Source organism: Onishia taeanensis, assembly GCF_900100755.1.
Taxonomy (GTDB): Bacteria; Pseudomonadota; Gammaproteobacteria; order Pseudomonadales; family Halomonadaceae; genus Onishia; species Onishia taeanensis.
The window spans coordinates 1-57,271 of record NZ_FNCI01000015.1 but is presented as its reverse complement, the minus strand read 5'-3'; the positions used below and the strand labels follow the sequence as shown (position 1 = coordinate 57,271).

Annotated in this window: 48 protein-coding genes (1 of these 48 cut by a window edge); 24 read left to right on the top strand and 24 right to left on the bottom strand. The window is 61.8% G+C overall.

Features of this window, described 5'->3' with window-relative positions:
- From BLR71_RS14950 to BLR71_RS14935, 5 genes are all read right to left on the bottom strand, one after another.
- A protein-coding gene (locus BLR71_RS14950) for a DUF411 domain-containing protein (protein ID WP_092528218.1) crosses the window boundary here: on the bottom strand, positions 1-395 show its 5' portion. The gene continues 46 nt to the left of window position 1, outside the view; 395 of the gene's 441 nt are visible here — the first part of the coding sequence; the start codon lies at positions 393-395; its stop codon lies beyond the left edge, outside the window.
- Positions 392-535 (bottom strand): hypothetical protein, encoded by a 144-nt coding sequence (locus BLR71_RS17680; protein ID WP_175491694.1) that lies wholly within the window; start codon positions 533-535, stop codon positions 392-394. Before BLR71_RS17680 ends, BLR71_RS14950 begins: the two co-directional genes overlap by 4 nt.
- A gap of 224 nt (positions 536-759) precedes the next feature.
- Complete coding sequence (locus BLR71_RS17675) at positions 760-1,494, bottom strand: c-type cytochrome (RefSeq protein ID WP_175491697.1); 735 nt, start codon at positions 1,492-1,494, stop codon at positions 760-762.
- 328 nt (positions 1,495-1,822) lie between these two features.
- Positions 1,823-2,788, bottom strand: a complete 966-nt coding sequence (locus BLR71_RS14940) for a ketopantoate reductase family protein (RefSeq protein ID WP_245696507.1) — start codon at positions 2,786-2,788, stop codon at positions 1,823-1,825.
- Positions 2,785-4,812 (bottom strand): DNA topoisomerase III, encoded by a 2,028-nt coding sequence (locus tag BLR71_RS14935; protein WP_092528214.1) that lies wholly within the window; start codon positions 4,810-4,812, stop codon positions 2,785-2,787. The genes BLR71_RS14940 and BLR71_RS14935 overlap by 4 nt, the downstream gene beginning before the upstream one ends.
- Positions 4,813-4,947: 135 nt before the next feature.
- On the opposite strand from BLR71_RS14935, the gene BLR71_RS14930 reads away from it, so the two are divergent.
- Positions 4,948-6,195 (top strand): ABC1 kinase family protein, encoded by a 1,248-nt coding sequence (locus tag BLR71_RS14930; RefSeq protein ID WP_092528212.1) that lies wholly within the window; start codon positions 4,948-4,950, stop codon positions 6,193-6,195.
- A gap of 27 nt (positions 6,196-6,222) precedes the next feature.
- On the opposite strand, the gene BLR71_RS14925 is transcribed toward BLR71_RS14930, so the two are convergent.
- Positions 6,223-8,160 (bottom strand): hypothetical protein, encoded by a 1,938-nt coding sequence (locus BLR71_RS14925; protein WP_092528275.1) that lies wholly within the window; start codon positions 8,158-8,160, stop codon positions 6,223-6,225.
- Between the two features lie 254 nt (positions 8,161-8,414).
- Here BLR71_RS14925 and BLR71_RS14920 point away from each other — a divergent pair, with 254 nt between their 5' ends.
- Both BLR71_RS14920 and BLR71_RS14915 read left to right on the top strand, forming a co-directional pair.
- Entirely contained in the window at positions 8,415-9,311 is an 897-nt protein-coding gene (locus tag BLR71_RS14920) for a homocysteine S-methyltransferase family protein (protein ID WP_092528210.1), read from the top strand.
- A 182-nt stretch (positions 9,312-9,493) separates the two neighbouring features.
- The gene (locus BLR71_RS14915) at positions 9,494-11,320 is read left to right on the top strand and encodes an SEC-C domain-containing protein (RefSeq protein ID WP_092528208.1); all 1,827 of its coding nucleotides are present in this window, start codon (positions 9,494-9,496) and stop codon (positions 11,318-11,320) included.
- A gap of 131 nt (positions 11,321-11,451) precedes the next feature.
- Here the strand turns inward: BLR71_RS14915 and BLR71_RS14910 are convergent, their stop codons facing one another.
- On the bottom strand, positions 11,452-12,798 hold the full coding sequence (locus BLR71_RS14910; RefSeq protein ID WP_092528206.1) for an AmpG family muropeptide MFS transporter: 1,347 nt from the start codon (positions 12,796-12,798) through the stop codon (positions 11,452-11,454).
- A gap of 250 nt (positions 12,799-13,048) precedes the next feature.
- Here BLR71_RS14910 and rfaH point away from each other — a divergent pair, with 250 nt between their 5' ends.
- On the top strand, positions 13,049-13,606 hold the full coding sequence (gene rfaH, locus BLR71_RS14905; RefSeq protein WP_092528204.1) for a transcription/translation regulatory transformer protein RfaH: 558 nt from the start codon (positions 13,049-13,051) through the stop codon (positions 13,604-13,606).
- Positions 13,607-13,644: 38 nt separating this feature from the next.
- On the top strand, positions 13,645-14,151 hold the full coding sequence (locus tag BLR71_RS14900; RefSeq protein WP_092528202.1) for an FKBP-type peptidyl-prolyl cis-trans isomerase: 507 nt from the start codon (positions 13,645-13,647) through the stop codon (positions 14,149-14,151).
- 431 nt (positions 14,152-14,582) lie between these two features.
- On the opposite strand, the gene BLR71_RS14895 is transcribed toward BLR71_RS14900, so the two are convergent.
- From BLR71_RS14895 to BLR71_RS14855, 9 genes are all read right to left on the bottom strand, one after another.
- On the bottom strand, positions 14,583-15,215 hold the full coding sequence (locus BLR71_RS14895; protein ID WP_245696505.1) for a group I truncated hemoglobin: 633 nt from the start codon (positions 15,213-15,215) through the stop codon (positions 14,583-14,585).
- Complete coding sequence (locus tag BLR71_RS14890; protein WP_092528200.1) at positions 15,212-16,063, bottom strand: DUF3034 family protein; 852 nt, start codon at positions 16,061-16,063, stop codon at positions 15,212-15,214. The genes BLR71_RS14895 and BLR71_RS14890 overlap by 4 nt, the downstream gene beginning before the upstream one ends.
- Positions 16,064-16,065: 2 nt before the next feature.
- Positions 16,066-18,396, bottom strand: a complete 2,331-nt coding sequence (locus tag BLR71_RS14885) for a putative bifunctional diguanylate cyclase/phosphodiesterase (protein ID WP_092528198.1) — start codon at positions 18,394-18,396, stop codon at positions 16,066-16,068.
- A 7-nt stretch (positions 18,397-18,403) separates the two neighbouring features.
- The gene (locus tag BLR71_RS14880) at positions 18,404-19,078 is read right to left on the bottom strand and encodes a methylamine utilization protein (protein WP_139172646.1); all 675 of its coding nucleotides are present in this window, start codon (positions 19,076-19,078) and stop codon (positions 18,404-18,406) included.
- Positions 19,079-19,250: 172 nt separating this feature from the next.
- Positions 19,251-19,859, bottom strand: coding sequence for a transglycosylase SLT domain-containing protein (locus BLR71_RS14875; protein WP_340147978.1), 609 nt, complete (start codon positions 19,857-19,859; stop codon positions 19,251-19,253).
- On the bottom strand, positions 19,859-21,577 hold the full coding sequence (locus tag BLR71_RS14870; protein ID WP_092528194.1) for a proline--tRNA ligase: 1,719 nt from the start codon (positions 21,575-21,577) through the stop codon (positions 19,859-19,861). The genes BLR71_RS14875 and BLR71_RS14870 overlap by 1 nt, the downstream gene beginning before the upstream one ends.
- A gap of 235 nt (positions 21,578-21,812) precedes the next feature.
- Positions 21,813-22,724, bottom strand: coding sequence for a carbon-nitrogen hydrolase family protein (locus tag BLR71_RS14865; protein ID WP_092528192.1), 912 nt, complete (start codon positions 22,722-22,724; stop codon positions 21,813-21,815).
- Positions 22,721-23,317, bottom strand: coding sequence for a GNAT family N-acetyltransferase (locus tag BLR71_RS14860; RefSeq protein WP_092528190.1), 597 nt, complete (start codon positions 23,315-23,317; stop codon positions 22,721-22,723). Before BLR71_RS14860 ends, BLR71_RS14865 begins: the two co-directional genes overlap by 4 nt.
- A 108-nt stretch (positions 23,318-23,425) precedes the next feature.
- Positions 23,426-24,652 carry a benzoate/H(+) symporter BenE family transporter gene (locus BLR71_RS14855; RefSeq protein WP_092528188.1) on the bottom strand — a complete coding sequence of 409 codons (1,227 nt, stop codon included), beginning with the start codon at positions 24,650-24,652 and terminating at the stop codon, positions 23,426-23,428.
- A gap of 183 nt (positions 24,653-24,835) precedes the next feature.
- Here BLR71_RS14855 and BLR71_RS14850 point away from each other — a divergent pair, with 183 nt between their 5' ends.
- Positions 24,836-25,483, top strand: a complete 648-nt coding sequence (locus BLR71_RS14850; RefSeq protein WP_092528186.1) for a helix-turn-helix domain-containing protein — start codon at positions 24,836-24,838, stop codon at positions 25,481-25,483.
- Here BLR71_RS14850 and BLR71_RS14845 read toward each other — a convergent pair.
- The 3 genes from BLR71_RS14845 to BLR71_RS14835 all read right to left on the bottom strand — a co-directional run bounded on the left by BLR71_RS14845 (position 25,390) and on the right by BLR71_RS14835 (position 29,025).
- Positions 25,390-26,307, bottom strand: coding sequence for an N-acetylmuramoyl-L-alanine amidase (locus tag BLR71_RS14845; RefSeq protein WP_092528184.1), 918 nt, complete (start codon positions 26,305-26,307; stop codon positions 25,390-25,392). The two genes, BLR71_RS14850 and BLR71_RS14845, sit on opposite strands and share 94 nt — an antisense overlap.
- Positions 26,308-26,334: 27 nt before the next feature.
- The gene (locus BLR71_RS14840; protein ID WP_175491696.1) at positions 26,335-27,114 is read right to left on the bottom strand and encodes a GGDEF domain-containing protein; all 780 of its coding nucleotides are present in this window, start codon (positions 27,112-27,114) and stop codon (positions 26,335-26,337) included.
- A gap of 108 nt (positions 27,115-27,222) precedes the next feature.
- Positions 27,223-29,025 carry an ABC transporter transmembrane domain-containing protein gene (locus tag BLR71_RS14835; RefSeq protein WP_092528180.1) on the bottom strand — a complete coding sequence of 601 codons (1,803 nt, stop codon included), beginning with the start codon at positions 29,023-29,025 and terminating at the stop codon, positions 27,223-27,225.
- Positions 29,026-29,214: 189 nt separating this feature from the next.
- Here BLR71_RS14835 and trxC point away from each other — a divergent pair, with 189 nt between their 5' ends.
- Together trxC and BLR71_RS14825 are read left to right on the top strand one after the other, a co-directional pair.
- Positions 29,215-29,673 carry a thioredoxin TrxC gene (gene trxC, locus BLR71_RS14830; RefSeq protein ID WP_092528178.1) on the top strand — a complete coding sequence of 153 codons (459 nt, stop codon included), beginning with the start codon at positions 29,215-29,217 and terminating at the stop codon, positions 29,671-29,673.
- A gap of 268 nt (positions 29,674-29,941) precedes the next feature.
- Positions 29,942-31,819 (top strand): DUF3413 domain-containing protein, encoded by a 1,878-nt coding sequence (locus BLR71_RS14825; RefSeq protein WP_092528176.1) that lies wholly within the window; start codon positions 29,942-29,944, stop codon positions 31,817-31,819.
- 142 nt (positions 31,820-31,961) lie between these two features.
- Here the strand turns inward: BLR71_RS14825 and BLR71_RS14820 are convergent, their stop codons facing one another.
- The gene (locus BLR71_RS14820) at positions 31,962-32,756 is read right to left on the bottom strand and encodes an SDR family oxidoreductase (protein ID WP_092528174.1); all 795 of its coding nucleotides are present in this window, start codon (positions 32,754-32,756) and stop codon (positions 31,962-31,964) included.
- Positions 32,757-32,923: 167 nt separating this feature from the next.
- On the opposite strand from BLR71_RS14820, the gene BLR71_RS14815 reads away from it, so the two are divergent.
- Together BLR71_RS14815 and BLR71_RS14810 are read left to right on the top strand one after the other, a co-directional pair.
- On the top strand, positions 32,924-34,243 hold the full coding sequence (locus BLR71_RS14815; RefSeq protein ID WP_092528172.1) for an erythromycin esterase family protein: 1,320 nt from the start codon (positions 32,924-32,926) through the stop codon (positions 34,241-34,243).
- A 190-nt stretch (positions 34,244-34,433) separates the two neighbouring features.
- A complete protein-coding gene (locus tag BLR71_RS14810) occupies positions 34,434-34,961 on the top strand; it encodes an Hsp20/alpha crystallin family protein (protein WP_092528170.1) in 528 nt (175 codons plus the stop codon).
- Positions 34,962-35,110: 149 nt separating this feature from the next.
- Here BLR71_RS14810 and yejK read toward each other — a convergent pair whose 3' ends face one another.
- Both yejK and BLR71_RS14800 read right to left on the bottom strand, forming a co-directional pair.
- A complete protein-coding gene (yejK, locus tag BLR71_RS14805; protein WP_092528168.1) occupies positions 35,111-36,106 on the bottom strand; it encodes a nucleoid-associated protein YejK in 996 nt (331 codons plus the stop codon).
- Positions 36,107-36,191: 85 nt separating this feature from the next.
- Positions 36,192-36,956: a sulfite exporter TauE/SafE family protein gene (locus BLR71_RS14800; RefSeq protein ID WP_092528166.1), complete on the bottom strand. Its 765-nt coding sequence runs from the start codon at positions 36,954-36,956 to the stop codon at positions 36,192-36,194.
- Positions 36,957-37,203: 247 nt separating this feature from the next.
- Here BLR71_RS14800 and BLR71_RS14795 point away from each other — a divergent pair, with 247 nt between their 5' ends.
- The 5 genes from BLR71_RS14795 to BLR71_RS14775 all read left to right on the top strand — a co-directional run bounded on the left by BLR71_RS14795 (position 37,204) and on the right by BLR71_RS14775 (position 46,633).
- Entirely contained in the window at positions 37,204-37,749 is a 546-nt protein-coding gene (locus tag BLR71_RS14795; protein ID WP_092528164.1) for a putative pterin-binding protein, read from the top strand.
- 1 nt (position 37,750) lies between these two features.
- On the top strand, positions 37,751-39,649 hold the full coding sequence (locus BLR71_RS14790; protein WP_092528162.1) for a putative bifunctional diguanylate cyclase/phosphodiesterase: 1,899 nt from the start codon (positions 37,751-37,753) through the stop codon (positions 39,647-39,649).
- Between the two features lie 255 nt (positions 39,650-39,904).
- A complete protein-coding gene (locus tag BLR71_RS14785; RefSeq protein ID WP_245696504.1) occupies positions 39,905-40,795 on the top strand; it encodes a DMT family transporter in 891 nt (296 codons plus the stop codon).
- Between the two features lie 140 nt (positions 40,796-40,935).
- Positions 40,936-43,122: an OsmC domain/YcaO domain-containing protein gene (locus tag BLR71_RS14780; RefSeq protein WP_092528158.1), complete on the top strand. Its 2,187-nt coding sequence runs from the start codon at positions 40,936-40,938 to the stop codon at positions 43,120-43,122.
- Between the two features lie 481 nt (positions 43,123-43,603).
- On the top strand, positions 43,604-46,633 hold the full coding sequence (locus tag BLR71_RS14775) for an EAL domain-containing protein (RefSeq protein WP_217629342.1): 3,030 nt from the start codon (positions 43,604-43,606) through the stop codon (positions 46,631-46,633).
- Positions 46,634-46,787: 154 nt separating this feature from the next.
- On the opposite strand, the gene BLR71_RS14770 is transcribed toward BLR71_RS14775, so the two are convergent.
- A complete protein-coding gene (locus BLR71_RS14770; protein WP_092528156.1) occupies positions 46,788-47,687 on the bottom strand; it encodes a LysR family transcriptional regulator in 900 nt (299 codons plus the stop codon).
- Between the two features lie 101 nt (positions 47,688-47,788).
- Here BLR71_RS14770 and BLR71_RS14765 point away from each other — a divergent pair, with 101 nt between their 5' ends.
- From BLR71_RS14765 to BLR71_RS14730, 8 genes are all read left to right on the top strand, one after another.
- Positions 47,789-49,369 carry an NADH-quinone oxidoreductase subunit L gene (locus BLR71_RS14765; RefSeq protein ID WP_092528154.1) on the top strand — a complete coding sequence of 527 codons (1,581 nt, stop codon included), beginning with the start codon at positions 47,789-47,791 and terminating at the stop codon, positions 49,367-49,369.
- Positions 49,366-51,840, top strand: a complete 2,475-nt coding sequence (locus tag BLR71_RS14760) for a YbcC family protein (protein ID WP_092528152.1) — start codon at positions 49,366-49,368, stop codon at positions 51,838-51,840. The genes BLR71_RS14765 and BLR71_RS14760 overlap by 4 nt, the downstream gene beginning before the upstream one ends.
- 319 nt (positions 51,841-52,159) lie before the next feature.
- The gene (locus BLR71_RS14755; protein ID WP_092528150.1) at positions 52,160-52,585 is read left to right on the top strand and encodes a hypothetical protein; all 426 of its coding nucleotides are present in this window, start codon (positions 52,160-52,162) and stop codon (positions 52,583-52,585) included.
- Positions 52,586-52,656: 71 nt separating this feature from the next.
- Positions 52,657-53,262: a DUF1294 domain-containing protein gene (locus BLR71_RS14750; protein ID WP_092528148.1), complete on the top strand. Its 606-nt coding sequence runs from the start codon at positions 52,657-52,659 to the stop codon at positions 53,260-53,262.
- A 142-nt stretch (positions 53,263-53,404) separates the two neighbouring features.
- On the top strand, positions 53,405-53,884 hold the full coding sequence (locus tag BLR71_RS14745; RefSeq protein WP_175491695.1) for a nucleoside deaminase: 480 nt from the start codon (positions 53,405-53,407) through the stop codon (positions 53,882-53,884).
- 102 nt (positions 53,885-53,986) lie between these two features.
- Entirely contained in the window at positions 53,987-54,637 is a 651-nt protein-coding gene (locus tag BLR71_RS14740) for a DUF2268 domain-containing putative Zn-dependent protease (protein ID WP_092528146.1), read from the top strand.
- Between the two features lie 135 nt (positions 54,638-54,772).
- Positions 54,773-55,258, top strand: coding sequence for a GNAT family N-acetyltransferase (locus BLR71_RS18095; protein WP_092528144.1), 486 nt, complete (start codon positions 54,773-54,775; stop codon positions 55,256-55,258).
- A complete protein-coding gene (locus BLR71_RS14730; RefSeq protein ID WP_245696503.1) occupies positions 55,242-55,730 on the top strand; it encodes a GNAT family N-acetyltransferase in 489 nt (162 codons plus the stop codon). Before BLR71_RS18095 ends, BLR71_RS14730 begins: the two co-directional genes overlap by 17 nt.
- 213 nt (positions 55,731-55,943) lie before the next feature.
- Here BLR71_RS14730 and BLR71_RS14725 read toward each other — a convergent pair whose 3' ends face one another.
- On the bottom strand, positions 55,944-56,909 hold the full coding sequence (locus tag BLR71_RS14725) for an integron integrase (protein ID WP_092528140.1): 966 nt from the start codon (positions 56,907-56,909) through the stop codon (positions 55,944-55,946).
- Positions 56,910-57,034: 125 nt separating this feature from the next.
- On the opposite strand from BLR71_RS14725, the gene BLR71_RS14720 reads away from it, so the two are divergent.
- Positions 57,035-57,271 (top strand): transposase family protein (locus tag BLR71_RS14720; RefSeq protein ID WP_139172634.1); only part of this gene is annotated, 237 nt, incomplete at its 3' end.

Sequence of the window (57,271 nt, the reverse complement as noted above, 5' to 3'; positions counted from 1 at the left end):
ACCTCATAAGGCTCGGTCTGTGGCCCCGGCATGCCTGGCGTGCCACTCGGCATGCCGGCCAGTCCGATGCCACTGGTGTCAGGCTTTTGTTCGAAGAGCGCCTCTAGTGCGGCCAGGGGGACATGTCCCTCGATCACATAGTCGCCCATCATGACGGTGTGGCAGGCACCCATTCCGTAGGGTACGCCCGCCGCCCTCTTGACCGCACTCAGGTCCTTGTCATCGACAATGGTAACGTCGATCCCCATTCGCTCCAGGTGGCGGGCATAGCCATCGCAGCAGCCGCACTGAGGGTTCTTGTAGAGCGTGGCCTCGCCCGGCAGAGCGGCATGGGCAGTGGTGGCGCCCAGTAGCAGGCCAGTCGCCATGAAAAGGTGATGAATGGTGAGCTTCATCGACGATCTCCCTTGTTGGAGGTCAACAGATACTTGGTGAGGGCGGCAATGCCGAGACTGAGTAGCACCAGGACGGCGAGCGGCATCATCCAACCCAGCCAGCCCATGTGCCCCATGGTGGTGAAACAATCGGTGAACATGATGCGACTCCCGAAGAGTAGTGTTGTGAGAGCCTTACGGGAAGATGTTGGCAACTGACCGGGGCATGACGAATGGCTAGGGCAGTAGGCCCTGGGAACACCAATGCTCAGGCTGTCACTGTCATTATAGCGGCCTTCCCGTCGGGCCGTGCTGCACGCGTGCCTCCGAACGAGGCACGCTTCCGTAAGCGGCAAGGGCATCGTCCAGGGCCCATGTCAGGGGCTCAGTGGCCATGCCCATCCGCGTAATGGTCGTCATAGGACGGTGATGAGGGTGCGGTATCTTGCGCCGGAGATGTGTCTTTGCTCGCGTTGGTCAATGGGGCCTCTGTGGCTGCATGGTCGTTCTCCGCCGCCGAGACAGCCGTGGCCTCCTGCTCGCTCAAGGCACCCATGTCGCCATGATCATGATCGTGGCCATCATCTTGTGGCTGTGAAGGTGCCGGCTCCGATGTGGCCATTGCACTGGTGTCGCCGTGCTCATGGTCGTGACCATCATGCGTTGCGTTACCGGCCTCAGGCCCGCTGGGCGTGATCATGGCCACGTACTCGGGTTGAGACAGCTCCGGCAACTGCCGCAGGAAGGCCACGATCTCCCAGAGCTCCTGATCCTCGTGAGTCACGCCCCAGGCTGGCATGCCGGTCATCTTGATGCCGTTCTTGATGATCCAGAATTGCTGAGCCGGACTCTGGTGAGTCGTTTCCGACAAGACCGGTGGCATGGGGTTGAGGCCGGCGCGCAGAACCGTGCTGTCGAGTCCAGGCTTGAGATGGCATGCGGCGCAGAGCTGATCGTAGGCAGAGGCGCCCGCTCGAATCATGCGGTCACTGTCCAGGTCGGGAACCTCGAGCTCCTCGGCACCGGCCTCGATCGAAGCATGCAGGGTCGAGTGCATCATCGATTCGACAAACGGCAGATGGGGATCAGTCGCGGCGACGTTATACATACCGCTATGCATGAAGGCCATTCCTCCGATGGCAAGGAGGAGTAGGGTAATGAGCCCACCTAGAGCAAGTTTGAACATCTTCGACGTCGTCCTTTTTTGTAGGGGATCGGGTCTCGAATTGTTGTCTTCCCGGCGTTCACATCGCTCGGGCCGATTTTCCTGGCAGCCGGCCCGTGGCGGCATCCGACGTGAGTCGCTGGCGATATGATAGGGAAAACGAGGCCACGTCGCAGTGGCCTTGAAGGATCCTTCGCGATGAATCAAGTCGATCATGCCGGGGTAAGCTGAACGCAGTCTGAACCGCTGGGCTTGGTAGGGCAGCGGGCGCAGCATCGGTGCCTCAACTGCCGGACTCCAGGGCCTCCAGGTGAGGGCAGGGTATTGCGTGGTGGCGGGCCGTTTGGAGCAGCGGACCAAGGATGGCATCGATCTCGGTGGGGCGTCGCGCCAGCACGTCCTGGAGCATCGAGGCGCGATTATTGGCGGTTGCCGCTGCCACGCTCCACACCTGTGCCGACCAGCCGTTTGGGGGCGCGGGAATGCCCTCGGCGGCCAGGATCAGGGCAAGCTCCGACACCAGCGCCTCGACCATGGGCCGGAAGGGGCGATCCCTGAGTTGGCCGTTGCGGATGCGAAAGCGCGCCACCAGAGGGTTGATGGCGGCATTGACCGCGAGCTTGTGCCATAGCCGCACGCGAATATCGGCGACCGCCTGACAGGCCAGGCCCGCTGCTGAAAGCGTCTCGGCCAGCGATTCTGCCAGCTCAGGGTAGGCGCCGTCGAGGTGGCCGATGACCGTGCGGCCATGGCCCGCATGCACGACGGCATTGCGCTCTGGCGTGTCGTCCACGAAGGCGCCCTCGGTGGTGCTGGCGCAGAGCACCGGCCCTGGCCAGGAGTGGGTCAGCGTCTCCTGAACGCCGAAGCCGTTCTGCCAGAGCACCAAGGGTGTCGCGGTGGGCACTCGACCCTTCAAGGCCGTAATGGCGACCTCCGCACTGTATGCCTTGGTGGTCAGATGGATCATCTCAGGGGGGCTCGGTGGCAAGGTTTCCGGCGTGGCACCGCGCAGCCTGCGCAGGATCTGCTCGCCCTCGGGCGTGATCAGCGTCAGCCGGCCTGGCGGCTGGCGTCGCCCGATCAGGACCACCGGTAACTGGCCCGCCAGCCGCAAGGCAAGCAGCCGCCCCACGGCGCCGGGGCCGACGACCCAGTGATTCGGCTGCGCATGCGGGGAGCGCTGAGCCGGGGTCGTCTCGTTCGTGTTCGTCTCGCTCTTGGCCATCTTGTTCTGGGGCGTGTTCATGCGTCGTCCGTCTTCTTGCTGCGCGGTTTGCTCGTCCCGGCCTTGCGACGCCCGCTCGAGGTGCCGGTCGTCTTGCCGGAGGCGCTTTGGGTCGTTGAACGCTTGCTCGAACCGCGCTTGGCAGTTGCCCCCTTGCCGGTGCTTGCCCGGCGCGGCTTGCGTTTTGATGTGGCAGCGCTCGGCGCGGCCGGGGCGACCCCGCGGGCATCACTCAGGGCGCTGCGCATGCGCCCGGCATCGGCGGCGCCCAGCAGTCCCCGCAGGTCCTCGACCAGGCCCGAGAGGAAGGGCGACGGGTCGCTGCCGGTCTCGGCGATGTCGGTCAGACGCTGCTCCCAGAGCGCGGTGCGCTCGGCACGGCCGACCGCTTCGGGCAGGGCATTGATCAGCGCATGGCCGATCTGGGTGGCCCGCAGGGCCTGCTGCTGGCGCACCAGATAGCCGCGATCGAGCAGCGTTTCGATGATGCCGGCGCGGGTCGCCTCAGTGCCCAGGCCATCGGAGTCACGCAGGGTGCGCTTGACCGCCGGATCCTGAACGTAGCGGGCGATGTTCATCATTGCCTTGATCAGGCTGGCATCGGTGAAGGGTTCCGGCGGCCGGGTCTCGCGATCCTCGACGCCTGTCTCCTGCACCCGGGCCGGCTCGCCTTCCCGCAAGGGCGGCAGCGGCGGCGCCTCGTCGCGGGTGGTGAAAAGCGGCTTCCAGCCCGGGGCGAGAATTTCCCGGCCCTGGGCGCGAAAGCGCTCCTCGAGGATGGTGAACTCGGCCTTGACCTCGCGGGTCTCGAGGGGCGGATAGAACTGCGCCAGCACGTTACGAGCGATCAGCCGGAAGACGTTGGCCTCGGTGGCCGAGAGCCGTGAGAAGTCCGGCCGGGTGCCGGTGGGCGACAGGGCGTGGTGGGCACTGACCTTGGCATCGTTGAAGGCCTTGGAGCGCAGCGAAAAGTCGGCGCCGGCAAGCCAGGGGCCCAGGGTGGCATCGCCCTGGCAGGCGTTGGTCAGCGCCTGCCTCGATGGGCCATGGTGAGCGGCGGGCAGATAGCGACAGTCCGAGCGCGGGTAGGTAATTAGCTTGTGGCGCTCGTAGAGGCTCTGGCAGGTATCGAGCACCGCCTTGGCCGAGAGCTTGTAGCGGCGGGCCGCATCGACCTGCAGCGCCGACAGGGAGTAGGGCAGTGGTGCGGCCTGACGACTTTTCTTGGCATTGAGGCTGGCGAGCGTGCCCTGGCTACCCGGCAGCCGCGCGGCCAGTGCCTCGGCTGGGCCGCGCTGGAGCAGGCGACCCTGGTCATCCAACGGGTGATGCTCGCCGGGCTGCCACCAGGCCCTGAGGTTGCCGTGCTCGACGGCCAGGTCGACCCACAACACATGGAAGGGGCGCGGCGTGAAGGCGGCGATCTCGGCGTCGCGTCGCACCACCAGCCCAAGCACCGGGGTCTGCACCCGGCCCACCGAGAGTACACCGTTGTGTCCTGCCTGGCGGCCGGTCAGCGTCCAGGCACGGGTCAGGTTGATGCCATACAGCCAGTCGGCCCGGGAGCGGGTCTCGGCGGCCCGGTACAGGGCCTGGAATTCGCTGTTATCGCGAAGCTGCCCCAGCGCCTTGACCACCGCCGGGCGGTTGAGGTCGTTGACCAGGAGGCGCGCCACCGGCCCGCGCCACTTCAGGTAATCGAGCACCTCCTGTACCAATAGTTGGCCTTCACGATCCGGGTCGCCGGCATGCACCACGCTGCTGGCTTCCTTGAGCAGCCGGCGGATCACCGCCAGTTGGCCGCGCGCCTTGGGTCTCGGCATCAGCCGCCAGGGGTTGGGAAGGATCGGCAGATGGTCGAGGCGCCATTGCTTGAGGGCCGGGTCGTAGGCATCCGGCGGCGCCTGCTCCAGCAGGTGGCCCAAGCACCAGGTCACAGTGGTGTCGCCGACCGTCACGGCGCCGTCGCTGCGCCGGGACTGGCCGGGTAAGGCATCGGCGATGGCGCGGGCAAGGCTCGGTTTCTCGGCGATAATCAGGCGCATGGAGGTCTCATGAGAGTGAATAACGGGAGACAGGGCGGGCTCGCCAGCTTGTCAAAGTAATGGACATTCTTCCAGTATCCTGGCCGTCTCGCTAGGTGTAACCTGAATCGAAATACGTACAAGGTTTGTACCACTATGCGAGAGCGCGGCAGAACGCGACGGCTGCTGGGGCTGGGGGCAAGAACCGGCGGCGCGATGCTCAAGACCCGCCTCGGCGGCGAAGCCGATTGGCGTTCGCTGGGCGAGGCGCTGTTCGAGGGGCTATCGGAACTCAAGGGCCCGGCCATGAAGCTGGCTCAGGTCATGTCGCAGTGGGATGACCTGCTGCCGCCGGAGCTTGCCAACGAGCTCGCTCGCCTGCAGCGCCAGGCGGAGCCGATGCCATGGGAGAAGATCCGCACTACCCTCGAGGCCGAATACGGTGATCTCGAGGCGCATTTCGCCAAAATCGAGGAGCGCCCCTTCGCCAGCGCCTCCATGGGGCAGGTGCATCGAGCCACGACTCTCGACGGTGAGACCCTGGTGCTCAAGGTGCAATATCCCGGGCTCGAGGAGGTGCTGGAGAGCGATCTTGCCCAGGTGCGGCGCATGATGCGTCTGGGCCGCTGGTTCAAGGTCCCTCAGGCGCGCCTGGATGCGCTCTTCGAGGAGCTCGCCGAGAGCCTGCGCGGCGAACTCGACTATCGGGCCGAGGCCGCGGCCCTGTCGCGCTATCGCCAGCGTTACGCAGAAAACGATGATGTCGTCATTCCGGCGCCGATCGAGTCGCTGTGCACCGCGCGGGTGCTGGCCATGTCCTATGTGCCGGGCACGCCGCTGCGTGAGCTCGATCAGGCGGATGACGCGCTGCGCCAGGCCGTGGCGGTGCGCCTGGCCGACTGGATGACCGAAGAGCTCTTCACCTTCGGTGAGCTACACGCCGACCCGCATGCCGGCAACTTTGCCGCCGACGCCGAGGGGCATTTGATCATCTATGATCTTGGCGCTGTGATTCCGGTGCCAGAAGCGCGGTTGCGCCAGACGCTCAAGCTGCTCAAGGCCACCCTGGAGGAAGACCCGATGGCGATGGACGCGGCGTTGCTGGCGATGGGTGGGCGTCAGGGCGAAGGGGCGCCGCTGAGTCTTTACCGTGACAGTGCCGCGGCCGTCGCACCGCTGTTCGCCCCCGGCGTGCAGGATCTCGGCGACGTGCGGGTGCATCGGCGCCTGCGCGAGCTAAGCCCGCGGGTATGGGCGGCGATGGATCGCCTGCAGCCGCCGGCGGACACCCTGCTGCTGTCGCGCACGCTCAACGGCCACTACTGGAACTTGGTGCGCCTCCAGGCCCGCCTGGATATGGCCGGACGGGCCAGGCCGCTGCTCGAGTGGGCAGAGCAGGTCTGAGGCGTTCTTATTGCATCAAGGCCCACCTCAGCGGCGTTCGCCGCCTTTCAGGCCCAGTGCTCGGCGGGCTCTGACCAGGGCCCGGTACCAGTCCCGATGGGGCTTGCCGACCATCGGGGGGCGCTGGCTCAGATAGCTGACGTTTGGCTTGTCACTGCCGGCATGGCTGGCGTGATAGTTGGAGAGCATGGTCAGAGTGGCTTCCCGGGCACCGTAGTTCTGCGCCAGGAAGTCGATGGCCCCGGGTTCGAGTTCGACGTGATAGTGCTTCACCAGGGCCAGGGCCAACTGCTCGGCGGGACGCGACAGGTCGACCTCGATCTCCTTGACCATGGCCGCCCCCATCGCTGCCTTGGCGGCCGCCGACAGGTTGGGTTCTAGCTGGCCGAAATCAGCGGCGTTGGTGCTGTTGATGGCGCGCTGTACCGCCGGCCGGGAAAGGTGGATATGCGGCTCTAGGGCAAGGGCGATCTCGACCGCCAGGCGCTTGGAGACGTCGACCCCCACCGACAGACGCCGCTCGCGTTCGATGCCTAGCGTAGTGCGGCGATGCTGATCGAATTCGCTGCTGCCCAGGTGTTTGACGAGCCGCTTGCAGACCTTGGCCTTGGCTTCGTCATCGAGTTCGATGACATGCTCGCGTATGCGCAGGCCGCGTCGGCCGGGGCTCAACTGCAGGCGGGCTCCGTCGCTGTCCTGGGCATGGCTGATGCGCTCCCAGCGTTCGGCCATCTTGAGCAGCTGGGCATGATGGCGGCCCACCTGCTCGTAGGCTTCCGAGACCTGCTTGTGCAGACGCACGGCATTGGCCAGGAGTTCGGCCTTTTGGTCCAGGGCGCGGCGATGCTGGCTCTGGCCGCTGCGTACCGCTTTGGCCAGGTGCTGGATCTGCTCGGCAAGGGCATCCATGGCGTTGCGCGAGCGCTCGACCAGTACCTCGGCGCGCAGTCCAGACGCGGAATCCTCGACCAGGGTGCCCGACTGCTCGGCAAGATAGGCCATCAGTGCCTTGAGTCGCGAAAGGCCGGTGGCTTGGGCGATGCGGTGTCGGGCGCGGGCCTGTTCCAGGGCGTCGAAGGCCTGCGCCAGCCGCCAGCGGCCCTTGTACTCGAAGGTCAGCATGGGAATCTGGCGACCGCTGATCAGCTCGAAGGCCAGAATCAGCATCTCTTCCACGTCCTGCAGCGTCATCAGCAGCTCATCGTCCTGCTCGATGGCCGCCAGTACCCGCTCGATGAAGTTGTCATCTCGCGACACCCCGTGTTGCAGCGCTGGCGCCTGGCCGGTGAAGCGCGCCCGTAACAGATCGGTGGCTTCCGGGGCCAGCGCGGCGAGTTCCTGAAACTGCGGTTCCAGCGTCTCGCCATAGAGCGCGACCATGTCGCGGATACGGGCATGCAGGCCGACACGGCGGTAAACGTCGATCTGGCTGATGATCCGGGCGCTGTCGCGATCATCGAGCAGCTCGAGAGCGGCAAGCTCGACGCCCTCGGGTGACAGGTCCTGCTTGCGCAGCAGCATGGCGGCGGCCTCGCGGCGCCGGGCGTCGCCCTCTAGCCGTTCGACGATCAGATCGCGGGTCGTCAGCAGCAGATCCGGCAGCGCCTTGATGACGCGCTCTATCTTGGCGGTGGTCTTCTCGGCGCGGCGCGCCCCGGTGAACTGGTGCACCAGGTTGGCGATGATACCGGTGGCGCCGGTAATCACCGTGTAGCTGATGAAGAAGATGTAGTTATCGGCGGTGGGGGCACGGCCGTAGCCCAGCAGGTAGCCGCCCCAGGCGCCTAGCAGGGTGACGGGACCGGCGGTCCATAGAATCTGCAGCAGACTGACCGACCAGGGCACCTTTTCCACGGCGCGAGTGATGCGATCGATCTCGTCTCGGCCCTCACGCTCGAGGCGGACCTGAGATGTCTCGTGAGAAGCGTCCTTACCACGGCGGCGAAAGGGAATGGGTACGAGCACGGCAGCCTTCATCAGCATCGAACGGGGAAGCCGACGGACGCCGGCGGGCGACACATTAGCACCCCTCACGCGAGCGCAACAGTCCCGCCATTGGCGTGCTAGAATTTTGCGCCCGCAGGTGCTTGGTTCATGCGTCTTTAGACCTCGGCGGGGGTATCGTTACGTGCAGAAAGGCACGCGGCGCACGGGTGTCAAAATTGTCTGTCAGAAGTGAAGTGTTGATGCGAAACGCCAAGCAAGTCAGGAGTCAAGGTATGTCATCGATCGTGCTGCTGGATGGCGGTATGGGCCAGGAGCTTGTTCGTCGTGCTGGCGAACCGCCGACCCCGCTCTGGTCAACCCATATTCTCAATCACTATCCCGAACTGGTGCAGGCACTGCATGAAGACTTCATTCGGGCAGGCGCCCGGGTGATTACCCTTGCGACCTACACGGCCACGCCGGAGCGTCTGTCCCGTGACGGCCAGGCCGAGTCTCTGGAAATGCTGCATCGACGGGCGTTGGAGTGCGCGCAAAAAGCGGTAGCCGCCTGCGGCGAAGACGTGGCGATTGCCGGCTGCTTACCGCCGCTGGTGGCCAGCTATCGGCCCGACCAGTCACCGACTGGCGACGCCGCCTTGGCCAGCTACCGGCGTATGGTGGCGGCCGGGCAGGGCGTGGACCTGTGGCTGTGCGAGGCGATGGCCTCGCTTGACGAGATGCGCACGGCGGCAACCGCCGCCTCGGAGACGGGGCTGCCGGTCTGGATCGCCGTAACGCTCGATGATGCCAACCCCGGTCGCCTGCGCAGCCAGGAGCCCCTGGCCGACGCGGTGGCCCTAGCCGAGTCGCTGGGGGTCCAGGCGCTGCTGATCAACTGTAGCCAGCCCGAAACCATCGAGGCGAGCCTTGACCTTCTGACCGGCTTCTCCGGGATGACCGGGGCCTATCCCAATGGTTTTACCTCCGTCGAGGCGCTGGCCCCGGGAGGCACCGTAAGCTCACTCGAGGCGCGGCTTGATCTTGACCCCGAGGCCTTCACCCACACGGCGATGCGCTGGGTCGATCACGGTATCGATATCATCGGCGGCTGCTGTGAGGTGGGGCCTTCGCATATCGCACGGCTGGCCGAATCTCTCGGCGAGCGCGGACATGCCGTGGTGCGGTTCTAAGCACGTTCTGTTTCAGGCCGTGATAGCCGAAAAGGGCGGTCATGGCCGGGGCGTGGCGGCAAGGTGGATGCCGACAAGCGAGTCAAACGGACAATAGTGAGGGGCCAAGGGCGGCGTGTTAGCATGCTGCTCTTATTAGCTGCAGGCTCGGCCTGCGCAACGCCTCGGTGAAGGGAGAAGACATGCTGGCGGTATGGGTAGAACAGTTGCTGGGCTTCGCCTCCGGTGCGCTGATGGCGATTCGAAACAACGAGCATTACCCGTCCTTCATGGCCTGGGTGCGCGAAGACGGCCCGGTACTGGTCGGTGGCAAACTCTCGCTGGCGCAGGCGCTGGGCCCGGAGCTGTGGTCGCAGACGCCGCTCGAACGCTTGGACTTTGCCTGCGAGCCGCTGGCGCGTCCGGGGCGCAACGAGCCCTGCTGGTGTGATTCCGGGCTCAAGACTAAGCAGTGTTGCGGCGCCGAACGCTTCCCCGGCCCGATTCCCGGTCACCTGATGTGGATGCTGTCGCTGCGCGAGTGGAAGGGCGATACCCTCAAGGCCGCCTTGGATAGCGGCCGAGCGCCGGCCCAGGCACTGCTCGAAGCCGGGCTGATTGCCGCCGAGGGCGGTCAGCGTGGCCGGGCCCAGCAGATTCTCGAGGCGCTATTCAATACCTCCGATTGGGAACGCCTTCCGGAGCAGGCCGAGCCGGCCTTCGAGCTCTTGATCGATCTCTATCAGGAACGCGGGTTCCACAACAAGCGCACCGCACTGCTCGATGAAGTGCTGGATAGAGGTCCGCTCTTTCTGCGCGGCGTGGCGCTCGAACGGCTGTGCCTGATGTATCTCGACGACGATGACCTGGCAAGCGCCCGCGAGGCGTTCGTGCGCGCCCAGCAGGCGCTGCCGGATTCGCCGACGCTTGCCTATATCGAGGCCATGCTGCTGCTGCATGAGGGCAACGTCGAAGAGGCCGCGGAGCGGGCGCGATTCTGGTTCCGCCGGCTGTCGCGGCAAGGCGATCTGGACCCGGAGCAGCTCGAGTTCCTGGCCGATCTGGCCGAGAACCCGGGGGCTACCCTGGCCGAGCAGATGGTCAGTTCCGAGGAAGACCTGGCCGACCCCCTGGCGGCGCTGCAGGCGCTGCTCGAATCGTTGCCGACCGCGCCACGTCTGGAGTTCCAGCGCACCGCCGAAGGCCGCCTGGAATTCCACACGACGGCGCGTCAGGACACCTTGTTCGCCACTTGGCAAAAGCACTTCCAGGTGTTGGTCGATGAAGAGGCGGCACTGGGCTTCGTCGATGACCCCTGGCCTTATGCCAGCGACTGGCTGGGAGAGCTTTGCGCACATCCCGAATGGCTCGATTCGCCCCAGGTCGTGCAGTCGCTGACGTTGGCGCTGACCAGCCGCTTTGGCAGCCTGCCGTGGATGGCGCCGAGCCTATTCGAGCCGCTGGCGCTGCGACTGGAGCGCTGGCTGACGCAGCTCGAGAGTGAAGGGGAGGGCGACTTCGAATGGGACGCCGCCGACAATGCCGTGCTGCTGCGTACCGGCTTGGCCCTGGTGGTGGGCATGGAGCGTGGCGCCCGTGAGCGTTCCAGGGAGCTCGCCGAGCGGCTGCTGAGCCTGGACGCTCAGGACTCGCTGGGTCTGCGTGAGCTGGTGCTCGACCAACTGCTGCGGGAAAGCCGCAATAGCCGGGCTTTGGAGGTTAGCCTGCAGGCCAACGAGACGCCGCCTCTGCTGGGCGTGTTGATGGGCCGGGTGCTGGCGCTGTATCGCCTCGAACGCCTGGATGAGGCCCGCACGGCACTCGAGGAAGTGCGTCGGATCAATCCTCATGTGATGGCAATGCTCTGCGACCCGAAGGGGCGTGAGGTGCGCGGCCGTCAGGCGGACGCGCCCGAGCCCGGCAGCCGCGCCGAAGCCTGGCAGTACCGCACCCTGATGCGCGATCAGTGGTCCAACACCAAGGGCGCTCTGGACTGGCTGGATGCACAGCGCCAGAGCCTGCAGCCCTGATCGGATTGGCCGAGCCTAAGCCCATGACCTAGGCCGGCTCGATCCGCGCAACACGGTGCCCGGCTGCGGGCGAATACCCATCGGGCCGCGATGCATATCGCGGCCCGATTTGCCTCATGAGCGGGATAGCGCTAGGTCAGAACGGCGGATCGGCGATGAATCCACAGCGCCAGCAGAATCGCCGGCAAACCGAGCGCCGATGCCGCCACGAAGAAGGTGGGATAGCCTTGCGCGGCCACCACCATGCCGCCGAAGCCGCTGAGAAACTTGCCGGGCAGGGTCATCAGCGATGAGAACAGCGCATATTGGGTGGCGGTATAGGCGCGCGAGGTCAGGCTCGACAGAAAGGCGATGAAGACCGCACTGGCGAGCCCGTTGGCCAGGTTATCGGCGGTGATGGTAGCGACCAGCATGGGCAGGCTTTCGCCGGCCAATGCCAGCGAGGCAAACAGCAGATTGGTCAATGCCGCCGCCACGGCCCCCAGTACCAGAATCGGCCCAATGCCGTAGCGCACCACCAGCAGCCCGCCAAGAATCCCGCCGCCGATGCTCATGGCGATGCCGAAGACGTTGGTGACGTTGGCGATGGTGGCCAGTGAAAAGCCCAGGTCGATGTACAGCGGGTTGGCCATCGAGGCCATCGCCAGATCGCTGATGCGAAAGACCCCAACGAAGACCAGTAGCCACAGCGCCTTTAGGCCGTGGCGGGCGAAGAAGTCGGTGAAGGGGCAGACCACTGCACCAATGGCCCAGGCACCGAGACGACGCGTCCACCGCTGGCGACCCCGGGTTGCCCTGAGGAAGGCGCGCACTCGGGGTTCGTGGATCAACTGCACCGATAGCGATGACCGCTTGGGCTCCGGGCGAAGCAGCACGGTCAGCATGCCGACGCTGACCAGCGCGGCCATGGCGAGATAGGCCGCCTGCCAGGAGACCAGTGAGGCGATGTACAAGGCGCCGGCGCCGGCGGCAATCAGGCCGCCCCGATAGCCGATGATATAGGTCGAGGCCATGGCGGCCTGGACGTCCTCGGCAGCGGACTCGATGCGAAAGGCATCGATGGCAATGTCCTGGGTGGCCGAGCCGAAGGCGACCAGCAGGGCGAAGGCGGCGACCACGGTCAGGTGGCCCTGTGGTTCAAGGCTGGAAAGTCCTATCAGCCCCGCGGCGATCATCGCCTGTGCAAGCAGCATCCAGCTGCGGCGCTGGCCGAGCAGCGGTGTCAGCCAGGGCAGCGACAAACGGTCGACCACCGGTGCCCAGAAGAACTTGATCGAATAGAGCATCCCGATCCAGGCGAAGAAGCCGATGGCCGCTACCTCGACGCCGTCGCTGCGCAACCAGGCCGAGAGGGTCGAGAATACCAGCAGAAACGGCAGGCCCGCGGAAAACCCCAGAAACAGCATGGTGATGACCGGTGCGCGCAGGTAGACCGCCAGGGCGTCGCGCCAGCTACGGCGGGGAGATAACGAGGGCATCAAAACACTCCGGATAAGGGTGAGGCGTACACGTGGTCGGTAGGGCGATGCTAGAATGATGTCTGACCGCGTCGCATTGCGCCATGGAAAATCAAATACCTATCGTTGGGCATGGACGGCGGTGCCAGGCCGCAAGCCAGCAGATGGCCGTTCATGAAGCCCACGATGCACGTGCGTGACAAGCGATGAGTACCTAAGTGTGACAATCGCTGCTGTCGCTGCCAAGGATGCGCGAGGAGAAGGGAGACTTATGAGTGATGCCATTGATGGCCAGGGGCACGAAGCCGATGGCGTCGAGAGTGATGCCATCGCGCGCTGGTATGTGGTCCAGTGCAAGGGGGCTGAGTCGTTTCGCGCCGCCGAGCACCTCGCCAATCAGGGGTTTGAGGTGTTTCATCCGGTACTCGAGGTGCAGAAGAAGAGACGCGGCAAGCTTGCCTGGATCGCCGAGCCGCTGTTTCCCTATTACCTGTTCATTCGCCTGGATCGCATTGCCAGCAACTGGCGGCCTATCCGTTCGACTCGTGGGGTGCTCAAGCTGCTGACGTTTGGTGATGAGCCCATGGCGGTTGCCGATAGCCTCATCGAGACCCTGAGGCGCAATGCCAGTCCATCGCCGGAGAGCGAAACGGCCAACGTCTATTTCCGCGCCGGCGAGAGCGTCGAGATTATCGAGGGGCCCTTCCAGGATCTCAAGGCGGTCTTCGAATCTCAGAAAGGCGAAGAGCGTGCCATCGTGCTGCTCAATATGCTGCACAAGCAGCAGCGCCTGGAAATGCCTATCGCCCAGTTACGCCGCAGCCAGTGAATGCTGGGCTGCCGGATCAATATTCAGGAGTATGCTTCATGCAAATTGCCCCTCATCGGGTCGTCAACCTGCACTATCGCCTGACGGATGCCGACGGCACGCTGCTCGATGATTCCCGTGCCCGAGAGACTCCCCTCGAGTACCTGCATGGCCACGTCAATATCGTGTCTGGACTCGAGAGTGCGCTTGAGGGCCATGCTCCCGGCGCTAGCCTGAGTGTGACTCTCGAACCCGATGAGGCCTATGGCCAGCGAGATGAGGCCAAGGTGCAGCAGGTGGGTCGTGGCTCCTTCCCGGTCGCCGAGTTGACACCCGGCATGCGCTTTCAGACCCCCGGCGAGGACGGCCCCCAGGTCGTGACGGTGCTCGAGGTTGGGGCCACTCAGGTCAAAGTCGACACCAATCATCCGTTGGCGGGCGAGACCCTCACCTACGAGCTCGAAGTGCTGTCGGTGCGGGAAGCCACGCGCGCCGAGCTGGCCAAGGGCCATCCGCTGCCGGAAGGCACCGATCATGCCAAGGTCGAGGACCGCAAGGTGCTGTGAGGGCCGGAGTAAATTGATCCACATCAAGTCCTTGGAGAGCCATCGGGTCAAGGCTTGAGAAACTTGATCCAGGTCACATCCCTATATGCCCCTGGCCGTTAGAGTGACTCCATCAGGTCGTGGCAGTAGCAGTGCCATGTGCTGGAATGAAACCTAGGGTTTCGGACTGGGTAGCTTGGACTGGGTGATCGCCTTCATGATGGTCTGGGTAGACGTCGTGATGCGTGATCACCGGCGCAAGGTGACATCGGCACTGAATGGTGAAGACGCCCGCAAGGGCATCCAAGCCGCGCGACCTGAGTCGTCAGGGGAAGGAGGCTTTGCCTCCTGTGGCCGGCCTTCGGGCCGGCTTTTTTATGCCCGATGATTTCGTGGCGGCGCTTTTTTCCTCTCCCAGCATGACGATTGCCATGACCTAGGGGCTGGCAGTGCTACGGCTGACGCAGCATCACCGCGTCGCGCAGCCGAGCCAAGCGTCCCAGTAGCCGGTTGCGTGGACCTATCGGTACCCCCTGGTCGATCAATGCGGCACGCAGATGCTCGACCACGGCGTTGAAGTGCGCGTCGGTGATGCCCATGTGCTGGTGGGCGCGCGCCATCGAGGGGCCGGTGTAATCACAGGGGCCGTCGCTGATATCGCATAGCTGTGTGGCAAAGGCCTCGGCGAAGTGGTCAATGTTGGTATTGGCGAAGAAACCGACAATGCGCTCGTCGCCGGCAATGCGATAGAGGAAGTCATTGACCACGGCGTCGATGACTGCCTTACCGCCAAGGCTGGCATACAGGCTGTCGCTATGGGCGTTTGGCACCGCTGTTGAGCCGGCAGCGCTTGTGCCGGCCTGATGAGGCTCGGCACTGGGGGCGGGTGATGAATGAGCGCATCCGCCCAGCATCGCCAGACCGATGATCAGTAGGGCCGGCCTGCAGGCGTCTTGGCAAGCGCCGGCGAGCCGGGCCCTGAGGCGAATCCCACTGGCTCTTGAAGCATCGCTTAAAGCGTCGCTTGTCTGGGAAAGGTGACGTCGAGCCGCGCTGCCACTCGAGGTGTGAAAATCGTGAATCATAGCGCCACCTGCAGCGACAGATAGCCGCCTTGCTGGTCGGCCAGGCCGGCGATATCGCCAAGATCCAGCCAGGCACCGGTCAGCGAGACGTGTTTGTTGAAGAAATGCGCCACGTAGAGATCACGCCAGTCGTTTTCGGCCGCGACCCCCAGGTTGTCGGGTTTTTGGCGATATTCGACCCCGACCACCCAGTCCGGCGCCAGCATCAATCCTAGCGAGCCCTCCACGACCAGTGAGCGACTGGTCTTCTGGTCGCCGCCGAACCCTAAGAGTCCGCCCTGGTTGGCACGGGTCGAGCGCAGGGTTAGGTTGGTCAAGAGATTGCGTCCGCCAACCGCGGCGAACCAGAGCTTGCTGGTCGCGAGGTAGAGGTCGGTGCCTGCCGTATCCTTGGCGCCAAGTGCCTTGGCCAGTTCACCATCGACCATCCGCTTGTGCTGCACTCCCAGGCTCCAGGTGCCCCAGATGTCATACAGGGGATCGCCGTAGAGGCGCAGCTTGGCGCCGAAGACGTCCTGCTCGAGCCGGCCACCCAGGGTGTCCAGGTCGAGACGTTGCCGGGCCAGCGACAGCTCTAGGCGGTCTTGGATATTGCCGGCGATACCGATGACGCCCAGGGAGTAATCATCCACCCGCGCCTGGCTGACGCTGGCGGTAGCGGCATACTCATCGCCGCTGGCGGTGCCGGTCAGCACGCCCCAAGGCGACAGTCCTCCCCCTGCCGCGCCCTCGATTTGCGTGACGCCGCCGGTCGCCAGCAGGCGACTGCCCGCCTGAGCGGCAGGGGCGCTCAGCAGGACGATAAGAGCCAACATGACGGGGGCAAAAGAGAGGCCGGGTCGTTTCATCCTCAAACTCCTTGTATCGGGAGTTGCTGGGCTTGGTAGCGCTCTACCCACGCAGTGACCTCGTCTGCCGGTAGGGGGCGAGCAATCAGATAGCCTTGCAGGTAGTGGCAGCCGAAGCCTTGAAGCATTCGACGAATGGCCTCGGTCTCAACGCCCTCCGCCACGACCTTGAGGCCGAGGTTCTGACCGAGCTCGATGGTCGAGCGTACGATCACCTCATCATCGGGTGAGTCATCCAGGCGCATGATGAATGACTTATCGATCTTGAGCTCCTGCACCGGCAGCCGCTTCAGCTGGGCGAGAGACGAATAGCCGGTGCCGAAGTCGTCGATCGCCAGCGTCATGCCAGCGCCGCGCAGCTCTTCCAGGTGACGCGTGGCCAGCGCGGGGTCCTTGATGATGGCGCTTTCGGTGACTTCCAGGCCCAGTTGGTTGGGTACCAGGTCATTTCTCACCAGTATGTCTTTCAGCCGCGCTGTCAGGGTCTCGTCCATGATGTCTTCCGCCGACAGGTTGATGGCCACGCTCAGGTCGTGGCCCTGCGTCTGCCACTCGTGTAGCTGGGCGCAAACGGTTTCGATCACCCAGCTACTGAGCATGCGGATATTGCCAGAGCGCTCGGCGAGGGTGATGAATTCATCGGGAGGGATGAAGCCCAGCGTCGGATGCTCCCAGCGCATCAATGCCTCGAACTGCACGATATTGCCGTTCGTCGCCAGCACCTTGGGTTGATAGACCATGCTGAGTTGTTGCTGCTCTACCGCGTTATACAGGTCCCGAATCAGGGTCAACTGACGCAGGTGGCGTTCGTCTTGGCCGGCAATATAGCGCTGGTGGGCATGGTGATGATGGCGGGCGATGTCCAGGGCCACGTCAGCGCGTCGCATCAACAGGTGAGGCGTGTCGCCGTCTTCCGGGTAGCGTACCTCGCCGAACGACAGCCGTGGACGGATAGGGGAGCCCTCGAGATCGATTGGCTCGGAAAGTTCATCCTGCAGCGCCTCGACCCACCCAGGTGGGCAGGCGGGAGTGTCCAGGCGCAGCAGGAATTCGTCTCCACCGATGCGGTAGGCCTGCACGGTGGGGGTTGGCAACCTCTCGAGCCGGCGTGACAGCGTAATCAGCATCCGGTCACCGAGCGCGTAGCCAAAGGTGTCGTTGATGCGGCGGAAGTCGCTGATCGCCATGCGAAGCAGGGTAAAAGCGCGCCCTTTTGCTATATCGCTCTGAACGTCATGTTGAGCCGAGGTGCGGTTGGGAAGGTCAGTTAGGATATCGTGCCGAGACTGGTGCAGAAGGCTTGCTTCCCGCTGCGCAATGTCTTCCTGCATGGTCATCAGCGTATCCGCCAACACGCGCATTTCGCCGTGCTGGCCTGACTTGAGGTCGGTGATGCGCTCGCCCTGGCCGATACGCCTGGCAGCGCTGGCGAGTCGTCTCAAGGGGCGACTGATGCCTCTGGCGCTGAAGGCGGCGACCACGGCGGTCAGCGTCAAGGTGGCGGCAAACAGTGCTAGCAACTGCCATTGAATATCGCGATAGGGCGCCAGCAGGCTAGAGCGTGAGGCCTGAATGATAGCGAAGGCTTCGTCTTCTCCGGCGCGGCGCAGCAAGCCGGCCCGAGTCAGGTAGTCGGGGTTGTCATCCAGTTGCGCGATGGAGCCCATGTCATCCAGCTCGCTGAGCAGTTGAGCCAGTTCGTAGGGCGGCAAGTTTTCCCGCGACGTCGCCGTATAGCTTGCCTGGTTCTTACCGATTTGATGGCCAATGAAGCTAACCGGCAGCTGGGTGAGGGCGCTGATTTCCGTGGCGAGTTCGGCATCTAGCCGAAAGCCCATCCCGGCCCAGCCGATCAGGTTGGGCGCGCGCACGGGCAAGAGGACGAACTGGTAGGGAACCCCATCCTGCAACACGACCTCGACGCTGCCCTGGTTTTCCTGAGCCGAGCGCCATAGGCCCTTGAAGGGCAATTGGCTGCCGGCTTGATGATGGCTGCTCGCCAGCAGGCGCCCGTCAGGGTCGGCGAGTAGCACCATGTCTGCCCCGGCGCGGCCGCCATGGTTAATCAGCACCGACTCGAGTGTCGAGGTGTCCTTGGTGGCCACAGCACTCTTGAAACCGAAGTCATCGGTGAGGATGTCGACCGTATCACGCAGCCGCTGGCCGCGGGCATCGAGTACCTCGCGCAGCACGCCCAGGCCGACATCTAGATTGCGCTGGCCGGACGCGAGGATATCTGAGCGTATGGTGCTCAAGGTCGCGGCCGCGGTGACGATTTGGGCCAGTATCACCATCGAGAGCATGGTAATCAGCAGGCGGGAGCGGAACGTCATGCGGCCCTCACTGGCTTAATGCGTGATTGAAGCGCTGTTGCAGCGCCGACGGCTCAGCTGCAGTTTTCGCGGGGACGGATAGCGATAGCGAGACGCTGCGCACGTCGGTTTCGCCGAGCGGCTGGGGGGACTCCCACCACTGCTGATGGGTTTCCTCGAGGCGAGGGTGCCATACTCGCAGACGGTGCTCGCCTGGTGGTAGGTCCGTCAGGTTGACTTGGCCATACTCGTCGGTCATCGCAAAGGTTGCGGCTTCACTGACCACAATGAAGGCCTGCATCTGGTCGTGGATATTGCAGCCCAGCACCGCTATCCCGGGAGTGTCGAATAGCACCGGGGGCGGCGTATCCTGCTGAAAGAGGTTCAGGTCGAAGACACCCGTAGGTGAAAAGGAATAGACATGGTGGCGAGTATTGTCGCGATTGGGAAAGCTGACGCGGCTGCCGGCGCTTACGACACTGACATGGGGGTGGAAGGCGGCATTGCGCTGGTAGACTTCCTCCGATGACGGGGCTGGCTTGGGCGCGCCTTCGGTGTCGACTTCGACCACCGCTTCAGTGAGTGGCTCTCCGGTAGCGGCATCGGTGACGGTGATACGGGCAGCCTGAGCGGCCAGGCTGCTACACAGGCCGGTGGCCAACAGCAACAAGCAGCCAATCCGTAAGTGTGAGACTCTGGTCACATGGATTCCTTTTTCTTGCGCGCTTTTCTTGCACAGGTTTCATAGCGATCTCGAGGCAGCTTGGACATCGCCTCATCGGGATCAAGGGCGCTGAAAGCAGCACAAACTCTATCAACGACACGCACTAGTTTCTGTTACAGCCTGACTGCATCCATACCGAGGCCAATCGCACCTAGAGTGCTTGCCACCAGTGCTGGCGCCAGGCCCTCATGACCCGCTCTGGGTACCAAGTTTCTCCCCGGCTGCCGTTATAGCGGGCCAGCGCTCGCGTCAGGTCGCCATCTTCCACGGCCAGATAATGGGCGAGAATAGTACAGCCATAGCGAAGGTTGAGCAGTGGGTCGAAGAGGTCGTCTTCGGGGCGCCCCAGTGCCTCGACCCAGAACGGCATCACCTGCATCAAGCCCTTGGCCCCAGCACTGGACACGGCATCGTCTTGAAAGGCGCTCTCCACCTGGATCAAGGCCATCACGATGCCTGGGGGCAGCCCCGCCAGCCGGGACTCCTGCTGGACGCTATCCAGCAGGCGTGAGCGCCTGGCAGGGTCTTTGATGTAGCGGGAAAGCCTTGTTGCCATGGTCGAGCGCCACTGGAGATCGGCCCAGAGGTCGATAGCGGGGCGTGGCGCATCGAGGACGCTTTCCAGGGTCTGATGCAAGGGCACGGAATATCCCCGGTCGGTCTCGGCCCAGGCCTGGGTGTCGGCCATCAGCGCTGCCAAGCCCAGGATCACTAGACTCAGCAGCGCTAGACGTGGCAGGCGCGCCCCGGCGAGGCGCATCAGCCGATTCGGGAGCGCAGGAAGTCGACGATGGTATCGGCTGGCACCATGGTGGCCTCGTCATCGCGACGCCCCTTGTATTCGAGCTCTCCCTTGTCGAGGCTGCGGTCGCCAATGACCAGGCGATGGGGAATCCCGATCAGCTCCTGGTCGGCAAACTTGACCCCGGGGCGGATATCCCGGTCATCCAGCAGCACATCGATGCCCTGAGCCTTCAGTTCGTTATAGAGGCGTTCGGCGGTCTCGCGGACGCGCTCCGACTTGTGGGCGTTCATGGGCACCATGGCAACTTCAAAGGGCGCCAGCGCATCCGGCCAAGTGATGCCAGCCTCGTCATGGTTCTGCTCGATGGCAGAGGCCACCACCCGGGTCACGCCGATGCCGTAGCAGCCCATCCAGGGGTGCACGGCCTTGCCATCGTCGCCAAGCACGGTGGCGTTCATGGCCTCGGAGTACTTGGTGCCCAGCTGGAAGACATGGCCGACTTCGATGCCACGCTTGATCGAAAGCGTGCCCTGGCCGTCCGGCGAGGGGTCGCCCTCGACGACATTGCGAATGTCGGCGACCTTGGGAAGGGGGAGGTCACGCTCCCAGTTGATGCCGAAGTAGTGTTTGTCATCGATATTGGCGCCCGCGCCGAAGTCGCTCATCAGCGCCACGCTGCGGTCGACGATCACCGGCATGTTCAGGTTGACCGGGCCCAGCGAGCCAGGGCCCGCGCCGACGACGGCACGGATCTCGTCCTCTGTTGCCATGGTCAGCGGTGCCTTGACCTCGGGCAGGTTCTCGACCTTGATCTCGTTGAGCTCATGATCGCCACGCACCAGCAGGGCAATCAGGCCACCTTCTTCAGCCTGAACCATCAGCGTCTTGATGGTCTTTTCGATGGCGAGGCCGTGCTTTTCGACCAGGGCGGCGATGGTCTTGGTCTCCGGGGTGTCGACCATGCGCAGCTCTTCGCTGGGCGCGGCGGGCGCAACGTCACTGCCCAGCGGGGCCGGCAGGGCCTCTGCCTTCTCGATGTTGGCGGCATAGTCGGAGGCGGTGGAGAAGACGATATCGTCCTCGCCCGACTCGGCCAGCACGTGGAACTCGTGGGAGCCAGTGCCGCCGATGGAGCCGTTGTCGGCGATCACCGGGCGGAAATCCAGTCCCAGGCGGGTGAAGATGCGCACGTAGGTGTCATACATCACCTGGTAGGTCTCTTTCAGGGAGTCCTCATCGATGTGGAAGGAGTAGGCATCCTTCATGATGAACTCGCGCGAGCGCATCACCCCGAAGCGCGGGCGGATCTCGTCGCGGAACTTGGTCTGGATCTGATAGAAGTTCGACGGCAGCTGTTTGTAGCTCGAGATCTCTTTGCGCACCAGGTCGGTGATTACCTCCTCGTGGGTCGGCCCCACGCAGTAATCACGCTCATGGCGATCCTTGAGGCGCAGCAGTTCCGGGCCGTACTGCTCCCAGCGGCCGGACTCCTGCCAAAGTTCGGCGGGCTGCACGGCCGGCATCAGCACTTCCTGGGCCCCTGCACGATCCATTTCCTCACGGACGACCCGCTCGACCTTGCGCAGCGTGCGCAGGCCCATTGGCAACCAGGTGTAGAGCCCCGAGGTCAGGCGGCGAATCATCCCCGCGCGCAGCATCAGCTGATGGCTGATCACTTCGGCGTCGGCGGGTGTTTCCTTGAGTGTGGAGAGCAACAGTTGGCTGGCGCGCATGGGTCCGGCGTTTCCTTGGAATCTTGAACGGGGACCGGCCGGTTTCATGGCCGGCGGTCAGAGTTACCCGCATTGTACGGTGAAGCCAGAGTGGCGGCAAAAGGCGGCGTCCAAAGGCGGCGGCTTTCGTGGGGTAATTCTATCGATGCGCATGCTTGGTGAGTCTCGACGCCCCCTTGACCTGTCGCTGGGCACATTGCCACACCCGGGGCTTGGGGCGTCGCATGCGTTCCCGCTAGGTGCAAGATTCCTGGCTGACGCCCGCTGCCAGGCAGGCATCCTGTAAGGACCAGTCGGCGTGGTTGTTGACCTGGCCGTGGTCGCGCAGGGCGCGAATCCCGGCCAGATCGAGGCGGGCGAATTGCCAGCCCGGCCTGGCGTCCTGAGCCTGGCTCAGCACGCCGTCGGGCGGGAAGCCGTGGTCGCAGGGCGTGTAGACACCGGCCCGGCCGATGTTGATGTCCACTGCCGGTGACCACGGCGCTTCGCCCACCGTGGGCGAGTGAACGATTGCCACCTGCTGCTCGATGGCGCGGGCCTGGGCGCTGAGCCGCACGCGCTGGAAACCGGCTTCGGTGTCGGTGCAGCTCGGCACCAACAAGATATCTGCGCCGGCGTCCACTAGCGCTCGGGCCAGCAGCGGGAACTCGCTGTCGTAGCAGATCAGGACACCAAGCCGCCCGGCCGGGGTGTCGAAGACCCTGAGGCCGTGGCCGGCGTCCACGCCCCATTCGTCGTTCTCGAAGCGCGTCATTACCTGCTTGTCCTGGTGGCCAAGGTCGCCATCCGGGCCACACAGCCAGGCGCGATTGACGAAGCGGCCGTCGTCGAGCCGCCACGGCAGCGAAGGGGCGAGCAGGGTCACACCATGCTCGCGGGCAAGCTCACGCCAGGTCTCGACGAAGGCGTCGCGCCAGGGCTGCAGGCCTTGTAGCTGGGCCACCAGGTCGCCCTGCTCGCAGGCGGGCAGCAGCGAGGCTAGCTCCATGGCACCGTACTCTGGGAACACCAGCAGTTCGGCGCCGCGGTTGGCGGCATCCTGCACCCAGCGCACCGCCTTGGCCTGAAAATCGGCGAAGTCGGCGAACGCCTCGATGGGATACTGGGCGGCCGCCGCGGTTACCGCCGGTAGGGAGTTCGCGCTCATGAATCCAGAGCCTTGAGCCAGAAGATCATCGGCTTGTCGGTCTCCTCATCCGCCTCGATGTCCTTCCAGGCGAAGGTGGTCGAGAGCGATGGCGTACGGCGATAGCCCCAGGCGTTCCAGAAGTCGTGCAGCGGCCGGTAGTCGTCTGGCTTGAGCGGATGATCAAGCGGGCGTTCCACCGCACAGAAGGCCGCATGGCCGAAGCCCGCGCTTTTTGCGTGACGCTCGCGGGCCTCCATGAAGGCCTTGCCGATGCCGCGGCCGCGGAACTCGGGTAGCAGCACCGACTCGCCGTAGTAGAAGATGCCTGCGGGGCGGTAGCCGGCGGCCTCGAAGGGCGCGCGGAAGTCGTCGACTTCGTTGTCCAGCGGCTGGCCGGTGGCCGCGCCGACCAGGGTGTCGCCGTCGAAGGCCAGCACGAAGAAGCTTTCCGGGTTGGCGGCGTAGCGTTCGAGATAGCTGGCCTCGTAGGCCGCGTCGCCGTCGTAGAGATAGGGGTAATCTCGGAAGACCCGGATGCGCAGCCGGGCCAGGGCCGGCAGGTGCGGGATGATGTCGCGTCCCCGGCAGATGGATAGCGTCGGGTTCGCCATGGGCAGGCTCCGGGTAAGGAATTCATTGTTGATCCACGCCACCCTAGCAGATGCACCGGGAGCGATGCAGTGCGATGGCGACCCCTGCGGTGCCGAGCGCGACCTGACTCATGCGCCCTTGCCGGCAGTACGCCAGTGGCCGATACCCAATGCCACCAGGCCGGCCACGAGTCCCCAGAAGGCGGCGCCGATGCCGCCTGGCGCGATGCCCGAGGCGGTGACCAGGAAAGTGAGCAGGGCGGCGTCACGCTGGGAGGCATCGCCCAGGGCGTCGGCCAGCGACGCGCCGAGGGTCGGCAGCAGCGCCAGGCCGGCGATGGCGACCACCAGTTCACCGGGCAGCGCGGTGAACAGCGAGCTCACGGTGGCGCCAAAAAGCCCCAGCAGCAGATAGAAGCCGCTCGCCGCGACCCCGGCGGCGTAGCGTCGCTGCGGATCGTAATGTGCCTCTGGGCCTTGGCAGACCGCGGCGCTGATCGCGGCCAGATTGAGGGCGAAGCCGCCGAAGGGGGCGAGGATCAGGCCAGTGAAGCCGGTGCCGCCGATCAACGGGGAGATCGGCGGCTGGTAGCCGGCGGCACGCAGGGCGGCTACGCCGGGCAGATTCTGGGAGGCCATGGTGACCACGAACAGCGGAATGCCGACGCCGATCAGGGTGCCGAGCTCGAAGCTTGGCGCCGTATAGGCCGGCACCGCCAGCGCCGGGGTGATGGCGCCCAGATCCAGCAGGCCCTGGACCTGGGCCACCAGGACGCCCACGGCCAGCACCAGCGGAATCGCGTAGCGCGGCCATAGCCGCTTGGCCAGCAGATAGGTCAGCCCCATCGCCAGCGGCAGCACCAACCGATGTTCCACGGTCATCACCAGGTCGAGCCCGAAGCGCAGCAGCACGCCGGCCAGCATGGCCGAGGCCAGCGCCCGCGGCAGGCGGTGCATCAGCCGCTCGAAGAGCCCGGTCACGCCGCACAGGGTGATCAACAGCGACGAGAACAGGAAGGCGCCGATCGCCTCGCTCATGGGCAGCCCCGGCAGACTGGTGGCGAGTAGTGCCGCGCCCGGGGTCGACCAGGCGGTGAGCAGCGGCATGCGATAGCGCAGCGAGAAGAGCAGGGTGGTGACGCCGGAGCCGATGCCCAGCGCCCACAGCCAGGAGCCGATCTCGGCCTGGCTGGCGCCGGCCGCCTCGGCGGCCTGAACGATGATCGCCGCCGAGCTGGAATAACCGATCAGCACGGCGATGAAGCCGGCGGTGAGGGTCGACAGGCTGCTGTCTCGCCAGAGGGACGGGCGCGTAGCGGTGGCGGTGGGCGGCGTCGGCCGGCTTGGCGTGGACATGGCAGGGGCTCCGGCAGCTTGTGCGCTATAACGTACGGTGCCACGACTCTAGCACTGTGCGCTATAACGCACAAATGGGCAGGCACGCCACCAAGGTCGCGCTACAATGATGCCTTTCCATCGATTCGAACGATCTATCAGAACGATTTATAAGAACTGTCCACACTCGACAGGGAGAGGCAGATGCAGGAGATCTCGCAGCATATTGCCGAAAGGCTCAGGACGCTGCGCCGCGCCGAGGCCTGGAGCCTCGACCGCACCGCCCGGGAGACCGGGGTCAGCAAGGCCATGCTAGGTCAGATTGAGCGCGGCGAATCGAGTCCCACGGTGGCGACGCTGTGGAAGATCGCCAGCGGATTCCGCGTGCCGTTCTCGAGCCTGTTCGAACCCGAAGCCGTCGCCCCGGGCGATGGCGCGGCCAGTGCTGAGCGTCAGGCCGCACCGGCCTTCGAGGGTGATGCCGCCGGGATGACGGCCGTGCCGCTGTTTCCCTTCGACCCCGTGCTCGGCTTCGAACTCTTGGTGGGGACCCTGGCCGCGGGTGCAGTCAGCGAGTCGGCGCCCCACGCCCCGGGCGTGGTCGAGCATCTGGTGGTGGTCGAGGGCGAGCTGGAGGTGCGGGTGAACGGCGTCTGGCGGCACCTATCGGCCGGCGAGGGGCTACGCTTCGCCGCCGATAGGCCCCATGCCTATCGCAACCCGGGCCAGGGGGCGACGCGCTTCCACGACGTCATCCACTATCCCTGCGGCACCGGCGTCACCTCTGGTGTTACGCCGGTCGTCGACGCCGGCGAGGCGAGCGCCGGATCGGACAGCTCCTCGGGGCGGTAGCGAGCGAGCAGCGCCCACAGAAGGGCGGCGGTGTCGGCATCCGGCTGACCGCGATAGTCGGTGGGCCGATAGCGCATCTGGAAGGCGCGCAGAGCCCCCCGGGTGGTCTCATCCAGGACCCCGCTGGGCGCGACCGCAAAGCCCCAATCGGCCAGCGCACGCTGAAGGCTGAACAGCGAGGGCGGGGCTTTGGCGAACTGGCGACGATAGCGGGCGACTCGGGCCGGGTCTGGCCAGGGGCCGATGCCCGCGTCGTGAAGCCGCTGCCAGGGAAACGCCGGGCCGGGGTCGATCTTGCGGGTCGGCGCGATCTCGGCATGACTCACTACCGCAGTAGTTTCAATCCCATGACGCGCGATGACGTCCTGGGCCAGCGCGATCAACGCTGTGATCTGGGCGTCGGGGAAGGGTGCCCAGTTCACCTTGGCGCCGGCGTCGACTTGTGCAAAGCGCTGATCCGGCCCTGCGTTGACGATCTCGATGCCTATCGAAGTGTCATTGAGGTTTTCGCGCCCGGCCCAGCTACTGGCCCCGGCATGCCAGGCCCGTCGAGACTCATCGACCAGTTGATAGATGGGTGGCGGTGTGGCGTTTCGCGGCGGGGGAATCAGGTAATGGCTGCTGACTCTTGGGCCAGTGAGTGCCTTGAGCGAGTCGGCTTCATCGGCATCGGTGTAGTGAATCACCAGGTAGCGTACTCGGCTCGAGTGCGAGGTTGCGGCATGGCGATGATCGACGCTGTAGCCGTCCCGTTGCTCTACTACTGGGCTCGCGCAGGCGCAGAGTCCCAGGCACAGCACTAGGGTCGCAATGAGCTTTTGCATGGCGGCTTGGCTCGCCTCACTGATGGTTCAAGCCGATACGCTGGATTGTGACGCATTGGCCTTGGTGACATATTGACTTATCACTCGGTTACGACCGGCTTGTTTGCACTCGTAGAGGCCTGCGTCGGCGGTCGCAATGATGTCGTCGAGGCTGACGGGCTCACCTGAATGCGTAATGGCAACGCCGATACTGACGGTGACCACGTCGTTAACACGTGAGCCTTTGTGCTCGATGCCTACCGCCTGCAGCATACCGCGCATGGCCTCGGCAAGGCGTACGGAGTCCTCTTCATCGGCATCGAGCAGCACCACCAGAAACTCCTCGCCGCCCAAGCGCACCACGATATCGGTGTCACGCCGGAAGGTATCGCGCAGTACGTTAGCGATCTCGACCAGGCAGTCATCGCCGGCCTGATGGCCATAGAGATCGTTATATTCCTTGAAGTGATCGACGTCGATCATCAGCGCCGATACGGCTCGCATCCAGCGGCGGCTGATGGGCAGGGCGATATCGAGGCGCTGTTCCAGTAGCCGGCGATTGCCAAGCCCGGTCAGTGGGTCTTTGATCGCCTGTTCCTGCAGCTGGCGCTTGGCCTCGTAAAGCTGCTCGACGCGCTCAGTCAGTTGCGCTAGCAGTGACCCGCGCATGGCCTGACCCGGTGGTAAGCGCTCTGGGCTGGACGCCGCGTCCTGCGCGTCGAGCTGCGTGATCAACTGCTTCAAGGGGCGTCGGTAGTAGCGCTCGACCAACCACCAAGTGCCCCCTAGGACACTGGCGAACATGATGAGGAGTAGCAAAGTAAACATGAATTTCGGCTCATCCATGACCGTGAGTGACGACGCGGGCGGCTAATTAGCGCATTAACTAATATGCAGTTCATCGGCCGATATGACTATACCTTTAATCACATTTAATTACTTAGTCTCACGAATGGGAGCGGTGGCACTAAACTGCAGGCTCGCCAGCTGCCGATAGAGGGCGCTGGACTCCAACAGGCTGGCGTGGCTTCCCGAGGCGATCAGTCGTCCCTGATCGAATACCAGCAGGCGGTCGGCGGCAACGACGGTTGCCAAGCGATGGGCAATCACCAGGCTGGTACGCCCTTGCATGAGACGGTCGAGTGCCTCCTGAACGACGCGCTCGCTTTCCGCGTCCAGCGCGCTGGTGGCCTCGTCGAGCAGCAGCACCCTCGGGTCGCGCAGCAGTGCACGAGCGATGGCCAGGCGCTGGCGTTGGCCACCCGAGAGCTGCAGGCCCCCGGGGCCCAAGGGCGTCTCGAAGCCATGGGGCAGCGCTTCGATGAAGCTAAGCGCATTGGCATCTCGGGCGGCTTCGCGCACTTGCTGAAGGCTTGCCTCGGGGTTGCCGTAGCGGATGTTGTCGGCTGCGGAACCGGAGAACAGCACGGGCTCCTGCGACACGAGTCCTAGCTGTGTCCTCAAGGTATGCGGATCGAGCCCGCGAAGGTCGATGCCATCAAGGGTCAGATACCCTGACTGGGGATCATAGAAGCGCAGCAGCAGGTGCAGGAGTGTGCTCTTGCCGGCCCCAGAAGGGCCGACCAGCGCGACCCGCTCGCCGGGGCGAATCTGCAGGTCGATACCATCAAGCGCAGGCGTGTCCGGACGATTCGGATAGGCAAAGCGCACCCCGTGAATGCCGATGGCCCCCTCAATTCGCCCGGGCAGTGTTTGTGGCGCGCTCGGCGCCGTGATCGTGGGGCGGGCGTCGAGCAATTCCAGCAAGCGTTCGGCGGCGCCGGCGGCACGCTGCACGTCCCCTGCGACCTCGGCCAGCGCCGCTACGCCACCGGCGGCCAGCACCGCATAGAAGACGAATGCCGATAGCTCGCCGGCGCTCATGTCGCCTGCCAGCACCGCTTGGCCCCCTTGCCAGAGCATCAGGCCGACGGCCGTGAAGACGACCAGCATGGCGATACCCGTCAGCCAGGCCCGCTGCCGGGTCCGATGAATGGCTGTGCTGAAGGCGGTTTCGACCCGGGTGGCGTATTCGCGCCGGTCGATGGCCTCATGGCCGAAAGCCTGCAGCGTGCGGATGCCGGTTAGTGCTTCGCCTGCGTAGCGGCCAAGCTCGGCGACCTGATCCTGACTGGAGCGCGAAAGACGCCGGACCCGGCGCCCGTACCACAGGATGGGTAACAGCGTCGCAGGAATGCCCAGCAGGACAACCGCCGAGAGCCAGGGCTGGGTGGCCACCATCATGATCACCGCGCCGATCAGCATTAGCAGGTTGCGCAGCGCCACGGATAGCGACGAGCCAAACAGGCTTTGCAGCACGCTGGTGTCAGCAGTCAGCCGTGACTGGATTTCGCCTGCACCGCCATGGCTGGTGTTGCCGGCGGTCGCTGATTCCTGCTCGAAGAAGGCCGGCTCCAGGGTCAGCAGATGATCGAACACCTGGCGGCGCAGGTCGCCGGCCAGCCGCTCGCCGATCCAACTGACCAGGTAATAGCGAAGCGCCGAGGCCCCGGCGAGCAGCGCGACGATCACCAGTAAGCCAAGCAGGGCCTGATTGAGACGCGCAGCATCCTCGGCGATGAAGCCCTGATCGATGACCAGCTTGAGCCCCTGGCCCATCAGCAGCACGCTGCCCGACGCCACCAGCAAGGCGATAGCCGCCAGCATCAGGCGGATGCGGTAGGGTCTTAGCAATGAAAGCAGGCGAAGCAGGATGCGGGGGTGCGGTCGTGATGTCATTGGGGTATGCAGGGCCTGGCTGAGACTGAAAAGGGGTGGCGAACGATACAAACCAGTGAGAAAAGCCACTAGTGTGGCGGTAAAGCGGTAGGCAATCAGTCTTGAAGACCGCCAAGCGCCTGACCATATTACGAATGACTGGCCACTGGCTGGCAATCTAGGACAGTATCAATTCTTGGAGATATCATCATGGCCGACTCATCGAGCGATGCATCCGCCGGCAATTTGACACTGGCCTGCCCGCATTGTGCCGCCTTGAACCGGGTGGCTCAGGCTCGGCTGGGCCAGGGCCGCTGCGGCAAGTGTAAGCAGGCGCTGTTTACCGGTGCGCCGGTCGAACTGACCGGCACCAACTTCAACGCGCTGGTCAATCGCAGCGATTTGCCGGTGGTCGTGGACTTCTGGGCTGATTGGTGCGGGCCCTGCAAGGCGATGGCCCCGATCTTCGCCCAGCTGGCCAGTGAACTGGAACCGCGTATACGCTTCGCCAAGCTGGATACCGACGCCGAGCAGGCATTGGCCGGGCGCTTCAACATCCGCAGTATTCCCACTCTGGCGGTGTTCCGTCGCGGCCAGGAAGTCGCTCGCCAAGCCGGTGTCATGCCGCTGGCACAGTTGAAACAGTGGCTGGCTCCTCACCTGTTGTAGTACTGGGCGGACCACACGCCACGGTACTGGGCATTGGCGAGGATAGCGGGGCCGCCATGAGCAGGCCGGCTGCCTGGAGAGTATGGCATTCTCGTTAACGAAAAATAGCAATCTGTATATAATCCGAAAGTGGTGATACCGTTATGGGTTGGCTTGGCGGAGCAGCGCAGATACAATTAGCAGGCTAACGGTTTCTCGCAGTGATTCGACATCCAAGGATGCCGTCACTGCTGGGTGTGCTTCTCCCGTCACTTCCGGTTTCACCATCATGCCTTCTACTCTCTTTTTGCGCTGGCGCTGGATTGGCGCCTGGACTCTGGCCAATATGCTGTTGGCCTGGTTGATCGCCAGTCGTTACGTCGATTACATCGAACCCAGCGGTCTAACTCAGTGGGCTTATCTTGGCTTGGTTTTTTTGGGCCATGTCTCACTGCTGGTGTGGCTGGGTGCGCTGCCGCTGTTCGTGCTCGCTCCTATAGTGCGGGGGCGGCTGATGTGGCTGGTAGGCACGATCTGGGCCAGTTCGCTGCAGTTGCTGCTGCTGCTCGATACACTGGTCTACGATCAATATCGTTTCCATTTGAGCGGCTTCATTCTCGATTTGTTGCTCAATGCCGGGGGAGACGTCTTCAGCTTCTCCTGGGTGGCCATTTCGATAACCTTGGCCGGCATCCTGGCCATGCTGGTGCTTCAGGGGGTTCTTGGGCGCATGCTCAAGAAGCGCGGTACCCGTGGGGCGAGCCGCATCGCCTTTGCGTTGACCGTCCTGGCGCTGCTGGGTGTGCATGGCTGGCATGCCTGGGCGGATGCGTTCTATGACCAGAAGATCACCGCCATGACGCGCCATTTTCCGCTGTTCTATCCGGCAACGGCCAAGCGATTCTTTATCGAGCAAGGTTGGGTCGATGCACAGGAGGTTCGCGATCACGTCAAGCTGGGCGCCTCGTCCCAGGCAGGCCGTGGCCTCAATTATCCTTTGGCACCCCTCGAGTGTCGTGGTAGCGAATCGCCGGATAACGTCATGCTGGTGGTGGTCGATGCTCTGCGTCACGATATGCTCAACCCGACTGTGATGCCGAATCTATACCGCTATGCCCAGAGCCCTGGCTGGATCAATGCTTCCGAGCATTTCAGCGGCGGTAATTCCACTAAAGCGGGGGTGTTTAGCCTCTTCTACGGGCTGCCGGTGAATTACTGGGACGCTTTCACGGCGAGCCAACAGCCGCCGGTGTTGCTGGACACCCTCGAGGCTCAGGATTACCGCTTCAAGGTGCTCTCGTCGGCTACCCTGGTCAGCCCTGCCTTTGATCGTAACGTTTTTTCGGGACTCGATGATGTCTCACTGAAGCCCGCTGAAGGCGAGCCCTGGGAGCGCGACCAACAGATCACCGATGACTGGCTGGCCTGGATATCAGACCGTGAAAAATTCGATGGCCAAAGCAGTGGACAGAGGAGTGGGCCAGGCAATGGTCAACGGCCGTTTTTCGGCTTCCTGTTCTTCGATGCCGTCCACGGCTATAGCAGCCCGCCGGATTATCCGCGTTTCACTCCCTATTGGGAGACCGTCAACCATTTGGCGCTGGGCCCTGATTTCGATGCCGAGCCTTACTTCAATCGCTATCGCACCGCGGCCCACTATGTGGATCAACTGCTGGGTCGAGTGCTGGATGACTTGAAGGCACGCGGTCTTCTCGAGAATACGGCAGTGGTCATCACCGCGGATCATGGCGAATCTTTCAACGAACATGGCAAGAACTACTGGGGGCACGGCAGCAACTATTCGCGTGAACAGGTCGAGGTTCCCTTGGTGATGCATTTGCCAGGCCACTCGGGGGGCAAGATCGACTTCCGGACCCAGCATGCCGATATTGCCCCGACTCTGCTTGAGGAGGTGTTGGGCTGTGAGGCGGCCCCTGCGCGTTATACGCTGGGACACAACCTGACCCAGGGGGCGTCTGCCAAGGATTGGATGCTTTCTGGCAGCTACATGGGCTACGGCATTCTGCTGCCGGATCGCCAGGTGGACGTCGCGCCGACTGGACGCTTCGAGGTATACGACTATCAGATGCAGCCGCTCGATGCGGCGCGTCCTGATCCCTCGACGTCTCAGGCGGTCCTCAAGGCGCTGTCACGCTTTTATCGCTAAGTGCTCGTAAAGCAGCAGGCTTCGAGCCACCGAAGATAGGAGGGCACCGCACTATGGCGCCCTTTGGTATGAGCGGGGTGAGCGGGCATCCAGCGCGGATGCGGAGCGTGGGAGGGGGAACGACTGCTCGTCGAGGCCAAGCCTAGTCGGCATAGATCATCTTGCGCGTCATGCCGCCGTCGACCACGAAGTTCTGGCCGGTAATGAAGCCTGCTTCATCGGATAATAGAAAGGCTGCCATGGAAGCGATGTCGCGTGGCTCGCCGACTCTTCCGGCCGGATGCTGGGCGTGGTCTTCGCCACTCAGTTCGGCGGTCTGGCGACGCGAGGGTTTTTGCCATTCGCCTACCTCTATCCACCCTGGGCTAATGGCATTGACCCGCACCTCTGGGCCAAGACTCATCGCCAAGGCATGGGTGAGTGCCACGACACCGCCCTTGCTGGCGGCATATGCCTCGGTGTTGGGTTCGGATTGCAGGGCCCGGGTCGAGGCGATGTTGATGATAGCGCCCCGACTCGCACGCAGCGCCTGCGCAGCATGCTTGGCGGTCAGGAACGTGCTGGTTAGGCTGGTGTCGAGCACCTTGCGCCAGGTCTCGAGCGGCAAGGATTCGATAGGCCCCCAAAAGGGGTCGGAGAGGGCGGCATTGTTGATCACCCCGTCGAGTCGCCCGTGGCGGTCTAGGGTTTCAGCAAGGCTGGCCTTGACCTGGTCTTCATCGGTCACATCGACCTGCTGGAAGCTCAGGGCCTCGGGGCCACCCGGGACCGTCTGGCCGTCGACGCATTCCCCCAGCTCTATCAGGCAGGCCTCGCCGGCCTCTCGGTCGAGGTCGGCGATGACCACCCGGTAGCCCCGTGACAGCAGACCTAGCGCCAAGCCACGGCCAATGCCCTGGGCACCCCCCGTGATGTAGACCACCTTGGCGTTGCTCATTAATTGCTCTCCCTTCGCTGACCATCAAGACACAAGAAAACACCCTGCAGCCTGCCCGCCTTCCCTCAAGCGCCTGACGCACATCAAGGATCTATCGGTTGTCCACCCGCCCGAGCCGCTGGCAGGTCTAGACTCAAGTCATGCTCACCTAGTGGGAGGGATTTCGCATGACCACGCCGCTTGCCTGTGTTCGTCAGCTTGCCACGCGGCTCGAGGAGCGTCCCAGCGATTTCGACGCCTTGCTCGAGATCGGCGCGGATCGGGCCTTCGTATTGCTTGGTGAGGCTTCCCATGGCACTGCTGAGTTCTACCGCCTGCGCGGCGAGATCACTCGCCGGCTGATTGAGGAGGCCGGCTTCGAGGCGGTGCTGGTCGAGGCCGATTGGCCAGATGCCCTGCGCCTCAATCGCTTCGTGGCAGGCCGCAGCGGGGATACCTTAATGGGGGCCTTCGGCGACTTCCAGCGCTTTCCTCAGTGGATGTGGCGCAATGTCGAGGTGCGGGACTTTATCGCCTGGTTGGCCAACTACAATGCGGCTATCCATGGCGCACCAGTGGGCTTTCATGGTTTGGACCTCTACAGCCTGCACCGCAGCGCCGAGGCAGTGATCGCCTATCTCGAGGGCATTGATGCCGAGCAGGCTGAGCGTGCCCGCCAGGGCTACGCCTGCCTCGATCATCATGGCGATCCTTTGCACTACGGACGCAACGTTGCCTTTGGCCTCACACCCTCCTGCGAAGCTGCCTCGGTCCGGCTTCTGGTCGAGCTGCTGCACAAGGCACCGCACTACCTTCGCGCTGATGGCCGTCGCGCGGCCGATGCGCAGTTCTTCGCCGAGCAGAACGCCCGGGTGGTCGTTCACGCCGAGGAGTACTACCGTGAGATGTTTGGCTCCCGGGTCGATACTTGGAACCTGAGAGATACGCATATGGCCGAGACTCTGGCAGCGCTGCACGGTCATCTTCGCCGCCAGGGAGGGAAGGGCAAGGTGGTGGTCTGGGCGCACAATTCTCATCTGGGCGATGCTCGTGCCACCGAGATGGGCGGAGCGCGAGGTCAGCACAACATCGGCCAGCTGGCGCGCCAGCGCTTCGGTGCCAAGCAGGTGCTGCTGGTCGGCTTCACCATGCATACCGGGCACGTAGCCGCGGCCCGCGACTGGGATGGCCCGGTCGAGCAGCGCTGGGTGCGGCCCTCTCGCGAGGACAGCTACGAGAGGCTCTTCCACCGCAGTGGTCTGGATCGTTTCTATCTACCGCTGATCGACGCGGCGTCGGCGCCTCTCGAGGCGCCGCTGTTGGAGCGGGCCATAGGAGTGATCTATCGGCCCGAGACGGAGCGTGGCCGCCACTATTTCCGCTCCTCTCTGCCACGTCAGTTCGATGCCATCTTCCACCTTGATGAGACCACTGCGGTGGAGCCCTTCGACACCGGCGAGCCGTGGCGCAAAGAAGAATTGCCCGAGACCTATCCATTTGGCCTGTGACGGGGCGACCGATGTCCTTGGCAAGAATGACCTGGTGCTCATCCAGCGGTAGGGAAAGCCTGATAATCGTGACTGAAAAAGGGGGCGTCGGGGCCGTCAATTGATGCAAGTCAAGGAGAAGCCGGAGGGCGCTGTCTATCTTTTCAGCTGGGTATGGTGTTGATCATGAGGAGCATGAGGAGAACTTGCCATGGCCAGGAAGAACGTAAAGCATATCAATCCCAGCAGTGCCGAGCCGAGCCAGCAGGTCTCGCAGCCGCAGCCGCAGCCTCAAGCGCTCAGTCCATTCCATGAAATGGAGCGCATCTTCGACAAGATGTTCGAACGTGGTTGGATGCCGTCAATGTTTCGCCGTGAGCACCCTCTGTGGGAGCGCTTCGGCGAACTCGAACAACAGGACTTTCCAAAGGTCGACGTCATCGATCGGGACGCCGAGCTGTTGGTCAAGGCCGAGTTGCCCGGGATCAAGCGCGAGGATCTAGACATCTCCGTCACCGAGGACAGCGTGACCATCAAGGGTGAGAGCAAGCAGGAAAGCAAGGAAGAGACCGGCGAGTATTATCGCAGCGAGATTTCACGCAAGAGCTACTACCGGACCCTGACGCTACCCTGTGATGTCGACACCGAGCGGGTCGAGGCCAGCTTCAGCGATGGTGTGCTTGAACTGACCCTGCCCAAGCAGAAGGAAGCCAATCGGCGCAAGGTCGAGGTCAAGTAGCGCTAAGCGCTCACGCTGGTAATCCGGCGAGCGGCAAGCCCCGCTCGCCGGCTTTCCGTGCGTCTTCAATAGCGTCAACGTTCGATGTCTGCCCGCTGTGAGCTCGGAAGAAGTGACGATAGACCAGTGCCGGCATGCCGCGGTGGCCCTTATTTCTGCTTCAGCTGGTCGCGAAGCTGATTGGGTACCTTCTTGATGATCAGCCGGTCCTGATCGGCGTCGTATTCGACGCTGGAGCCGAGAAGGTGCGAGTCGAAGCTGATCGACACACCGCCGGCGCGCCCGGTGAAGCGTCGGAACTGGTTGAGGGCGCGCTTGTCAGGCGGGATCTCGGGTGACAGGCCGTAGTCCTGCTGACGGATATAGTCATAGAAGGCCTTGGGCTGCTGTTCGTCGACCAGCTCGGAGAGTTCATCAAGCGTGATAGGCTCGCCGCGGCTGGCCTGGTCGCTTGCATAGTCGATTACCGCATCGGTCTTCTCGCGGCTCTGCTCCTCTGGCAGGTCTTCCTGTTCGACGTAGTCGCTAAACGCCTTGAGCAGCGTACGCGTCTCGCTCGAGGCGTCCACGCCCTCTTGCGCGCCCAGCAGCGTCGCGAAGTCGTCGGCGAGTTTCTTGCCACCGCGGTCGCGTAGAAACGACAAGTATTGACGTGAAGGGGAGTCGTCCTGCCACTGGGTCAGGTTGATACGTGCGGCAAGCGACGGCTGAGCCAGATTGAACTGACTGGTCGCTACCACCTTCTGCTCGGCATCCAGCCCGAACCCCTGGCGCATGTGCAGCAGTGCCAGCGAGAGGTAGTCGGTGTCGCCTTGGCGTTCGTGAGCGATAAGCAGATACCCGCCCAGCGGCAGGTGGTCGTCGACCAGCGCAGTGATCTTTTCGGCCAGCTCGCGGCTGAAGGTGACGAAGTCCAGTTCATCCGCCAGGTAAGCCGCAAGGCGCGGGGGGACGACACCGGCCTCATCGCCCTCGGCGAAGCGCCCCCAGGTCTTGGCCTTGCCGTGATAGGCCTTGTTGAGACCGGCCACCAGATCGCTCATGGCGGCCGAGTCTTTGATGGCGGTGGCGGCGGGCGTGAGGGTCGCCGGCGCGTCGCTGCCGGCTTTGTCGATGGTGTGAACGATGCTGTTAAGAATCGGCATGAAGGACTCTAGGCTCGTGCATGGGGCGCCGATGATACCGCATGATCGGCCGGGCTCGCCTGCCAAGAGCGGAAGGCGTGGGTATTCAGACCATCAGGCCTTTGGCAATAAGGTTGAGGCTGGCTAATAGCAGGATGGCATAGGCGATGCGGCGCAAGGTCGGGTCGCTAAGCGGCGGCGGTCGTCTTCTCGCAAGCTCCGTGGTGCCAGCTACCACCACCGCACCGATAGTCCCCAGCAGCATCAGCTCGGATAGGTGCTCTCCGGCGCGCCCGGGTGACAGCAACGCCAACCCCATGCGAGCCAGCCCCATGACGAGGAAGGCGCCGAGCAAGGTGCAGCGGATGGCGATCAGCGTCATCGGCTGACGGTAGAGCATCACCACCAGCGGCGGGCCATTGGTGGAAAAAAGGCCGCCCATCAATCCTGAGAGCACTCCCGCGACGCGAAACTGCCAGTCGGGGGAGCGTGTCTCACGAGGTTGTGGCGAGCGCATCAGGACGATGCAGGCGAAGAGGATCACGAACCCCAGCAGCATGCCCAACAGAGGGGCGCGGGACTCGCCCAACCAGATCGCCAGGTAGTAGCCTACCGGCAGCATCAGCATGCCGAACAGCAGCAGGCGGCGCATCAGCGCTACATCGATCTGCTGCCAGCGGCCGCGCAGGGCCATGGAGTTGTTGAATAGGCTCAGCAGGGTGCAGAGCAGGGCGGCGCTTTCGATGGGGAGCACCTCCAGCGCCGCCAGCAGGCCCATCACGATCAGCCCGAAGGCAAAGCCGGTAAGGGTCTGGACGTAGCTGGCTAGTGCCAGGCTCAAGAAGATAGCGGCGTATTGCCAGAGCAGCATGGCGTGAGTCCCGCGCAGCAAAGATCAGAAAACGCCTATTGTCCTTGTACGAGTATCCGGTGAACAGGGTGGCAAGGCCGTCACCCGTCAGCGATAGCAGTGTATAGGGCTGTTCTCAGGTATTTTTCGGTGAATGATGAGTTGTCAAGTCTATTTTCTACACCGAAAGAAAGTTGATATTACTACTAGAATAGAGTGTGCTGATTGCTAATCGTCACGACATTTATATTCCTTCTGGAGTCAGCCGATGAAGCTGGTCGTTGCCGCCACCCCAGTCCGTCGGCCCCTCATCCGCATAGCGGTAGGCGCCTGGTTGATGGTCACTGGCTCGCTGGCGCTGGCGGTTGATGCCTTGCCGGCGCCTGAGGGCAGGGTAGTCTTGACGGTAACGGGCAATATCGATGTCACGAACACTGATGATGGGCGGAGTGCCGAGTTTGATCTCGAAATGCTCTCGGCATTGCCGCAGCATGCCTTTGATACCGAGACACCCTGGACGGAAGGGCGTCATCTTTATCGGGGCGTCCTGGTGCGGGACTTGCTCAAGCGCGTCGGCGCGCGCGGAGATAGCGTTCGCGCCACGGCGTTGAATGACTACCATCACGATATCGAGATGGACGAGCTGAGACAGGAGCCATTCTTGCTGGCGACGCATCGCGATGGCGTGTCGTTGACAGTTCGCCAAAAGGGCCCTGTCTGGATAATGCTGCCGCTGTCCGATAAGCCGGAGTACAGTCGAAAGCGCTATATCGACATGCTGGTCTGGCACCTGACCACCTTGAATGTGAAGTGACATGCAGCGATTCCGGCTCTGCTTTCTCGTTGCGGTAGCGCTGATTTTTGGCGCCAGCTCCTTGTATAGCTACAACCGCGACATGCAGGTGGTGAGCCATGTCTCCAGTACCATCAAGGCCATTGGCTGGGCCAGTTCCGAGTTGGAGCTGGAACTGTTGAAGTTCGATCTGGCGCTGACCGGTCTCGCTGCGGATATGGTGGAAACGGAGGAAGTCGAGCTTCGCTTCAATTTGCTCTGGAGTCGAGTCGACACCTTGCTGGTGGGGGAAGAAAACCGCCCGGTGCGCGAGCAGCCGGGAGTATTGCCGATGCTCGAGTCCTTCAAGGCGCAGTTGGCACTATGGGAAGAGCCCATCTATTCGCTCAGCTCTGATGACGATGCGACGATCGCGGCGATTCTGCAGGGGCTGTCGGAATATCGCGCGATGGCGCGGGAAATCAATGTCGATACCTTCGAGGGTGAGAGCGTCTGGCGCCAGCTCGATTTCATTCAAGACATTCGTCATCGCTCCAATCTCTATTTGGTCGGCCTGATGCTGAGTGGGCTGGCGATGTTGGTATTGCTTCTGCGGGAGAATCGGCGTAACTGGCGCCTGGCTTATCAGGATCTGCTCACCGGCCTTCCCAACCGTGTGTCGTTCTATGACCAGATCGCCAAGGAGCTAGAGCAGGCGGCGCGCCAGCAAAGCAAGTTCGCCCTCTACATGATCGACCTGAACGGTTTCAAAGCGATCAATGACAGCCTCGGTCACGAAGTGGGCGACCGCATGCTGCAAGAAGTCGCGAAAAGATTGGCTGACACTATCGGCCAGCAGGGCTTGGCAGCGCGGCTTGGCGGTGACGAGTTCGTGGTGCTTCAGCGGCTCTCGACCCATGAGGGCCCCGAGTCGATGGCCGCCTTGCTGTGGCAGTCACTATCTCGGGAAGTGGAAATGGTCGATGGTAATCTGACGCCGCAAGCCTCCATCGGTATCAGCCTCTACCCGGACCATGGTGAGACCAAGAAAGCGCTGCTAAGCAATGCCGATATGGCCATGTATCATGCCAAGCAAAGCTCGGGCACGTCGGTACAGCTCTTCGAGTTTGGCCTGAATGAGCCCCGCTTGCGTCGTCAAAAGCTGGCGCTGGAATTAGAAGTAGCGATCGAGCACGATCATCTTGAGCTTCATTATCAGCCCATCTTCGATCTCGAGGGCGACGCGCTCGAGTCGGTGGAGGCGCTATTGCGTTGGAACTCTCTCGAATTTGGCGTGATCAACCCCCTGGAGCTTATCGAGGTAGCCGAGAAGCATGGCCTTGCGCCCCGCCTGAACCGGTGGGTGTTGCTCACTGCCTGCCGGCAACTGCAGCGCTGGCACTTGGCTGGCGCCACCATGCTCAAGGTCAACGTCAATATCAGCCCCAGTATCTTCAAGGGCGATCAGTTGATCCCGACGATACGGGAGGCATTGGCCTCGGCCTCGCTGGAGGCCTCGGCCCTGGTGCTAGAGATCACCGAAGACACTACCCTGTGGGACACGGCGGGGTCGCTCGATACGTTACAAGAGCTTCGCGCGCTGGGCGTTGAGATTGCCCTGGATGATTTTGGTACGGGGTATTCCTCGTTCAGCCATCTGCGCCATCTTCCCTTCGACAAACTGAAGCTGGACAAGAGCTTCATTGATGATCTGGCGTCCGATCCCCGGGCGGTCAGCCTGATCAGGACCATCATTGCGCTGGCGGAGAGTCTCGACATGGTGGTGACTGCCGAGGGCATCGAGGTGGAGCAGCAGCGGACATTACTCAACGAGTTAGGCTGTCACCTCGGCCAAGGCTACCTAATGGCCAGGCCGATGCCGGTCGATGTCATGGAACACTTGCTGTTCGGTCGGTTTTCATATGATCACCGTCCCGTTTGACCGCTCGCCTAGGCAACGTCTCTTTCAGGCGAAGCCATAGAGCGAACACTGCGGCTCTTCGATAGAGCGCCTCGCCCATTGACTAATCTCTAATCGCCGTGGCCTATCGCCTCGGCCTTTTTGCATGGCGCAAGGTGACGGGTAAGCGCTGTTCCGCTACCCGTCTGTATCGCGCTTCACCCTTGGCTTATGTATGTTGGTTGGCTTCAATGTCGGCCTTTCTTGGCGCATCCGGACTATCGAGGGGAAGAGGGCATGTCGTCATCGCTGCTTTCGTCATCGCAAAAAGGCATTCTGTGGATGTGCGCGGGAGTCTTCTGCCTTTCGGTAGGGGATGCGATTTCCAAGTGGCTGGGTGACGTGCATTCGCCCATTCAGATCATCTTCTTTCGTACCTTGGTGTCGCTACCGCTGATCGCGGTTATCGCGTACTTTAACGGCGGTCTGCGCAAGCTTTCGACTCAGCGCCCCGGCGTGCACCTGGTGCGTGGCCTGCTGGCAGCCGGCACCATGCTGTGTTTCGTATTCGGCCTGACGGTGCTGTCCCTGGCCGAGGCAACCGCCATCGCCTTTGCCGCACCGATGTTCGTGACGCTGCTGTCGGTACCATTGCTCGGCGAGCGCGTCGAGCGGCTGCCGCTGATCGCCGCCCTGGTCGGCTTCTGCGGTGTGCTGGTAGTGGTGCGCCCGGGCGCCGCCGGGTTTCAGCTCGGCGCCCTGGTGGTGGTCACCGCTGCACTCTTTTATGCACTGGTGATGATCACGGCCCGGCGCTATGGGGTGCGTGAAAACCTTTGGGCGATGGTCTTCTACGTCACGCTAGTGCCGTTCGTGGTCACCGGTGCCATGCTGCCCTGGGCATGGCAGGCGCCCTGGCCGCTGCACTGGCTGGGGTTCTTGGGTGCTGGCGTCTTTGGCATCGGCGCCATGGCCTGCATTACGCTGGCGTTTCGTCACGCGCCAGCGGCATTGGCCGCCCCCTTCGACTACACCGGTATGGTCTGGGCGGTACTCTTTGGCTGGTGGTTCTGGGGTGAGATGCCCGACCTGTGGGTGTATATCGGTACCCTCATCATCATTGCCAGCGGCCTGGCGATCGCCTACCACGAGCGCCGTACCAGCCTCAAGCGTCGGCCGGCGTCTTGAAGCGGCGGCACCGCTCTTGCTCTCCTGCCTGCCTTGGGCGGTGTTTTTTGGTAAGTGCCCCAAGACGAAGGGCGGCAAAAACTGGATAATGACCGGTTACGCCTCACGGCCTCCAAATACATATATCCGGTGCTTTTTTCATGGAAATCAAGGTCAACTTTCTCGAGAACCTTAGGCTTGAAGCCAAGTTTGACGATTTCACCGTCGTCACCGATCAGCCCATCCGCTACAAGGGCGATGGTTCGGCACCGAGCCCGTTTGACTATTTCCTGGCCTCCTCGGCGCTTTGCGCGGCCTATTTCGTGCGGGTGTACTGCAAGGCGCGCAATATCCCCACCGAAAACATCCGCCTGTCGCAGAACAACATCGTCGATCCGGAGGACCGCTACAACCAGATCTTCAAGATCCAGGTAGAGCTGCCGGAAGATCTCTCCGACAAGGACCGCCAAGGCATCCTGCGCTCCATCGAGCGCTGCACGGTCAAGAAAGTGGTACAGACCGGCCCCGAGTTCCAGATCGAGACAGTCGAGAACCTGGACGAAGACGCCCAGGCGCTGCTGATGGCAGAACCGGCGGAAGGGCAGAGCACCTGGATCGAGGGCAAGGACCTGCCGCTGGAGCAGACCATTGCCAACATGACCGGCATCTTCGAAAACCTGGGCATGAAGGTCGAGATCGCATCCTGGCGTAACATCGTGCCGCATGTGTGGTCCCTGCATATCCGCGATGCCGCATCCCCCATGTGCTTTACCAATGGCAAGGGCTCTACCAAAGAGAGCGCGCTATGCTCGGCGCTTGGTGAGTTCATCGAACGCCTTAGCTGCAACTTCTTCTATAACGATCAGTTCTTCGGTGAAGAGATCGCCAACAGCGAGTTCGTTCACTACCCCAACGAGAAGTGGTTCCAGCCGGGACCCAACGATGAGCTGCCCGATGGCATCCTCGATGATCACTGCCTTGAGATCTACAACCCCGACGATGAGCTGTGCGGCTCTAATCTGATCGATACCAACTCCGGCAAGACGGAACGGGGCATCGTCTCGCTTCCGTTCGTACGCCAGTCGGATGGCGAAACGGTCTATTTCCCCTCGAACCTGATCGAGAACCTCTTTCTCAGCAATGGCATGAGCGCCGGCAATACGCTTCAGGAAGCCGAAGTGCAGTGCCTGTCGGAAATCTTCGAGCGGGCGGTCAAGCGCGAGATCATCGAGCAAGAGATCGCGCTGCCGGATGTGCCGATGGAGGTACTGAAGAAGTATCCCGATATTCTCGAGGGCGTCGAAGCGCTGGAGGCGCAAGGCTTCCCGGTGCTGGTCAAGGATGCTTCCTTGGGCGGTCGCTTCCCGGTGGCCTGTGTCACCCTGATGAACCCCAAGACCGGCGGCGTCTTTGCCTCCTTCGGCGCGCACCCGAGTTTCGAAGTCGCTCTCGAGCGCAGCCTGACCGAGCTCATGCAGGGGCGTAGCTTCGAAGGCTTGAACGACTTCATGCCGCCGACCTTCAACTCATTGGCCGTCACCGAGCCCAACAACTTCGTTGAGCACTTCATCGACTCCTCGGGCCTGGTCTCCTGGCGTTTCTTCAGCTCGAAGTCCGATATGGAGTTCTGCGAGTGGGATTTCTCGGGCACTACCGCGGAAGAGGCTGCTTGCCTGTTCGGCATGCTCGAAGAGATGGGTAAAGAGGTCTACGTGGCCGTCTTCGAAGACCTCGGTGCTCCGGTGTGCCGCATCCTGGTGCCGGGCTATTCCGAGGTCTACCCGGTCGAGGACCTGGTGTGGGACAACACCAACAAGGCGCTGTTGTTCCGCGAGGACATTCTCAACATCCACTCCTTGGATGATGATCAGTTGGCCGGCCTGCTCGAGCGCCTGGAAGAAACCCAGATCGATGATCACGAGGACATCATCACCTTGATCGGCATCGAGTTCGATGAGAACACGGTCTGGGGGCAGCTCACGATTCTTGAGCTGAAGCTGTTGATCAACCTGGCGCTGGGACAGCTCGAAGATGCTCTGGACCGGGTGCAGATGTTCCTTCAGTTCAACGACAACACCGTCGAGCGGGGGCTCTTCTTCCAGGCGTTGAATGCGGTGCTCGAGATTGCTCTGGATGATGAGCTCGAGCTGGAAGACTACCTCTATAATCTGACGCGTATGTTTGGCGAGAACACCATCAGCGCCGTTGTCGATTCCATCAACGGTGATGAGCGCTTCCACGGCCTGACCCCGACCAACATGCAGTTGGAAGGGCTCGAAAAGCACCAACGGCTGATCGAAAGTTACAAGAAGCTGCATGCGCATCGTGCGGCTAACGCGACCCTCTAAGTTCGCAGACTAATAGTTGTAGCCGCGGCGCCCACCCTAGAGTGGGCGCTCGTGTTTTACGTAAGTGCATGTCCTAGCTGTAGAACCAGTCTTCATCTCCAGTCGACTATATGACCCTTGGCCGGGGGGCCCTCGTCGCAGCCGAGTGTCTAGGCTGGGAGCGAGGAAGCTGCAGGTATTGATGGTATCGATATGCGTTAACTAGCTGGGATATAAGATGTTTAAAGTTTTCGGCGTATATGCCGAAAGAATGCGTCAGTTCCGTGTGATTCGCCAGCCGCCAGACTCCCGTGACTTGATAGTGTTATAGGAAAGGAAAAACTCCTTTCTAATCAATGCATGGAATTACTCACCAGCTTATACGTGATTGCTTTTATCCCACACCTATGGAATGTTGGGCGGATGGTCTACTAAATAAGTACTATGAAGATCAGCCGTCCGGGGTATATTGATAACCTCTATCCCGGGAAGGAGAGCGATAATGCCAGGCCAGGGAATAAGCCAACTAGGAAAGAATCTGGCGGCGAGGCGGGCAACGTATCAAGGGATTGTTAACCAGGTCGGCTGGGTGCTCGTCGGGATCAGCGCCTTAGTGTTGGCATCCTGGCTGTTCGATATTCAGGTTGGCAAAAGCATACTGCCAAGCTTCCATTCCATGAAGTTCAACACGGCGCTATGCTTTTGCGCCTGTGGCACACTCCTGCTCCGCAAGAAAGTGGCGGCGGCATTGTTAAGCGATATCGTCGCTATGGCGTCGGTGCTGTTGGTGGTCGTGGTGCCTTGTCTCACGATTCTCCAATATTGGGCCGGCTGGTCGCTAGGCATCGATAATCTAGTGGTGACGGATACGACGACGCCTCCTGGAAGCTTTCCCGGCCGGATGTCGCTAGGCACGGCCCTCTGCTTTAGCATTATTGGCACGGCTTGGTTGGTCGCTGCCGCCCCCATGCGTCACGCTATCCTCATTATGCAGTTCCTCGCCTTGGCCGTGGCCATGATCGGCGTCGCTGCTTTGATTGGCTATGTGTTTGGCGTTCAGCAGTTCCAGTTGTTTCTTTTCTCGACGATGGCCCTGCATACGGCGGCCCTTTTCGTGGTCTGTGGGGTGGGTATGTTGCTCATCTATCCCAGGGCCGGGGTAATGCGCTCCGCCGCGAGCTCTTACGTCGGCGGGCGCACGCTGAGACGCTTTATCCCCTTCATTGTTGTGACGCCGGTCCTGACCGGATGGGTGAGCATGCATGGGGCTGAGGATGGCTATTACTCTGACGCCTTTGGCTTCGCACTGAGCAGCGTGGCCAGCATCTTGGTACTGGGGTTGGTCGGCTGGCTCAGTGCCGATGCGCTCAACCGGGAAGAAGATCGCTTCCGCACCACCCTCGACTCCTCTCCGGTGGCGACGATCATGGTCGATGGCAACGGCATTATCTGCATGGCCAACAAACTGGCGCATACGCTTTTTCAGAGCCCGAAGGGGCATCTTGTGGGTCGCTCGATTGAAGACCTGGTACCCGGCCGTTTTCGTCACAATCATGCAGACTACCGACGCGAGTATTTGCACAAGCCTGAGCCCCGCATCATGGGGGAAGGACGAGAGCTATTTGCCCTGCGCGACGATGGCTCCGAGTTTCGTGCAGAGATCGCCTTGAACCCGGTGAATACCCTGGATGGGCGTTACGTGATGGCGGCGATACTGGACATCACCGAGCGTCTCGAGGCCGAGCAACAACTGCTGCGGCTCAACCGCATGCACAAGGTGTTGAGCGGGATCAATGCGCTGATCGTACGTGCCCCTGATTTCGACACCCTTTGCTCGGAAGCGACCCGCATCACGGTAGATGAGGGCGGGCTGACGGCTTCCAGAATCGTTCACTACGACCCCGAGTCAAGGAGCTGCCGGACACTGCATGCGCACGCTGCCGGCGAGCAGTTTGCCCTGCGAGGCTTCTCGCGCCACGAGACAAAGGCCATCAGGCAATGTTTGCAGCGTCAGCGTTCCATCGTCTGTAACGACCTAGATGAACATCCGGATTTCAGAGAGTCGGTCGACTTGATCAGCCTTGGTATACGGGCCTTGGCGGCGTTTCCGCTATCTACGCCGTCAGCCTCTCAGCCAACGGCATTCGTGCTTTATCGCTGCGAACTCTTTTCATTCGACCCAACAAAAATGCAGCTACTGCGTGAAGTGGCCGATAACATCGCGTTCGCCATCGGCAATTTCGATAAAAACCGCCAGCTCGATTTCCTGACCCATTTCGATAGCGTTACCGGTTTACCTAACCGTTTGCTGCTAAGCGACCGGCTTCAACAGGGAATGGTTCAGGCCGAGAGGAATAAGGGCAATCTGGCCGTTCTTTATCTGAACATCGACCGCTTCAAGCAGGTCAACGACAGCCTGGGTCATAATGGCGGCGATGATCTCCTCCGGCAAATGGCACAGCGAATCAGTTCCTGTGTTGGCAAGGCCGATACGGTATCCCGCTGGGGAGGGGACGAGTTCGTTGTGCTCCTTCCGGGCTACAGCGCGGGAGAGGCCTCGGAAGTTGCCAATATCATCATCAATCAGCAGCATTCGCTGATCGTTCTTGGCACCGGGCATGAGTTGTTTGTTTCCTGCAGTATCGGTGTTGCCGAGTACCCGGCGGATGGAGAAGACGTTGATGCTTTGATCAACAGTGCTAGAAGCGCCATGGCGAGCCTCAAGGAGGCCGGTGGCAACGATTACCGACGTTATGTTCCGGGCATTGGCGGCATTGGCGATGATCGGCTGGCGCTGGAAACCTCCTTGCGACATGCCTTAGTCCAGGAACAGTTCCAACTCTATTATCAGCATCAAGTGGATATAGCCTCACGACGGGTAGTGGGGCTCGAAGCCCTTGTGCGTTGGCATCATCCCACTCAAGGAATGATACCCCCGGACCGCTTTATTCCCCTGGCAGAAAAGACCGGGCTGATCGTGCCGATCGGCGAATGGGTATTGCGTGAAGCATGCCGCCAAGGCGCTAGCCTGCCTGGGGTGAGAATGGCGGTGAATCTTTCAGCGCGACAATTCCGCCAGAAAAACCTCGTCACCTTCATTCGCCAAGTCCTCAGCGAAACCGGTATGCCGCCAGCCGATCTGGAGTTAGAGATAACGGAAGGCACGTTGATGGATGACGTTGGATCGGCGATTGAGACCATGAAACAGCTGATGGAGCTGGGGGTGAACATATCCCTGGATGACTTCGGTACTGGTTATTCGAGCCTTAGCTACCTGAAGCGCTTTCCCATCGACACCCTCAAGATCGATAAATCCTTCATCACTGAAGTGACCACCGACGCCGGTAGCGAGGTGATCGTCAATACCATCATCGCCATGGCGCATAGTCTCGGGCTCAAGGTCATTGCCGAAGGCGTGGAGACTGACGAGCAGTTGGCAATCCTGCGCGAGCGTGGTTGTGATCAAGTTCAGGGTTATCTATTCGCCAAGCCGTTGCCCTATCAGGAGGCGATAGAAGCGGCGCACTTCTGAATGCTGGCAGGGCCAGCGATTTCGTCGCGTGGCAGCCTCTGCCAAAGACGTTGCACATCAGGGTTGATGCTTGCGACGTTTTCAGCCCCAGCTCTGATGGCGGTTCAGTGCGCAAGAAAAGCCCAAGAGGGAAGCGCAGTCGGAATCAGGTCACCTAAGACAGGTCCTGTAGCGGACGGGCCAACAATTCCGAGACGACGGCAGGCATGAACTCCCGCGGCAGGGTGATTGCATAGAAGTTCTCGTAGACATTGGGTAGCCGCATGAAGCGGGTCAGCCTGCCTTGCTCCAGCTCGTCCTTCACCACCACCTCGGGTAAGACACTCACGGCGCCGCTGTCCCTGGCCAGCAGGCGCAGCATGGCCATGTCGTCGGCCTCGGCGAGAATCGCCGGCCGGTACTGGTGCAGGCTGCAATAGCCATCGAAGGCCCGCCGAACTTCATGATGTTCGCCCGGTAGCACCCAGCGCAGGCCGCCGTAGCCTTGGGGAAAGGGCTTTGTCGGCTCGGAGTCTGGCGGGCCAACGATCGCCAACGGCTGGCGGGCCAGCAACTGGCTTTGCCACGCCGCTTGGGGCGAGTCAGAGGGCTGCAATTGGGTATTGGTCAGCACCAGGTCGAATTCGTGGCGCGCCAGGCCATCGAGCAGGTCGGTCATACTTCGGGCATAGAGGCTGAACTGCACCTTGGGCGCCTGTTGATTCAACAGCGGAGCGATGAACCCCTCGATGAAGTTGCGTGACATGGTTGAGAGGGTGCCGATACGTAGGTGCTGGTGCTCGGGCTCGATGCCGCGATTGATCAGCGACTCAAGCTCTTCACCCTTGGAAAAAATCACCTCGGCATAGTTGAACACCTGTCGACCCGCCTCAGTCATCACCAGGCGGCGGTTGCGCCTTTCGAACAGCGGCTTGTCCATCCTGTCTTCGAGTTTGCGTATCTGCGCCGACAGGGCGCTCTGGGACAGATGCAGTGCTTCGGCAACCCGCGTCAGGTTGCCTTCGGTGGCCACTCGCCAGAAGTAATAGAGGTGGTGATAGTTTAGACGGCTCATTTCGTTCTCTTTTATAGAACGTTCCGTAAATTTATATCTACTTTAATTAAAATTCGTGCCGAAGGATACTGCTTGCTCCACGGGTTTTCGGAGTTTCTCCCATGCACTGGAACGCGCTGTTGCTTACTACCTTGCTCTCCATCGTGCCGGTCGTACTGGCACTGGGGGCCCTGGCGAGCACTCGCCAGCCATGTGAGCACGCCTGGCGCACGGCGAAGATCGCGACATCGTGTGGCCTGTTGCTGGCGGCTGTCCTTTTAGGCTTGGGTGTGTTCCAGCTGCTGCCGGCGGTAAGCGGCGTCTGGCTGACCACGCCGCTGCACCTGATCATGCTGCTGTTAGCCAATTTCATCGGCTTCGTGGTGATTCGCTACAGCGCTACCTATTTGCAGGGTGAACCCCGACAGAAGCGCTTCATCGCGCTGGCCCAGACCGTATTCGCGGCCGTCAGTGTGGCGGTGCTGAGCGACCATCTGGTGGTATTTCTGCTTGCCTGGCTGACCATCGGCCTGTCCATGCATCAGCTTTTGATGTTCTATCCCGACCGGCCGCGTGCGGCCTTGGCCGCCCACAAGAAGTTTCTCTTTGCCCGCGGCGCCGAACTCTGCGCCCTGGGAGCCTTCCTGCTGCTGTACCTGCACTACGACAGCGCCCGCATCAGCGTGATTACCGGCGCCTATGCAGCGCCCGACGCTACGCTTTCCTTTAGCGAACAGGCGGCGGCCTGTTTGCTTGCCTTGGCGGCGCTGATCAAGTGCGCCCAACTGCCCCTGCATGGCTGGCTGATCCAGGTGGTCGAAGCACCCACACCTGTCTCGGCGGCGCTTCACGGCGGTGTGATCAACCTTGGCGGCTATTTGCTGTTGCTGTTCTACCCGCTACTCAGTGCGTCGACTCCCGCTCAGGCATTGATCCTGATAGTGGCCGGCGTCAGTAGCGTGCTGGCGGCACTGGTCATGATGACCCGCATCAGCATCAAGGTGCGGCTTGCCTGGTCGACCAGTGCACAGATGGGCCTGATGCTGGTCGAAATTGCCCTTGGGCTGGTGGAACTGGCGCTGCTGCATCTGGTCGCGCACTCCTGCTACAAGGCCTACGCCTTCTTGAGCTCCGGTGAAGCGGTACAGGAAGACCTGCAGCATCGCCAAGCGCCTGGCTGCCAGCCGACGCTTTGGCAGTGGCTCTCGGCCGGCGGCATCAGTGCGGCCATGGTGGTCACGCTGGGCGTCGTGGTGCGCTCGACGACCGAGTCCACCGCCTTCGACGTGTTCAGCCCCTGGGTGCTGCTGACGCTTGCCCTGACGGTGCTGCTGGCCGAACGGCGTAACCCGAGCGCGCCCGATAACCAAGCGCGTTTTGTCGGCCTGGCCGCCTTGGTGATGCTTGGCTATTTCACTCTCAAATCGCTGTTCGCCGTACTGTTGCCCACTGTTGAGCACACCACGCCCCTCTGGGCGGATCTCTGGGTCAGCCTGCTATTCGTAGTGCTGTTTGCGGGTTACTACCTGCAGCGTTATGGCCTGCATCTTGGCTGGGTGCAGAAGCTGAACCTCTACTGCTATGCCGGTTTTTATCTGGATGAGTGGGTCACCCGAAACACCCTGAAGCTCTGGCCGCATGCATTGCCGGGCCGTATCCACGCCAAGCAACTGCACACCGATTCTCGCGAGGGTTCACTATGACGATTCAAGAAGACACCAAGATCGCCTTGACTGACCCAACCGTTGAAGTGCGTGACTATCCGCCGCTGACGCCCGCCCAGGAGCAGGCATTGAACCAGGCCTGCGGCAGCGTCGCGCCGACCTGGCCCCTGGATCGCCAGATCGCAGTCAGCCCTTACTGGGCCATGCGCGAAGAAAGCGCGGCCAACGTATACGCCCGGCTGTCGGCGCTGGCTAATATTCGTTCCCTGATGCCGCCAAGCCACTACCTGGGGGCCTGGCAACGCGGCGAGATCACCGATGATCATCTGAGCCAGGCCGGCGAGCGGCTGGGTTACAAGGGCAGCTACAAGAACCTGCTTCAGGTCGTCGAGGACCTCGCGCGGCTGCCGCACTGGCATAACATTAGCGACCTGGTCGATGCGCGCCGCGACCGGCAGCACAAGATGGCCTGGCGCGACGAGATCACCCACCAGATCAGCCAGTTTTGCGCCGCCTATTATCAAGAGGATGGCCCGCTCAACGCCGAGCGCCTGACCGCACCCGCCGACAAGCGCTTGTATCAGCACTGGCGAGACATGACCCTCAAGGATCGCGGTATTGCCATTCTGATGGGCGAGCCGAAGCTGCGGCGTTATTTCGAGACCCTGCCGTATACCGAAGAGGGCCTATTCCAGGCCGCGGTCGCCGAATTGGAGGTCGATGCCCAGCACCTCGATAGCTATGCCCAGGCGCTGTTGCTGGATATCAATGGCTGGGCGGCCTGGGTCGCCTATCAGGATTGGCAGCAGGCACTTGCTGCCGGCGAGTCCAAGCAGCAGCCGTCCGACATGCGTAGCCTGTTGGCGATTCGCCTGGCCTGGGAGCTGGTGCTGTGGCGCTACATTCTCAATGAGCGGCCCGATCAGGCCGAACGACTAACGACCCTGTGGCAACGCGAGCTCGAGGAGATGCCGGAGCAGATCGAACGCCACCAACGCGCGCAGCAGCCGCTATGGGTGTGGCAGGTGGCCAGCGAATTGGCCTACCAGCAGCCGTTGCACCGGGCGTTGAGTGACTCGATACGTCATCCGGTCCCGGCCACCCAGCCCGAGCTCCAGGCGGCGTTCTGCATCGATGTGCGCTCCGAGCCCCTTCGCCGTGCGTTGGAGCAGCAGAGTCCAACCATCCAGACCCTGGGGTTTGCCGGCTTCTTCGGCTTGCCGCTGGAACATCGCTCGTCGGGTGCTGCGCTGGCCCAGCCGCATTTGCCGGGCCTGCTGGCGCCCAAGGTCACCCTGTGTAGCGGCTCGGCGGAAAGCGGCCGTCGCCACGCCAAGCAGTTGAACTGGCATGCCCGCCTTCACGAATGGAGTAAGGCCGCCAGCGCCACCTTCACCGCCGTGGAGGCCGGGGGCCTGATGTATGCCGGCAAGCTGCTGCTGCGCTCATTGAACCCCAAAGCCAAGCGCGCGCCCATCGCCATGGATCAGCTCAGTTGGCACTGGCGGGGCAGCGACGAGGCACTGAGCCTCGATGACAAGGCTCAGCTCGCCCATACCATCCTGAACGCCATGGGGCTCACCGAGCAGATCGCGCCTCGGGTTCTGCTGGTCGGCCACACCAGCCACAGTAGCAACAACCCGCACGCGGCGGGGCTCGAGTGTGGCGCATGCGGTGGCCAGTCGGGGGAGGTCTCGGTGAGAGCCCTGGCCCGGTTGCTCAACGACACAGCGCTGCGTGAGAAGCTGGCCGACAAGGGCCTTATCATTCCGGAGCAGACCCGCTTCGTGCCCGCGCTGCACCAAACCATCACCGACCGTATCGAATTGCCGGAAGGGGACGCGACGCTGAGCCCGGCCGAGCGGCAGTGGCTCGAGCAGGCCGGTGCCCAGGCCCGCCGCGAGCGTGCGCCGCGCCTCGGCTTTTCCGCGGAAGGGGCAGATCTTGCCAAGACGCTCGATCGCCGTGGCGCTGACTGGTCACAGACCCGCCCGGAGTGGGGCCTTGCCAACAATGCCAGCTTCATTGCCGCACCACGTAAGGTGACGGCCCCCATCAACCTGGAAGGGCGCAGCTTCCTGCATGACTACGACTGGAGCACCGATCCAGACTTCACGCGCCTCGAGCAGATCATGACTGCCCCCATGGTCGTCGCCCACTGGATCAACATGCAGTACAACAGCTCCGTGCTGGATAACCGCAAGCTAGGCAGCGGCAACAAGGTGCTGCACAACGTGGTCGGCGGGCATATCGGCGTGTTCGAAGGCAATGGTGGAGATCTTCGCATCGGCCTACCGATGCAATCGCTGCACGATGGCGATATCTGGCGTCACGAACCTCTGCGCCTGAGCATTTATCTTGCCGCGCCGACTCTCGCCATCGAGGACATCATCAGCCGCCACGAGATGCTCGCGTCACTGGTGGATAACGACTGGATCAACCTCTTCGCCCTGAATGATCAGAACGGCGAGATTCTTGCCTACCGCAACCGCCGCTGGGTCGCCACCTAGAGATGATTCGCCTCGGCAGAGATGCCGTATGAGGAAAAGCCCCGAGCCAGATTGTGAACTGGCCCGGGGTTTTTTGTTGGGCCGTGCTCACTGCCCTCATAGCGCGGCTCAGCGCCGCTTTGCATCCATCATGGCGAATGAATAGGCTTGTGAGCCAAGGCCGCTGGGGCGACCAGGCTGAATTACACCCTAGCGTGATGCAAAAGCTACCCGCACCGATGCCCAGTTAGGGCGGTAGCGTGCCGGTTGATTTATTGCTTCTCCGTCACTTGTTCAGAGTTACTTTGTCAGAGTTATTTTGTGAAGAGTTACGACCGCTATGAAGAAGCAATATCTGTTTTTTGTCTTGATGTCGGTGCTCGTTTCCGGCTGTACCAATGTGGCCAGTGATGTTGCCAGGTACATTGAACCAACGGCGTCTTCGCACCTGAAGGCTAGTGCCCTGTTCTCCACCGCCAGTGATTATTTCACCCAGGTCGGATACCAGTGCATTGCTGACGAAGCCTCTCCCATTCTTAAGTGTACGAAAGAGCTCCGTGATCTCTATATCCATCAAACCACCGCCGTAGTCGAGATATTTCCAGGCGACGAGAAAGAGGCGGAGTACATTCTGGTGGCGGAGCGTTGGGACGAAGGGCTGATCCCCGGCGAGTTCATCTCGGGCAATTTCAGGAATGAGGATGTAGCGAATTTTTGCGGCTATATACAGGAAAAAGGGCTGGCGGTGTGCCGCATCAGTCCATAAGTACGCGTGGGCAAAACCACCACAATTTAAGGTATACGTAAGGAAATCCCTTGCAGGTGAGGTAAGGATCGATGCGAGGACGCATTACGGTTTGGAACGATGACAGAGGGTTTGGCTTTATCAACCCCGACTTGGGTGGTGACAGGCTCTTCTTTCATGTCAGCGGCATGGCGCGTGGTGCATCTCGCCCCTCAGTCGGTGATAGCGTCACCTATGAGATGAGCACGGCATCAAATGGCAAGGCGCGCGCCGTTAATGTGCGCCCCGCTGGTTTAGGTGCTGTCTCTGGGGTGCTGATGTCCAAGCGAGTGATCCTGTCAGCCGCAGCGCTCTTGCCGTTCCCAGTGTTGTGGGGCCTCGTCGAGGCGGAGAAGCTGCCGGCACTCGTGTTGTGGTTTTTGGCTGGAATGAGCGCTTTAACCTTCGCTTTGTATGGCTTTGATAAATGGGCGGCAAAACGCAAGGCTCAGCGAACGGCTGAAAATAAGCTTCATTTCTTTGCCTTGTTAGGTGGCTGGCCTGGCGGATTACTGGCACAACAGGTGTTCCGGCATAAATCGAGCAAGCGGTCTTTCCAGATCACTTTCTGGATTACGGTGATACTCAACTGCTGTGTGCTTGGGGCCGTGGGGTCAACCGCTGGCGCGGTATTCATCAAGAGCTTAATTGGGGCATGATGAATAAGCCTAAGGCGCATAATGACTGATTGCGCCATGGTGAAAAGCCATGATGGTAATCGCTTATCACGCGTGAGCTCATTGCACCTGGGAGTACCAGCACTTTTGCCCGATGTTGAAACCCAGTACTCGAGGAGCACCTATGGTGAACGATGGAGACATGCAGCACTTGCGTCGTTGCATAGAGCTGGCAACTGAAGCTCTGGCGCTAGGCGACGAGCCATTCGGTTCTGTGCTCGTAGCGGCGAGTGGAGAGGTTCTCTTTGAAGATCACAACCACGTTGCTTCAGGTGATCGAACGCGGCACCCAGAGTTTGAAATTGCTCGGTGGGCGGCGGCGAATATGACGTTGGAAGCCAGATCAGAAGCCACTGTCTATACATCGGGTGAGCATTGCCCCATGTGTGCTGCAGCACATGGCTGGGTCGGGCTGGGCCGTATCGTGTATGTGAGTTCATCGGAGCAATTGACGGCATGGCTCAGCGATCTGGGAGTATCAGCACCACCGGTGCGGGCTTTACCAATCCGTGATGTCGTTCCCAACATTGAAGTGGATGGCCCAGTCCCAAGTCTTGCCGAGCAGGTGCATGACCTACATCGTCGTTTCCACAGTTCGCCATGAAATGACCAAGGCGGTAATAGCAAGCCGCATGGGTGTGTGGCACTGACTACCCACCGCTTCGCCCAGCATGGTGCAACGGGAGCATACTGAAGGGAGTCATTAATGATCGTTCCGTTGTTTCTCGATACAAATGATGGCCAGCATTTCTCAATGGATGCGCGTCAAGCCATCAAAGACGTATGTGCCTCGGCCGAGGCAGACATACGCGTTCACCTCGGCGCGTTGCGCGAGGATATTGAGTTGGCGTGCCAAACTGGTGAATTCGTGATCCCGGAAACGGGCGAGGTGGGTGGAGCAATGACGCCAAGCCGCGTCGGCTGGACCGTCGATCCCAATATGCCGGGAGGCGTGGCGGGCGTGGCGCGCAGACATTTACGGTTCACGTTATTTCACGAGCTTCACCACCTGGTAAGAGGGTGGGTGATGTTTGGAGGCGAGCCGCGTACTTCTTTCATGGAAGGGGTCGTCAGTGAAGGGCTGGCAACGGTTTTTGAGCGTGATGCCGGTGGCCGAGAACCGCCTTGGGGGCAATACCCGGACAATGTCGAGGAATGGGTTTCTGAGTTACGGGAACTGCCTGTGACGGCACCTTACAATCAATGGATGTTTCAGCATCCGGATGGGCGGCGCTGGATTGGGTATCGTGCGGGCACCTACATTGCAGACCGAGCGATCCTGGCGTCCGGGCGGTCTGCCGCAGAGCTGGCTAGGGTCCCAAGTGATGAGGTACTCCAGATGTCTGGTATCGACTGATACTGGGTGTGAAGGGAGTCCTACCATGCCATCCATGCGGTAAGTGAAGCCCGAGTTTGCTGCGATGTTCTGGAGTATGACGCCGTGCGTCGGCTAGGTTGTTGACTTGCCGACACCGAAAAGGGCCTTAGGTTTATGGAAGCCATTTTGCGGCCTGCAGAGATAGGCGATTACAACGCTATTGCCTCATGGGTAGGTGATGCTGACGCTTGTGCCCGATGGGCTGGCCCAGCTGTGCCATTTCCTTTTTTAGCCGAAGAGCTGCCTGAAATACTGTCTGTCACAGGGGGAAAAAGTTATTGCTTGGCAGGCAGTGATGGAGAGTGTATTGGCTTTGGTCAGTTCTGGACTGTCACGCAGGGGGCGGTGCATATAGGCAGAATCATTATCTCCCCTAGCGCGCGAGGGAGTGGGGCTGGCCGAGTGCTGTGTGAAAAGCTCATCGATAGAGCCTTGCGGTCAACCGACTCATCCGTTGTCACTCTGCGGGTCTATCGGACCAATAGCGCCGCGCTCTCATTATATTCGGGTCTTGGCTTTACGGTTGTTGAAATGGAGTCTACGAGTGAACTGCTTTTCATGAAGGCAGAGGCCAGCAGCCTGCGTGAGAGAGGAATATGAGATAGGCGCGTCGGATGCGCCGCATGTTGATATCAGGCATGACCGAATGAACCCCATATTTCGGCGGGCAAAAGACAAGGGCTATGTTGAACGACTGACGCGTACCAATATGGCGCCTTACTATGAGAAAGCAGGCCTTGTCTGGGATCGCGCGCTGTTTGAGAAAAACTGGCAAGAATTCGAGAGTTACGAAGTAGCCATAAATGGTGGTGTGGCAGGTGTCTTAAGGCTCAGTCATGATGATGTCGCCTACTATATTCGCGACCTTCAAATAGAGCCGAGTTGGCAGCATCAGGGGTTGGGGACGCGGGCCATCAATTTCGCCATTGAGATTGCCCGTAATGCAGGTGCTCAACGCCTACGGCTCCGCGTATTTTGCGAAAATCCTGCTGTAGCGCTGTACGAGCGAATGGGGTTCCAAGTTTGCAAAACGGCAGAAGATACGCACTACATGGAGCGGGAGCTGCCCTGAAAAGCCGATTTTTAGGAAGCCTGCTCACTGATACAGCCGCTTTGCAACTGCCATGACGAATCAATACGCTGGTAGATCCAAGGCCGCCGAGACGACCAGGCCGCATTGCCTCATAGCTGGACGCTAGGACTACTGCATGGATGGCAGGGTGCCATCACAGACATGCCCAAGTAGGGGCGGTAGCGTGGGTGAGTCTTTCTTCTCGTATGCATATTACCCTAGGGGGCTGCGTACGCCGGCAAAGCCGTTGCCCAGTACATGCGTATAGATCTGAGTGGTCTCGATGCTCTTATGGCCCAACAGTTCCTGCAGTGTGCGGATATCCGTACCTTGAACCAACAATTGCGTGGCGAAGCTGTGCCGTAGCGTATGGCAGGAGCCTGGGCGAGGCAGCGATGCCGCTTTCATAGCGCTCTTGACGGCCTTCTGCACCGCAGATGGGTGGATATGATGCAGAACCGTCTTGCCTGAGTCATCGAAACAGGGCCGGCTGGCGGGAAATAGCCATTGCCAGGCAAGGGAGACACCCGCATTGGGATATTTACGATCCAGCGCGTGGGGAAGGCTCACGGGCACGCAGCCATGATGCAAGCGACTAGAGAGCTGCTGTTGGGCAAGGGTGATTTGATGTTGCAAGGCAGGAACGCAGGATGCGGGGAGTAGAGTGGTTCTGTCCTTGTCGCCTTTGCCAGCTCTAACTGTAATGATCTGGCGGTCGAAGTCGATATCACGGACACGTAGGCGGCAGGTTTCAATGAGCCGGAGTCCTGAGCCGTACATCAAGTTGCCCATCAGGTGCATTGGGCCAGATAGGTGACTAAGTACGCGCATCACTTCCTGGTGAGATAAAACGACGGGCAAGCGGCGTGGACGCCTAGCGTGCGAGAATTCTCCGATTTCTCCCAGCTTCTGCTCAAGGACGTGGCGATAGAGAAACACGATGGCGTTCAGCGCTTGGTTCTGGGTGGCCGCTGCCACATGGCGCTCTACCGCCAAGTGTTCCAGGAACGCCTTCAATTCTGGTGCACCCATGCTGGCGGGGTGACGCACGCCATGGTAACGAATGAAGTAGCGTATCCAGTAGCAGTAGGTCTTCTCCGTACGCGGGCTGTAGCGTTTTACCCGCATGGTGGCCTTCACTCGATCCATCAGCTTGGGTGGTCTGCTCTGCGCGTCCATGCATTGCTGTCCCTTGGTATGTATGTTTGTGGCTCTTCACTTCTTCTGGTGGGTAACTCTTTATTTACTTGCCAATTTTGGTCACTGTTATCCCATCCGATTAATCCGATGGATGGTGACCAACGTTGGATCAATGCACTCTCTACGAACAGATCCTGGGACTCCCCTCTCCCTGGTTTGTCTCAGGGGTCGAACTGGATAAGGATCAGGGAGAAGTTGTCGTTCAGGTCTGTCTGGATCGCAGCGCCAAGCTTGACTGCCCCCGCTGTGGTCATGCCTGCCCGGGCTACGACTCCCGGGAACGTCGTTGGCGACACCTCGATACCTGTCAGTTTCGAACGCAAGTCGTTGCTCAAGTCCCT

Bases quoted from the DNA above. Each gene is read 5' to 3' on its own strand.
- BLR71_RS17680 (WP_175491694.1), bottom strand. From the start codon at position 535: ATGTTCACCGATTGTTTCACCACCATGGGGCACATGGGCTGGCTGGGT.
- BLR71_RS17675 (WP_175491697.1), bottom strand. From the start codon at position 1,494: ATGCATAGCGGTATGTATAACGTCGCCGCGACTGATCCCCATCTGCCG.
- BLR71_RS14940 (WP_245696507.1), bottom strand. From the start codon at position 2,788: ATGAACACGCCCCAGAACAAGATGGCCAAGAGCGAGACGAACACGAAC.
- BLR71_RS14935 (WP_092528214.1), bottom strand. From the start codon at position 4,812: ATGCGCCTGATTATCGCCGAGAAACCGAGCCTTGCCCGCGCCATCGCC.
- BLR71_RS14930 (WP_092528212.1), top strand. From the start codon at position 4,948: ATGCGAGAGCGCGGCAGAACGCGACGGCTGCTGGGGCTGGGGGCAAGA.
- BLR71_RS14920 (WP_092528210.1), top strand. From the start codon at position 8,415: ATGTCATCGATCGTGCTGCTGGATGGCGGTATGGGCCAGGAGCTTGTT.
- BLR71_RS14915 (WP_092528208.1), top strand. From the start codon at position 9,494: ATGCTGGCGGTATGGGTAGAACAGTTGCTGGGCTTCGCCTCCGGTGCG.
- BLR71_RS14910 (WP_092528206.1), bottom strand. From the start codon at position 12,798: ATGCCCTCGTTATCTCCCCGCCGTAGCTGGCGCGACGCCCTGGCGGTC.
- rfaH (WP_092528204.1), top strand. From the start codon at position 13,049: ATGAGTGATGCCATTGATGGCCAGGGGCACGAAGCCGATGGCGTCGAG.
- BLR71_RS14900 (WP_092528202.1), top strand. From the start codon at position 13,645: ATGCAAATTGCCCCTCATCGGGTCGTCAACCTGCACTATCGCCTGACG.
- BLR71_RS14895 (WP_245696505.1), bottom strand. From the start codon at position 15,215: ATGATTCACGATTTTCACACCTCGAGTGGCAGCGCGGCTCGACGTCAC.
- BLR71_RS14890 (WP_092528200.1), bottom strand. From the start codon at position 16,063: ATGAAACGACCCGGCCTCTCTTTTGCCCCCGTCATGTTGGCTCTTATC.
- BLR71_RS14885 (WP_092528198.1), bottom strand. From the start codon at position 18,396: ATGACGTTCCGCTCCCGCCTGCTGATTACCATGCTCTCGATGGTGATA.
- BLR71_RS14875 (WP_340147978.1), bottom strand. From the start codon at position 19,859: ATGCGCCTCGCCGGGGCGCGCCTGCCACGTCTAGCGCTGCTGAGTCTA.
- BLR71_RS14870 (WP_092528194.1), bottom strand. From the start codon at position 21,577: ATGCGCGCCAGCCAACTGTTGCTCTCCACACTCAAGGAAACACCCGCC.
- BLR71_RS14865 (WP_092528192.1), bottom strand. From the start codon at position 22,724: ATGAGCGCGAACTCCCTACCGGCGGTAACCGCGGCGGCCGCCCAGTAT.
- BLR71_RS14860 (WP_092528190.1), bottom strand. From the start codon at position 23,317: ATGGCGAACCCGACGCTATCCATCTGCCGGGGACGCGACATCATCCCG.
- BLR71_RS14855 (WP_092528188.1), bottom strand. From the start codon at position 24,652: ATGTCCACGCCAAGCCGGCCGACGCCGCCCACCGCCACCGCTACGCGC.
- BLR71_RS14850 (WP_092528186.1), top strand. From the start codon at position 24,836: ATGCAGGAGATCTCGCAGCATATTGCCGAAAGGCTCAGGACGCTGCGC.
- BLR71_RS14845 (WP_092528184.1), bottom strand. From the start codon at position 26,307: ATGCAAAAGCTCATTGCGACCCTAGTGCTGTGCCTGGGACTCTGCGCC.
- BLR71_RS14840 (WP_175491696.1), bottom strand. From the start codon at position 27,114: ATGTTTACTTTGCTACTCCTCATCATGTTCGCCAGTGTCCTAGGGGGC.
- BLR71_RS14835 (WP_092528180.1), bottom strand. From the start codon at position 29,025: ATGACATCACGACCGCACCCCCGCATCCTGCTTCGCCTGCTTTCATTG.
- trxC (WP_092528178.1), top strand. From the start codon at position 29,215: ATGGCCGACTCATCGAGCGATGCATCCGCCGGCAATTTGACACTGGCC.
- BLR71_RS14825 (WP_092528176.1), top strand. From the start codon at position 29,942: ATGCCTTCTACTCTCTTTTTGCGCTGGCGCTGGATTGGCGCCTGGACT.
- BLR71_RS14820 (WP_092528174.1), bottom strand. From the start codon at position 32,756: ATGAGCAACGCCAAGGTGGTCTACATCACGGGGGGTGCCCAGGGCATT.
- BLR71_RS14815 (WP_092528172.1), top strand. From the start codon at position 32,924: ATGACCACGCCGCTTGCCTGTGTTCGTCAGCTTGCCACGCGGCTCGAG.
- BLR71_RS14810 (WP_092528170.1), top strand. From the start codon at position 34,434: ATGGCCAGGAAGAACGTAAAGCATATCAATCCCAGCAGTGCCGAGCCG.
- yejK (WP_092528168.1), bottom strand. From the start codon at position 36,106: ATGCCGATTCTTAACAGCATCGTTCACACCATCGACAAAGCCGGCAGC.
- BLR71_RS14800 (WP_092528166.1), bottom strand. From the start codon at position 36,956: ATGCTGCTCTGGCAATACGCCGCTATCTTCTTGAGCCTGGCACTAGCC.
- BLR71_RS14795 (WP_092528164.1), top strand. From the start codon at position 37,204: ATGAAGCTGGTCGTTGCCGCCACCCCAGTCCGTCGGCCCCTCATCCGC.
- BLR71_RS14790 (WP_092528162.1), top strand. From the start codon at position 37,751: ATGCAGCGATTCCGGCTCTGCTTTCTCGTTGCGGTAGCGCTGATTTTT.
- BLR71_RS14785 (WP_245696504.1), top strand. From the start codon at position 39,905: ATGTCGTCATCGCTGCTTTCGTCATCGCAAAAAGGCATTCTGTGGATG.
- BLR71_RS14780 (WP_092528158.1), top strand. From the start codon at position 40,936: ATGGAAATCAAGGTCAACTTTCTCGAGAACCTTAGGCTTGAAGCCAAG.
- BLR71_RS14775 (WP_217629342.1), top strand. From the start codon at position 43,604: ATGCCAGGCCAGGGAATAAGCCAACTAGGAAAGAATCTGGCGGCGAGG.
- BLR71_RS14770 (WP_092528156.1), bottom strand. From the start codon at position 47,687: ATGAGCCGTCTAAACTATCACCACCTCTATTACTTCTGGCGAGTGGCC.
- BLR71_RS14765 (WP_092528154.1), top strand. From the start codon at position 47,789: ATGCACTGGAACGCGCTGTTGCTTACTACCTTGCTCTCCATCGTGCCG.
- BLR71_RS14760 (WP_092528152.1), top strand. From the start codon at position 49,366: ATGACGATTCAAGAAGACACCAAGATCGCCTTGACTGACCCAACCGTT.
- BLR71_RS14755 (WP_092528150.1), top strand. From the start codon at position 52,160: ATGAAGAAGCAATATCTGTTTTTTGTCTTGATGTCGGTGCTCGTTTCC.
- BLR71_RS14750 (WP_092528148.1), top strand. From the start codon at position 52,657: ATGCGAGGACGCATTACGGTTTGGAACGATGACAGAGGGTTTGGCTTT.
- BLR71_RS14745 (WP_175491695.1), top strand. From the start codon at position 53,405: ATGGTGAACGATGGAGACATGCAGCACTTGCGTCGTTGCATAGAGCTG.
- BLR71_RS14740 (WP_092528146.1), top strand. From the start codon at position 53,987: ATGATCGTTCCGTTGTTTCTCGATACAAATGATGGCCAGCATTTCTCA.
- BLR71_RS18095 (WP_092528144.1), top strand. From the start codon at position 54,773: ATGGAAGCCATTTTGCGGCCTGCAGAGATAGGCGATTACAACGCTATT.
- BLR71_RS14725 (WP_092528140.1), bottom strand. From the start codon at position 56,909: ATGGACGCGCAGAGCAGACCACCCAAGCTGATGGATCGAGTGAAGGCC.